The sequence below is a fragment of the Chitinimonas sp. BJB300 genome (genome assembly GCF_002735695.1).
Lineage (GTDB): Bacteria > Pseudomonadota > Gammaproteobacteria > Burkholderiales > Chitinimonadaceae > Chitinimonas.
Window position 1 is genome coordinate 1 of the sequence record NZ_PDZH01000026.1, and the last position, 44,288, is coordinate 44,288.

The window sequence follows — 44,288 nt, forward strand, 5'->3', positions numbered from 1 at the left end:
ATCGGGGTGTTTGTGAGCCTTGCCGAGCATCCAGATATCCACTTGAAACGTTCGTGGACAACATGACAGCAGGACTCACGACTGGCAAGAGAAATGCCGTTCACTGGCTAAAGTGAACGGCATTACCCGTTAGGGCGGCTTTTTGTTGCCCTATTCTCGTAAGCTTATGTTTTAACAGGTGGTGACTGTAATAAGTCGAATGGGTCGGCAAGTATATTCTGACTATGCAGAGGCTAATTGTTTAATTTTTCTAAACACTTAAGTTAAGAAAACGATAATATAAGGAACTTAATTTGTGTCAGAATGACAAACATCGAAATTGAGAATTTTTACGGCTTTGCGGTTTGTAGTTCTTGCAATAAAGGACTTGAAAATTGCCAGGAAGTAAATACTCGATATCTTGCACTACACGCAGGTAGCACACTTTTAATGATTATTCGTGTAGTGATTTTAAAACCCATTGTATATGGAATATGTAATGAAAAAGCAACTCTCCTTACTCGTTGTCGCTGGTGTACTTACTGCTCCTGTATTTGCCGAAGATTTTTACGCGGGTGCCGAAGTCGGTCGTACTAACGTAAAGGGCAGTGGCAATACCAAAGATTTAAAAGGTCATGCAACGAATGTTGGCGTATTTGCTGGATATCAGTTTCACCCGAACGCTGCTGTTGAAGTGGGTTACCGTGATCTGGGAACAGTCAAAGACAGTGATGTTGCAGGCGCCAAGGCTTCTGTGAAAGGCCGTGCTTTACATACTTCATTGGTAGGCATCGTGCCGGTGAGTGATGAATTTAGCCTGTATGGCCGTGTTGGTGTGGCTCGGTTGAGTGCCAAAATGACACCTAAACCTGCAGATTGGAAAGAAACCAAAACCAAGCCTATGTTTGGTATTGGAGCTCGTTATGCAGTGAGCAAGGAGTTTGGTCTGCGTACCGAATATACCCAGTTTGGCAAAGTCGAAGGTGTTAAAGTATCGACCCTAACATTCGGTGGCGACTACCGATTCTAATATTTACTGTGGTGTCTGTTTTTGTTCTCAATCTTGGAGAATGCTAAGTAAGTTTACACTTTCTCTATGATTTTGGGAATGGTTAAAAAACCGTCTGTGCTGAAGCACAGACGGTTTTTTTGTATTTAAAATAGATAGTGGTGAATTGGGTAAAAATATATGAGTAATACTTTCATTTTTATTTAAAAGCTTGGAATGATGTAACTCAGAGCGTGTATTAAAAGCCTCAAACCGTCCCCATGTATTGGATTTTGACATGGCTATAAAAGTAGCGGCGCGAGAAAGCGGCAGTACGGGACCGATTTAAGCGACAAGAAGTGGAAACTGATTGAGACCTTGCTGCCAGAAGCGAAAAAAGGCGGCCAGCCGCGGCATGTGAATCTGCGGCAGGTGATGAATGCGCACTTGTATCTCACACGAGCCGGTTGTGCCTGGCGGCTTTCCCGCCTGGCAAACCGCGTATGGCTACTTTCGAGTGGCTGATGCAAACATTGACGGGGAGTAGCAAAAAGCTACGCCGTGTCTGGGTCGATGGTGGCTATCGAGGAGAATTGCTGGAATGGGTCGCTCAGCGCTTTCGCTTCATTTTCGATGTCGTCCTGCGTCCAGACCATGCAAATGGCTTCGTGCTTTTGCCTCGCAGGTGGGTGGTCGAGCGCACCTTCGCTTGGCTATATCGGTATCGCCGACTTTCCAAGAACTAATGAATGTCTCACCCTATCCAGCGAAACATTCATTCATATCGCCATGATCAATTTGATGCTCAACAGACTGGAATAGCATCAATTAAAACACGCTCTGAATAAGTCGAATGGGTCGGCAAGTATGTTCTGACTATGCAGAGGCTAATTGTTTAATTTATCTAAACACTTAATTTAAGAAATCGATAATATAAGTAGCTTAATTTGTGGCAGAATGAAAATTATCGAAATTGAGAGTGTTTACTAAGCTTTGTGATTTGTCGCTTATTCAATTTTTGAAAGGATTAGCTAGGCAGTCAATACTTGATATTCTACGCTACGCGCAGGTAGGCACACTTTTAATGATTATTCGTGTAGTGATTTTAAAACCCATGTATAAGGAATAGATAATGAAAAAGCAACTCTCCTTACTCGTAATCGCTGGTGTACTTGCTGCTCCTGTTCTTGCCGAAGGCTTTTATGCTGGTGCTGAAGTTGGTCGTACCAATATGAAGGGTGAGGGTGATACAAAAGCAATTAAGGGCAACGCAACGGATGTTGGTGTCTTCGCCGGTTATCAATTTCACCCAAATGTTGCTGTTGAAGCTGGTTACCGTGATTTGGGTAAGGTAAAAAGCAGTCCCTCTGATGGCGTAAACGTTTCAGCAAAGAGCCGTGCCCTGCATGCTTCAGTGTTAGGTATTGTGCCTGTTACCGATGAGCTTAGCCTTTATGGTCGAGTTGGCGTAGCAAAACTAAATACGAAGTTGGCTGCCAATGTTGCCATGCCAGGAAACAGTTTTGTTCCACGAAGCGATGTTAAGGGTATGTTTGGCCTAGGTGCCCGTTATGCTGTAAGTAAAGAGTTTGGCCTGCGTACCGAATATACTCAGTTTAGTAAGATTGGAGGAAATCTAAAGATTTCTACTTTCACTGTTGGTGGTGACTATAGCTTCTAATTTTTATTGTCTAGTTTTGTTCACAGTCGTGGAGAGTGTTAATTAAGCTAACACTGTCAATGTGAATGTAAGAGTGATTAAAAGGCCGCCCATACTTTTTCAGTATGGGCGGCCTTTTTCTTGTAATTTATGGGTAGTGATGAGTTGAGTAAATATATATGGGTATTATTCACTTCTTATTAAAAAGTCTTGGAAAGATCTAACTCAGTAGTTTAATTGTTGGATTAAAGTCATAAATTAAGTTTTAGATCTTTATTTAAATGGTTGGCTGGGTTGAAATTAGTTTCATCTGCTATATCCTTGATGCGCGGATTTGTAAGTCTAGGTAAGGTGAAGAGCTTAAACTGCCTTCTAGGCGTACTTTGCAATTGGGGGACAGTAACATGTACTCCCGTTACTTTGATACTGGGATCTTAAACTGACAAAAAAGGTAGAGAATTAAATTATGAAGAAGCTATTGCCTTTGATAGTGGTCGTTGGTGGGTTTGTAGCCCCTGCTTTTGCTGAAGATTTTTATATGGGTGCCGATCTAGGCCGTACCAATTTGAAAGATACCGAGGATGGCTCTGGTTTTAAAGGCCATGCAACAAATGTTGGTGTCTTCGGCGGCTACCAATTTCATCCAAATGTTGCGGTAGAGGTAGGCTACCGTGACTTGGGTAAAGTAAAAGATGACCTTACGGAAGTGATAAATAATGTTCCAGTCAGTGTTAACGCTTCTGTAAAGTCACATGCTGTATATGCATCATTACTTGGTATTGTGCCAGTAAGCAATGAGACTAGCCTTTATGGCCGTCTAGGAGCGGCTAGATTGAAAGTAAAGTCTGCAGCTACCGCTATTGGTCTACAAATTCCCGACGAAACACTGAATAAAACCAAGGCAATGTTTGGTTTGGGTGCTCGGAGTGCGGTGAGCAAAGAGTTTGGTTTGCGTGTTGAGTATAATCAGTTTGGCAAAATTGATGGCCTCAAGATATCTACCTTTTTTGTAGCGGGTGACTACCATTTCTAATTGCTAGCTATCCACCATATTCTCATTGATGGGTATGAATGTTAGATGTATTGATCAGACGCAAAAAACCTCCTGGACACATGGCCGAGGAGGTTTTTTTAGATATAGGTTGTAAGGAATTTTTCTTCACATCAATGAATTTAGTGATATCTCATTGATGTGCATGCGAAAGAAGCTATGGCAGGCAACCTTTAGCCGTGAGTATTGCGACTCCCTATTGCTGGTATTCAGCCTCAATCGTTTGCTGATTCTCCTTAATTTGATTTTTCAGCATTACAACCTGTGCACGTTCTTTGAAGCAGATATTGATATTCTTAGCGACCCACCAGACGAGTCCAGCTACCGCTAGGCCGCCAATAATGGCAGGGAATACGCCGCCAGTAACTATTCCACTCACGATCAGGCCCACCGGTACACCGACTGCAGCAACCGCGGTTATCGACCCACCAATGGCCAAGCCGATGCCCAACGATGTAGCAATACGCGTTGGAGTGAGCTTGAAGAACGCCCGTTCCAATCCTGAGAGTATTGTTTTGCCAACGCCGGTTGTTTCCGGAAGCTGCTTTTCTATTTCCTTGAACTGAGGCGTAGCAGCACTCTTAATTATCCGGCCGAGGTCGCTACCATGTAGCCCAAGCCATTCAGGGCGTTGCTGGCGATTGATCGCAGTGACATCGGCTACAAGCTGACGAGAAATGCCAGCAAGCTTTTCCGTCGTTTTCAGCGTTTGGCTGGTATCGCCGGCTATGACTGGGGAAACCTTGTCGATAGGCTTTGCATGTGCATTCAGCATGGTTTGGTAGTTGTCGACGAACTTCTCCCTTATCTGGGTGGCCAAGGTGTCTTTCAATTTGCCAAACTGTTCATCTAGCCGTGCCGTGAGAGCAGTTTTTTCTTCCTCAAGCAGATTTTGTTTTAGCACTACCTCAAGATTGGCTTGATGCTGCTGCTCGGCTGTATCGTAAAGCTTTATCAGGCTTTCGTGGATTTTGCCTACATTGCCCGGGATATTTTCTGCGCTTTTGCCTCTGAAGAATTTCTCGAAACTGAATGACTCAACTGCCCTGCTTAGGGTTTGGACAAAGCCACGCTCGTAGGTGTCCGTAATGTTCTGCAAGGCCCCCAAGTAATTCTTACGTGCCGTGCCGTCGACTTGTTTCGCTACGGCTGATTCATTTTCCAAGCGTTCAGGGAAGATATTGGTGCCGGGAGTTTTTGCGGCATAGGCTTTGTGAGCCTTATTTAACGCAATACTGATCTTATCCTTTGTGCGTGTTGCTACATCGTCGGGATGATGACGCTGGCCAACCTGCTCCAGATCATGCTCCATCTCCTGATGGAACTCAGCTGAAGCCTCTGCGACATCCTTACCAAATTTTTCGACACGATCACTGGTCTTGACCCTGTGGGCAATGCGCTGGAAGAAATGGGTGAGGCTACGGTCGTTCAAGCTCACTGCGTGGTCTTGTTCCAGTTGCTCGACGGCTTCCCGTGCGTTGTCCTGATCTTTTTCTACCCGGCCGTAGTGGGCGATCACCGATTCGACTGCGCCAAAGTCTTTCATCTGCACTTCATGTCTTGAAGGAGAGCTGAAGTGAGTAATGACCGACTTCATCGATAGCGTTTTCATCGCGACATCGTCGGCTTTACCTGGGCGATGCAAGGCAGGCTTTGATGCATCGTGGATTATCTTTTCCAGCGCTTCCGGGGTAATCAGCTTGATATCCAGATTACTGAACGAAAAGTTGGACATCGTGGTGTAGAGGCTACCGTTACCTTTGTGCTGCGTCTTGAACTCGTCAAACAGCCGTTGCAGCTCGCCGTTTGTTTTTGGAACGCTTCTCCATTTTGCAGCACCCTCTGGGCTCAATTCAACGTACTGCCGAATCGTTGCACTTTCACGGATGTCGCGCCGCAGCTTGTCCACATGCCCGTCTTTTTCATTGATGTACTTGTTCAGTAGTCCGATAAGGACATCATCAATACCATGCTCCAGCGGTGTTTCCGGCGTGGCGGTATCGATATTGGCTACCCCAGCACCGGTATGACGATCAGCAGTGGCTATCTGCTCGTGCTTGTTATGTGGGGAGGGCAGCGTGCCTTTGATAGCACTTAATACGGAAGCCGCTTTGGATTTTTTTGGCGCTCCTGCATTTTCTGTATCCTGTGAGGATTCAGTTTCTTTACTTTGTATTGCTAGGGACTGACGTACTTTCGCTGATGATGCCGGTATTTGCTCGTCATCTGCGAATGGATCGAGCGCCGTGGGGTAGCCTCGGTTGGCTTGCAAAGGCGAATTGAGTTCAGGCTGATTCGAGTTTTCATCACCAAAGGGGTTGGCGGTCGTTGGTGTTGTGGTCCGTGACACATCTGGCGTGCTGGGCGGCGTGTAACCCTCAACCTGAGCCAACGGTGCCGATTGCTTCCACGCTGCTTTCAATTGATCAAGCAGGCTATCCTTATCTTTGGAAAACAGGTCGCGATGGTGTCCATTTTGCTTTAATGCATCGACCAACTCAGTAAACTCGGCTTTATTCAGCGCAGGTTGATGGAAGGCTACATTCTTACCGTCTATTACCAAGTATTTGGCAATAACCGGGGATTTACTAATATCGCTGGCCAAACGTTCAGCTTTGTGATCGGCATACCTTTGAAATACCTCAGCCAACGGCGCAGAACTACGCACAGCATTATCGGACTGGGACAAATTCAGAAAATTATCGGTACTTGCGGTTTTACTTGCCTCTGTTTTCCCATTTCTTCCCAGAAAATTGCTTAGGTTGCTGGTGAATGCTGACCCACTGTGTTGAGGCTTGGAGGTTTTCACCGCGGTGATTCTTGAGTCATTACGTTCTGGTGTCTCAACAGACGAAGTTGCGTCGTTATGATTCTGGACAGGGGAGAGTTGGGTGATATTGACCTGAGGCATGATGCTTTTCTTTCAAAATCCAGTCATAGCGTCCACAGCAGTGGCGTATCGGTGGAGTAATGGTAAGAGAGTGGGGACAGCGCAGCTGCCTCGCGGCAAGGCTGAGTAAACGCAGGCAAAACCAACTAGACACCGCTGAATAAAGCTAAGGCTCTAGGAGCGAGAAGACTAGGACGAATGCATAAATGCTTCTTTCATAAATCCGCATCTTCTTTCGTAAATAAGCATTTTCTTACGTAGAGTGGTAAGCCAAAAAACCGTAGACTGCCGACGTGTGATAGTGCGAAAGGGGGCAGAGAAAACCGTGATGAAGGTTTTCACGCGGTAGGGTGACTTAAGGATGGGAAGAGATTTGGCGAGCAGAACAGCGCTATCGTAGGGGTAGGAAACGCAAGCTGCTGTGCAGGTTGATACACAATTTTTTCTGAACTTGCTCACGACTGGTTACGAGCAGTCTCAGCCTCATGAAAATCTCAGGCAATGTTGATAAATGAGTAATAAATTTTATGACCCACTGTCGTTCTCCCAGACCTCTGCAAAAGGTCTGGCGGATGTTGTGAGAGAGGCATTGGTTAGCCTCGGTTGTCCCGCGAGCAAGTTAAACGACTTTGAGCAGCATGCCAGTGTCACTATCGAAGTGGATGGCTTGCCGAATATTCAGATATCTATCGAGAACGACAGGCTATGGATATGGAGTGCTTTGACTGATTTGAGCGAAGAGCGCGTGATGCAGCGCGCGGCGACCGTGCTCTCGCTCCTGGTAGTTGCCATGGAGAGTGTGGAGACCGGCCAGCTGGTACTCGGTAAGGGTCAGGAAGGATATGAGCTCAAGGCATTGGTCTGCCCATCCTGTCTTAAGCAAGAAGATGGGCTGGCAGATGTCATAGAGCAATTTCAGAGCCGTCTTGAAGCGTTTTGCCAGGTTTTAGCTGGCGTCTGTGTGCAGCGCGCTGTAACAGACAATCCGGCAAACAAATGTATCGAATGGCTGTGAGCAGATTATCAAGCAGTATTGTTCAGGGTGGATGTGCTGTTAGAACCTGTCTAAAGCCTCGCGAGCTAAGGCAAGATAAGGCGGAACCGCCGAGGAAGCGGCGTTTACACAGGGTAAATGCGCATTCCGAGAATGCTTTTAGCGCCTATTGCCAATGCACAGCAGATTTTAGGCAGGCGCTTAGAAAGCCAGCAATGGCAATGTTTGCAGCACCAAGTCTCCCATATACAGAAAGCCCGCATCACTCAGGTGGGTGTCATTCGGCAGGTAAAGGTCGCGCTGCTTGCGCTGCTGCTGTTTGAAGAGTGTGCCTAAGTCGAGTATCCGTATGATGGTTTGCTGCGCCAGTGTTTGCCAGATATTGACAAATGGGTGCTCGTTGCCTGTTCCATAGCCTAGGTAGACTGTTGATTTATCGGGTACGATCAGCCATAGCGGCTGTATATTCAGCTGGCGAAGGCGGGTGTCTATCGCGGCAACTTGCTGTGTGCTATCGAAGCTGGGTTTGTGGAAATCGTTCTTATAGAACAAGCCATAGTCGCAACGCTGGTGGGAAAACAGCCCGCACCCATCAAGTGCAATGACCTTTGTATCCCCAAATGTTTTTTCCTGCCCCTGTGCGTAGCTTAAAACCAGCTTGTGCCACAGCGCCTTGTATACCCAGCCCCAGCCCAGTGTTTCAGTTGGATGAGAGTTAAGCGTGGGCTTTGCAATACGTAAGGCTGCTGGGCTGGCAATGGCTTGGTCGCAGCGAATCTGCATGCGTTGTTCAAATTCCCGCTCTACGCTTTCCAGTACGATATAGCGCCCCTTGAAACCGGATTCACGGATCATTCGAACGAGAAAGTCACCGTAACTGGCATCACGGCGGCTGCAGTGGCGTTGGGTATCCCAATGCACGGTTGTTGTCTTTATCCCCTGTGCCTGTAGCCGGCTTTGCCAGACGTGATTCATGGAAAACGAATCACCGATGACCAACATGTCGGCCTGTGCAATAGGCGTGTTGATTTGCCATTTGGCTGGTACTGCTGCTTGTGCTTGCTGAGGCCCAAAGTCAGATTCCGGCAATTGGCCCAGCCGCGTCAAATCGCCTTTCAGCGGTTTGAATGCGCTACCGGCCAGGGTACCGACCAAGGCAAGCACCAACATAGGCAGGACCAAAGCCAGGCTGAATTTTTTTGGGGTGATCGGTGCTAGCAGCGGATTCATGATTCGTGAGTCGGATAAAGACAAGGGATAGGGTCTGCTATGCGCTGGTGCTAAAACTGGAAGTACAGAAACTCGGACTGACGATGGAGATTGGTTAGTACAAAATAGGCGAGTGTCAGCAATAGCAGGGCATGTGCCCAACTGGGCCGCCAAGCCATGTATCGCAGCAAGCCTTTGCGTTCTGTGGTCGGGGTTTGAACGATTTCCTGTACGTTGGGTAGGCAAAAGGCAATCAACATCGCTATCAGGATGGCATTGAAGGCTTTGCCGGACTTAAGCTCGGTAAGGGGCATGACACCTTGAAACTGCGCGCCGAGTGCTGCAAGGCTGTTACCCACAGCGCTGGCCGCCAATTTGGGCTCCAACGATATACCATGTATACCAACCATTGCCTGCAGCAGGTTCATTGCACTGCTCGCGCTGTCTGCGCGGAAAAACACCCAACCTACCACCACGGCCAGAAATGTGAGCATGCCGCCGGCTGCTGTCGTCATACGGCCAGGTGTGGACCAGCCGAGTTTTGTCCGTAGAGATCGCCAAGCATGGTTGATCAATAGGTAGCAGCCGTGCAGTCCACCCCAAATGACAAAGGTCCAACCTGCCCCATGCCATAGGCCGCCAAGCAGCATGGTGATCATCAGGTTCAGGTAGCGGCTGGTTGCGCCGTGCTGGTTACCCCCCAGCGGGATGTAAAGATAGTCACGCAGGAATCGCGACAGCGTCATATGCCAGCGCCGCCAGAATTCGATGATGCTGGTGGATTTATAAGGGGAGTTGAAGTTGATAGGCAGCTGCACATTGAAGAGCAGTGAGATGCCGATGGCCATGTCGGAATAGGCCGAAAAATCGAAATAAAGCTGCATGGTGTAGGCCAGTACGCCAATCCAGGCTTCCAGGAGCATGGGCTGGCCGCCCTGCGCCACGACCTGGAACACGGGCGTGGCATATTCGGCCAGCGTGTCGGCAATTAGTACTTTTTTACCCAGGCCCAGCAGAAAAATCGTGAGACCAGTGGCGATATTGTCCCAGTCAAGCCGGCAGGTGGCTGGCCTTGCGAACTGAGGCATCATTTCTTTGTGATGCAACACTGGTCCGGCGATCAGGTGCGGGAAGTAAGTGATAAACAGCGTGTAATGGATGAATCGGTATTCCTTTACCTTGCCCTGGTAGGTATCGACGAGAAAGGCAATTTGGGTAAAGGTATAGAAGGAAATGCCTAATGGCAGCACGATTTCACCAATCGAGAGCGTTGTACCCGTTAGGGTCTGTAGGCTATCAGCAAAAAAATTGGCATATTTGAAGTAGCCTAGCAGCGCAAGGTTGGCTGTAATCGCCCCACCCAGAAGCCATTTTTGCTGGCGTCTGTTGTGTTCGGCCCACCGGGCAACAACATAGCCCGCGCAGTAGTTGAATGCGATGGATGCCAGCAGCAAACCCACAAAGCGTGTATCCCACCAGCCGTAAAAGAACAGAGACGCGGCGGCCAGCCACAGCGATGCGAATTGATGACTACGTTGCCCGATAAGATAGAAACCACTCAACACGATGGGTAGGAAAACAAAAATAAAGACGTAGGAATTGAACAGCATGCGTGTTTGATGAGGGCTGTATGTTGGCCTGGCCAACCGGTGGCTGAGTGAGGAGACAGGAGAGTTGCAACAGAATCCGAAGTGCTTGGTGCGCCGGGCATAGTACCAAAATGCTGCCGATTACTGCGGCCCGATAAGCTGTATGTGATGCGGCTCAATTGAAAACGGCGTTCAAATGAACGCCGTTTCTGAGTGGGGTTGAATCAGGCGAGGGGAGCCAGAAAGCGCCGCTCCCACGGGCTGACTTCGTTGAGGTAGCTATCTAGCTCTACTTCCTTGACCGCTACGAAGGCATCGATGAACTCATCCCCCAACAGGTCGCGCACCCGTTGGCTGCTTTGCATAGCGAGCAGTGCGCTTTCCAGGGTGCGTGGTAGCTCTGGCCCGGTGTCTTCTTGCTTGAATACGGTACCGATCGCTTCGGCGCACGGCTGCAATTTGTCAGTCATGCCATATAGCCCTGCCGCCAAGCTTGCCGCCAGGGCGAGATAAGGGTTGGCATCGCAGCCCGCAATCCGGTTTTCCACCCGCCGCCCTGCTGCATTTGAGCGTGGAATACGAATACCCACCGAGCGGTTATCGTGGCCCCAGCTCAGGTTGACGGGTGCAGCCATATGTTTGGCAAAGCGGCGGTAGCTGTTCACATGCGGGCAGAGCAATGGCATGAGTTCCGGAATCAATGCCTGCTGACCGGCGATGAAACACGAGAATAGCTCGGTGGGTTCACCATTGGCGTTGCTGAAGATATTGTGCCCTTTGTCATCCACCACGCTTTGGTGGATGTGCATGGAACTGCCAGGCTGCCCAGCCAGCGGTTTGGCCATGAAGACCACTTGCAGGCCATGCTTATAACCCACTTCGCGCAAAGCATATTTGAACAGAAAGGTCTGGTCGGCCAATTTCAAGGCATCGCCATGAACGAGGTTGATCTCATACTGGCTTGGGCCAAGTTCGTGCACGAAGGTATCTCCCACGATACCCAGCGTCTCCAGTGCGCTGTAGACATCATCCCAGAATGGACCGAGGTCGTTCAGTCCACCCAGGCTGAAGCCTTGCTGACCATCTTCCCGGCGGCCATTGCCTTTGTCCGGCGCTTCGAAGGGGTCGTTAGGGTCGACATTGGGCGCAAAGACATAGAACTCCAACTCCGGTGCTACGACGGGTTGCCAGCCATGCTCGGCATAACGAGCGAGTACCTGTTTCAACACATTGCGGCTGGCGATCGGGGTAGGTTTGCCATCCAGGTCTTCGCAGTCATGCAACGCTAAGGCACGTGGCTTACCGGCCCATGGTACAGGCTTAAGCGTGTCGTAGAGCGGCAGTAGCTTCATATCCGGGTCGCCCTCGCCGGAGAAGCGGTAATCTGCCCAGTCGCCAGTGACGGTGTGGATTGCTACTGCTCTGCATAGACGCAGTTCCTGTCCGTTGGCAAACGCCTTGGCTGGCATGGTCTTGCCACGGGGGACACCATTGATATCTGCAACCAGGCATTCCACTTCGCGAATGCCATGCTGGTTGATAAAGGTGGTAATGGGGTCGTGCTGTTTCATGGCTGTCTCTCTGTCTGCGCCACGCTGTGGTTGGCCGGGATAAAGTACGCCATTGGCGGATTCATTTTGTCAGTACCTCATTAGTATGCTGGCCCAGGGTAGGCGGCGCTGCATGGTACAGAATGGGCGTGCGTGAAAACCGGATAGGGTTGGCAACCATGCGTACGCTACCGGCAGGGTGGGGAATATCCGTCACCATCTGTCTGACCTGAGCCTGGGATTCGGCGAGGGCTTCGGGGATGGTGTTGATCGGCCCGCCTGGGATGCCAGCTGCTTCCATATGGGTAATCCATTCGCTGCGTGGTCGGGTCTTCAAGACAGCGGCAATCAATGGTATCAAGGCTACCCGGTTTACCACGCGGGACTTGTTGGTGGTGAAGCGCTCGTCAAGCGCCCATTCGGCGTGGCCGCACAGTTCGGCGAAGCGGGCAAACTGGGTGTCATTGCCGACGGCGACGATCACATGGCCGTCGCGGGTCTCGAATGCTTGGTAGGGCACGATATTGGCGTGGGCGTTGCCATAACGGGGTGGTTGCACATCGCCGACCAGATAGTTGCTTGCCACATTGGCCAGCATGGCCAGCTGGCAGTCAAACAAAGCAAGATCGATGTGTTGGCCAATGCCGGTACGGTCGCGATGCGACAGCGCTGCCAGGATGGCGACGGTGGCATACATGCCGGTGAACAGATCTGTTACCGCGACGCCTACTTTTTGCGGTTCACCATCAGGTGCGCCGGTAATGCTCATCAAGCCGCCCAGGCCCTGGATCATGAAGTCGTAACCCGCTTGGTCCGCACGCGGGCCGGCTTGGCCAAAACCGGTAATTGAGCAATAGATAAGATCGGGCTTGATGGCGGCCAGCGTATCGTAATCAAGGCCGTATTTTTTCAGCCCGCCGACCTTGAAGTTTTCCACCACCACATCGCAGGTTTTGGCGAGGGCTCTAATCTGCGCTTGGCCAGCAGGCATAGCCATATCAATGGCGACGGATTTTTTACCGCGATTGGCGCAAATGAAATAAGCCGATTCGCGCGTGGCCTGGCCGTCACGGTCTTTCAGGAAAGGCGGGCCCCAGCCACGGGTATCGTCACCGCCCTCGGGCTTTTCAATCTTGATGACTTCTGCACCCAGGTCGGCCAGCTGCTGCGTGGCCCAAGGGCCTGCCAGCACGCGGGAAAGGTCGAGGACGCGGAGGTGGGAAAGTGCGGACATTTAAGCGCCTTTCAGCACATAACCGGTAAAGACACACAGCACCAAAGGGATACGGCTATTCCCAGTAGTTTCTGTGTACCTGGACAGTACAAGACGTTATGCGCCAAATGCCGCAATGCCAGTTTGCGCACGGCCCAGAATCAGCGCATGCACATCGTGGGTACCTTCGTAGGTGTTCACGGCTTCCAGGTTCATGACATGGCGGATGACATGGTATTCATCGCTAATGCCATTACCGCCATGCATATCTCGGCTCATCCGGGCAACATCGAGCGCTTTGCCGCAGTTGTTGCGCTTGATCAGGCTGATCATCTCGGGTGCGGCGCGGCTTTCATCCATCAGTCTGCCCACGCGAAGAGCGGCTTGCAGGCCTAGGGTGATTTCGGTCTGTATATTGGCCAGCTTCAACTGAATGATCTGATTGGCTGCCAACGGGCGGCCAAACTGGTGGCGGTCCAGCGTGTATTGGCGTGCGGCGTGCCAGCAGAACTCCGCCGCGCCCATCGCGCCCCAGGCAATGCCATAGCGTGCTTTGTTCAGGCAGCCGAATGGTCCTTTCAAACCCTTCACTTCAGGGAACATGTTCTCGGCGGGCACGAATACCTCGTCCATGACGATTTCGCCGGTAATCGAGGCGCGTAATGAAAACTTGCCCTCGATCTTGGGGGCGCTCAGGCCCTTCATGCCTTTTTCCAGTACGAAGCCGCGGATTTCGCCGTCGTCGGTCTTGGCCCAGACCACGAATACATCGGCGATGGGTGAGTTGGTGATCCACATCTTTGCGCCGCTCAGGCTGTAGCCACCATTCACACTGCGGGCACGGGTAATCATGCTGCCGGGGTCGGACCCATGGTTCGGTTCGGTCAGGCCAAAGCAGCCCACCCATTCACCGGTAGCGAGCTTGGGCAGGTATTTCTGTTTTTGTGCTTCGCTGCCATAGGCGTAGATCGGATACATGACCAAGCTGGATTGCACGCTCATGGCTGACCGATAACCGCTGTCAACCCGTTCCACTTCGCGTGCTACCAAACCGTAAGACACATAGCTCGCACCGGCACAGCCATAGCCTTCGATGGTGGAACCTAAAAGGCCCAGCTCACCCAGCTCGCTCATGATTTCACGGTCGAAACGCTCGTGACGGTTGGCTTCGAGCACCCGTGGCATGAGACGGCCCTGACAATAATCGCGCGCTGCATCGCGAATCATGCGCTCATCGTCGTTGAGTTGTTCATCTAAGAGCAGCGCGTCGTCCCATTGGAAGTGCGGCTTGGCCATAGCGTTTCTCCATTATTGTGCTGGGGCGCTTGATGTTGGTCGAAGCGTCCAATTTGTTTTGTTCCGCTTTGCGGAACATAATTCTGCAATGCGAAACAGATTACCGAGTCGGCTTGCTGGTGTAAAGTCGCCCTCCGATGTAATGCCAGAGTTTCCCTTATGTTTGCCTCCCTACCTGCTCGTTGGGCTGCTTTATCCGGTAATACCCGTGGCGTGGGTTTTGTGATTCTGGCGATGGCCAGTTGGGCGTTGATGAATGCCATTACCAAGCAATTCGGCCAGTACAACTACACAGCTGAGCAACTGGTTTTCCTGCGTGCCAATATTGTTTTGCTGATGCTGCTACCCGTGGCGCTTTGGACGCGTGGGCGCTGTCTGGTCAGCCGTTATCCGCGTTTCCATATTGTGCGCAGCGTGTTTCTTGCGACCTCGTCCTACTGTGCGGCCTATGCTGTGACACGGCTGCCCTTGGCTGAAACCAATGCCTACCTGATGACGGCCGCGTTGTTCATGCTGCCATTGGGGGTATTTTGCCTCGGTGAAAAAGCACATTGGTTGCGCTGGGCGGGTGTGGGCATCGGCTTCTGCGGGGTATTGGCGATACTTCAGCCTGGGGCGGCCGCATTCCAGCCGGCTGCACTGGTGGCTTTGCTATGTGCATTGTCCGAAGCTGGGCTGGGGGTGGTTTTGAAGAAAATGGGCAGTGCGGAAGCGCCTGTTACGATTGTTTGGTGGAGTTACGTTACCAATTGGTTCGTGTTTGGGTTGCTATGCGGTTTTAATCTGCCGATGCCCCCACAGGCGGTCTGGCATCTGTTGCCATTGCTGGGCTTGGCAACCATGGGTGTTTATTTCGCCTATATCCAGGCCTACCGGGTAGGTGACGCCAGTGCGGTGGAAGCCGGCAGTTTTTCATTGCTGCTGTTCAGCCCCTTGATAGGGTGGCTTTGGTTTAGCGAAGTGCCGGGCCAAGCCTTTTGGATGGGGGCCGGGCTGCTGGTTGCGGGGATTGCCATTGTGATCATTGAACCCAAAGGTCGCGCCGAATGAGCGAAATGTCAGATACCGACCGTTTGTTTGTCACGGCGTTGGCGCGTGGCTTGGACGTGTTGGCCGCCTTCAAGGCTGGCGATAGGACGCTAGGCAATACCGAGCTTGCCCAACGTTGCCACTTGCCCAAGTCGACTGTATCGCGGTTGACTTATACCCTATGCCAGCTGGGCTACCTTAGCCAGGATGAGGCCGGTAAATATCATCCGGCCCCGGCCGTGCTTACCTTGGGTTTTGCCGCGCTGGCAGGGTTGGACTTGCGTGAGCGGGCGAGGGAACCGATGCGCAGGCTGTCGCAGGAAACTGGCTTGTCGGTAACGCTGGGAGTGCGGCAAGGCACGCGGGTGGTCTATGTGGAAACCTGCCGTGCACCGACGCGGGTTGGTATCCGTTTGGAGGTGGGTTCCAGCGTGCCTTTGGCTACAACGGCGATAGGGCGGGCACTCTATAGCGTTTTGCCTGTCAGTGAGCAAAGCGGGTTGGAAAGCCCACTGGCCGAAGAGTACGGACCGCGTTGGCCGATATTGGCAGCACGCTTGTATGCCGAGCGTGCGGCTTTTCAGGCAAAGGGCTTTTGTGCATCCTATGGTGAATTCGAGCCCGATATTCATGCAGTGGCAGTACCTATAATGGGCAGTTCGCCATTGATGGCAATTAATTGTAGTGGCCCGGCCTATCGACTGACGCCGATACGCTGGGCTGAAGAGATTGCCCCAAAGGTGGTCGCACTGGCAGCGCACCTTTCTGTCGAATGATGGTCTCTTGCTGGGAGGGCATAGCTTTACGCAATTGGGGCGTGTCCAAGTTTCGATATAGTTGACCGGGGGTATTGCATGGTACGTTCCAGTTTCTGCGCGGTGCTGCTGATGACAGCTGGGGTTGCTTCCGCTGCCGATTGTACGGCGCTGCTCAAACATGAATTCAAGACCCTGCAAGGCCAGCCGCTTAACCTGTGTGGCATGGCCGGCAAGCCGATTCTGGTAGTAAATACGGCAAGTAAGTGTGGTTACACCCGTCAGTTCGAAACCCTGGAAGCCATGTATAAGCAATACAAGGCGCAGGGCTTGATGGTGGTCGGGTTTCCAAGTAATGACTTCAAGCAGGAACTTGCCAGTAACAAGGAGATTGGCGACTTCTGTAAGCTGACCTACTTTATTGAATTCCCTATGGCCGAAGCCAGCAGTGTAAAAGGCGAGAGCGCCAACCCTTTTTTCAAGGCGCTGGCATTGGCAACCGGCGAAGCGCCCAAGTGGAACTTTCAGAAGTATTTGATTGCCCCAGATGGCAAGACCGTTTATGCCTTTTCCACGCCCACCGAGCCGGATGCCCCGGAATTGATGAGCAAGCTTAAACCCATGCTCAAACCCACTAAGTGAGCGAATGATGACGCCCTTGCATGTGCTGGACGTAGCGGTAATTGGCGCTGGTGTTGCCGGCCTTAGCTGCGCAAATACCCTGGCTCAAGCCGGGTTGAAAGTGGCCATTTTTGACAAGGCCCGTGGTGCTGGCGGCCGCATGGCAACCCGCCGTGGCGAGCACGCCAGTTTCGACCATGGAGCGCAATACTTTACAGCCCATGTACCTGCATTTCACGCCGCGGTGGCTCAGTGGCAGGCAGCGGGCGTCGTCACGGAATGGAAGGGCCGTATTGTCGCTTGGGATGGGACCAGCTTTGCTGATTCAGATGGGAAGACCCGTTATGTGGCCGAGCCCGGTATGAGTGGCCTGTGTCGATACCTGATGGGCGACCTGAGTTTCTTTTCCCAACATAAGCTGATTGGCTTCGAGCGTGATGGCGAGGGCTGGCGGCTGGATTTCGAGAGCGGAGAAACCGCGGCCTGTCGTAAGTTGGTGCTTGCTTTGCCAGCCCCCCAGGCTGCACAGTTGTTGGAAGCCGAACCTGCTTTACATGCCATCGTGGCCGGGGTGACGATGTCTCCCGTCTGGGCTGTCATGGTGCGTTTTGCCGAACCGTTAAATCTGGACTTCGCGGGTTGTTTTGTAAACCAGGGGCCATTGAGCTGGGTAGCCCGCAATTCCAGTAAACCGGGGCGGCCTGCCGGTGAAGCCTGGGTATTGCATGGCAGTCCGGGATGGTCGCAAGTGCATGTCAGCGAAAAGGAAGACAGCGTCAGCAATGCGCTGTTGGCCGCTTTTCGTAACCTCGTCGGTGTGCAGGCCGGTGTGGAGGAGTTGAGCGCCCACCGTTGGCTGTACGCCCAGGCCGATAACCCTTTGAATGTGGGTTGTTTGGTCGATGCCAGCGCCACGTTGGGTTTGGCGGGTGACTGGATAAATGGATCACGCGTCGAAGGCGCTTGGGATTCCGGACTGCAAGTGGCCGAGAAACTCTTGGCGCAATAGCCCAATCCGGCGGAAGCTGACGATGTCGACACCAAGCGAAACCAGAACCCCCATCCCCACCAGTGCGCGCTGGCTGGGAGTGGCAGGGCTTGTCCCGTTCTATGCCTGTTTGGCGATTGCCGCCTTGGATTTGGCGCACCACCGGATGGTGCCGCTGAATGCCCTGGTTATCTACGGTGCGATCATTCTTACGTTTACCGGCGCTATCTGGTGGGGGTTGGCGGTGCATGCGCCATCGGGCACGCCAGTCCACCGGGTATATACGGTTTCTACGTTGGCAGCGTTGGTAGGCTGGGTGGCGTTGCTTTTGCCCACCAACCGTGGCCTGGCGTTGTTGATGGCCGGCTTCATGGCGCAAAGCCTTGCCGACTATGCGCTTTATTTCAGCCACCCTCGCGTATTTCCAGGATGGCTTATGCATCTGCGCCGGTTGCTGACGGTGGGGGTAGTGATTGCACTGGTGATAGGGTCAGCTTTGCTGCCTCGTTAACCCAGCGCCTTGCTGGTGCGTAGCGTACTGATGGTCGTTTCATCCAAGCCCGCTTCACGCAAGATGGTTTCGCTATCTTGCCCCACCTCTCCCCCTGCATGGCCGTAGTTTGCTTCTGCCCGTGAAAATCGGATCGGCATGGCGGGTTGGCGTAAGCAGCCTTTGCCATGGGGCACGTCGACTGTCCAACCGCGTTGCCTTGCCAGTTCACTATCGAGTGCCTCTGGCAAGGTCAGTACCGGTTCGACGCACGCATCGACTTCGGCAAACTGCGCACGCCAAAAGGCTTGGGTTTCTTCGGCCAGCCTTGCCGCCAACGCCACTTTGGCTTTCTGTGGGGCTCGGCCTAATTCGGCGGCTAAACCGGGCAGACCTACCGTATTGCATAAGGTAGTCAAAAAGGTGGGCTCCAGGCTGCCGACTGCCAGCCATTTGCCATCGCGGCAGCGATAGTAATCGTAATGGCTGCCACCATTGAGCAAGCCTTGTTCCGGCAGGGTATTCTGTCCAGCCAGTGCCGCGCTAGCGGTGAGGGCATTGAGGTGTAAGGCGCAGTCGGCCATGGCGATGTCGATGTGCTGGCCCAGGCCGTCTGCATCGCGTTGCCTTAATGCAGCGAGGATGCCAATCACCGCGTGGAGCGAGCCACCCGCCACATCGGCAATTTGTGCCCCTAGCGGTGGCGGGCCGCCATCATCGCGGCCTGACCCTGCCGACAATCCCGTCAAAGCCAGGTAGTTGATGTCATGGCCTGCCCGGTCGCGTAGCGGGCCGGTTTGGCCGTAGCCAGTAATCGAGCAATAGATCAAACGTGGATTGTGTTCGGCCAGTGCTGAATAGCCCAGGCCCAATCGTTCCATGACGCCGGGGCGGAATTGTTCCACCAGCACGTCAGCTGTTTTCACCAGAGCCAGCACGGCTTCACGTGCGCCTTCGGCTTTCAAGTCCAGCGCCAAGCTACGCTTATTGCGATTTAGATAGGCATGCGCGGCCGATGTACCCTCTACAAATGGGGGTAAATGCCTTACCAAGTCTGGCCGGCTGGGGGATTCGATACGAATCACCGTTGCACCCAGGTCCGCCAGTAGCCGGGTTGCAAACGGACCGGGTAGTAGAGGGGAGAAGTCCAGGATGGTCAGCTTGTGCAACGGTGCGGTCATGGTTGGTCCTATCTACAAGGCCGTCACACGATAGAACATTCCAGCTGATCAGAAACAGGTTGTTTGTTTGGGTGGTGTTGCCAAGCAACAGTATTGGCTGCTGCTTCTCTCTTGTATCTGCTGATGAACAGGTTTTTAGGTTGTGGACTCCTTAATTATCAATGCTGCGGGCTGTCGATAAATGAAGCTTATATAAATCCCAGATAGCAACCCTAATGCCATCGCTTCCAATGAAAATTGCCCCATGCTTAGCACCGCCATAATTGGCGATAAATCTGAATAGAAAATATAGAAGATAGGTGCGAGTAATAGTCTCTTGAGTAACATGATAAAAATGGTAAACAGCACAATGCGTTTTATTGGTCCTTGGCCAATATTCCACCAGCTGAGCCAGCCTAAGATAAAACAGGCAATCACGGCTTCTGCATAGGTTAAATAGGCCGGAACCAGTACATTTAGTTGGTAGGGGGGTAGAATCGCATCTTGCTGTCTTGGTTGGGGGACAAAGGGAAGCAAAAATTCTGTTAGCGCATTTGCCCCAGGTATAGCAATCCATTGAATTGCTATAGCCCCTAGTATTGCGGCGATCATTTTGTGCCATAGAGTGCCGAGCCGGTGTGGGCCAAATACAACCACAAAGCAGGCAATACAAAGACAAGTAAGGATGGCAGGCAGGTTACCAATAAAGGCATACATCCAGGCAGAAGATACGATCGCATTCATTAATGGGGCACGAATCAATACTTCCTTTAATGCCGATAGCAACAATGTCATGATCAATATCTGCGCTATTGGCGAATGGCGTCGAAGTTTTTCATGGCTGAATTGATAAATAAAAATAGCAGCCAATAAGATGCCGACATTATCTATAAAGGGGACCCAGCCGTTTTTGGGATACCCCGATGGATAAGGGATATTCAATACTTGCAGCATTACGGTATGAACGCTCAAAGATAAAATGCCAATAACGACAAGCGCGATTGCCGTTATTGGCGTGTAAAGCCGTATTCCTGTATTGCTCACAACGTTTTGTCCTCTAGGTGCAATGGTTTGCGTTTAAACATTATCCCGGTCCACATTTTACGCTGGCTCTCGGCCCGTAATATTTACAGCTGAACCCATGCATGCCATTGCATGGATGTTTATTTCAAGGATTAGTTGCACTAGGACACTCAAAAGGGTGATCAAGCTTAAATTGCCGATGGCTGACGTGTGGCGTTTTGTTTCGTTACTGGGCTTTACTCATCTTATCCATGGTGCCGCTCCTTTTGGTGTGGGAGGCGCGCCAAATGCCTATGCAACGCGGCCCATTGGGTAGCACTTCGAGTATAGACCGCCAGGAAAGTGTTTCCGTTCGGTGCTCAGGCCGAACGGTAGTTGGGTTCCTCACTGTGAAAGAACGCAGGGTTGGAAGGCATCAACTGCTGGGCGTGGTGGGCGATATGGTCGGCAATAAAGCTGCTGATGAAGTAGTACCCATGGTCGTAGCCTTCGTGACGGCGCAGGGTGAGTGGCTGGTTGGCATCGCGGCAGGCAGCTTCAAAACGGTCGGGCAGCAGCTGGTTATCGAGGAAGGTATCGCTCAGACCCTGATCAATCAGGATGCCGGCAGGGTAAGGCGCTTGGGTTTTGCGCATGAGGGCGCTGGCATCATGGGCGAGCCAATCGGTAAGGTCACTGCCGAGGTAACCGGCGAACGCTTTTTCGCCCCACGGACATTCGCTGGCTGCGGCAATCGGGGCGAAAGCGGATAAGGACTTGAACCGCCCAGGGTGACGCAAAGCCAGCGTCAAGGCACCATGGCCGCCCATGGAATGGCCGAAGATGCCAAGTTGGTCTGCCTTGACAGGCTGCGTGGCGCAGACCAGATCGAGCAGCTCGTGCATCAGATAGCTCTCCATCCGATAGTGCGTACTCCACGGTGCTTGCGTCGCATCGAGGTAAAAGCCTGCCCCTACGCCGAAGTCCCAGCTTTCCATCTCGCCCTCCACCCTGGCGCTGCGTGGGCTGGTATCTGGGGCGATAAGCGCCAGGCCATGTTCGGCGGCATACCGCTGTGCGCCGGCCTTAATCATGAAGGTTTCTTCGGTACAGGTTAGGCCTGCGAGGTAAACCAGACCCGGTACCCGTCCTTGCTGCGCTTGTGGCGGTAGGTAGACTGAAAAGCGCATGGACAGGCCGATTTCACGCGAGTCGTGCCGGTAAAAGCGCTGCAGACCACCGAAGCAGCGGTGTTCGCTCATCAATTCCAGAGTGCTACTCATCGCGTATTGACCTCTTTGTTATCGCCATCTTGTTTATTTCATCTTCGATCAGTAAACCACTACCGACCGAATCGACTCCCCTGCCTTCATCAGGTCAAACCCCTCATTGATGCGTTCCAGCGGCAGGCGATGGGTGATCAGGTCGTCGATATTCAGTTTGCCTTCCATATACCATTCGACAATCTTTGGTACATCGGTGCGGCCGCGTGCACCGCCAAAAGCGGAGCCTTTCCATTCACGGCCGGTGACGAGCTGGAAGGGGCGGGTGCTGATCTCGGCGCCGGCTTCGGCCACGCCGATAATGATGGATTTGCCCCAACCCTTGTGGCAACACTCCAGCGCCTGGCGCATCACCTTGGTATTGCCGATGCACTCGAAGCTGTAGTCGGCACCCCCATCAGTAAGCTGGACGATATGGTCGACCACGTTCTCGACTTGGCTTGGGTTGATGAAGTGGGTCATGCCGAACTGGCGTGCCAGTGCTTCACGTCTGGGGTTGAGATCCACGCCGATGATCTTGTCTGCGCCCACCATTTTCGCGCCCTGAATGACATTCAGGCCAATGCCGCCGAGGCCAAACACCACCACATTCGCACCGGCTTCCACCTTGGCGGTGAAGATGACAGCGCCCACCCCCGTCGTTACGCCGCAGCCGATATAGCAGACCTTATCGAACGGGGCATCCGGGCGAATCTTGGCCAGGGCAATCTCGGGTACCACGATATGGTTGGCGAACGTGGAGGTGCCCATGTAGTGGTAGATGGGTTTGCCATCGAGCGAAAAGCGCGAGCTGCCATCGGGCATCAGCCCCTTGCCTTGCGTCGCGCGAATGGCTTGGCATAGGTTGGTTTTGCGCGAGAGGCAGAATTTGCACTGACGGCATTCGGGGGTGTAGAGCGGAATCACATGGTCGCCCGGCTTTAGTGAAGTGACGCCCGCACCAACCTCCATCACCACGCCGGCACCCTCATGGCCGAGGATGGCGGGGAATAGTCCCTCTGGGTCTGCGCCCGACAAGGTGTAATAGTCGGTGTGGCAGATGCCGGTGGCCTTGATCTCAACCAGCACTTCACCCGCACGTGGCCCTGCCAAGTCGACTTCTTCAATGCTGAGTGGTTGGCTGGCTTGCCAGGCGATGGCGGCTTTGGTCCTCATTAGGTCTCCAAACTGAGTAGGGTGGGAAGAACTATTTTACTGTGCCAGCTCTCTTACCGGGCTGATGTATGGCGTGTAAACAATCGTTACCTACCACAAACCGCGGTTTTTTCACCGCTTGACTAATTTCGACCTTGTTGTTGTCCAGTCAGGAAATGGAAAAGGCCTTGTGACATTGTTTGTAAACAAGTGACCAACTTGCCAATGTCGCAAACCCGGAAAGTCATCCTCTCGCAACGTTATCTCCAACTTGGCTTTGTTCTGGCCATGTGCCTGCTGTTGTTCACTGCGCTGGCGCCTATCATCTCGGCCGGTTGGGTGGAAGAGTCGGATGTCCGCTATCTGCAGACCGCCGAGCAGATGGAGCAGTTGCAACTCATGCTATCTAGCTTGAAGTATGCAGAATCAGGGACTCAGGGTTATCTGATTACCGGTCGACAGGAGTATCTACAGCCTTATTATCAGGGGAATGAACAAGCTCAGGGACTATTGACCCGCTTGCGTCGGACATTGCGTAATGATACTGATACCTTACGCAGTCTGGAGTTGATCAGCCGGCAGATCGATATATTGCATCAATACCAGGGCAGGGTTATCGAACAACGGCGTCTGAATGGTGGGACCCCGGCTTACACTGATGATATTTTGTCGGGCAAATTGGGCATGGACCGGTTGCGCTTTAGCGTTACCGATCTCCGTAGCCAGCTGAATGCCCGCAAGGCGGTGCAATACAACGAATACCAAAGCCGCCGCCAGTTGGTGAATCTGGTTGTGGTGCTGGTGACTGTGCTCGACGCAGTGTTGTTCAGCTTACTGTTATGGCAGATTTTTCTGGGCATACGCGAGCGGGCAAGGACGGTCGAAGAGTTGCAGGAGGTCAGTGAACGCATGCAGCTTGGTGCGGCGAACCTTGAAGAACGTAATCGGCATATGGCGCTATTGTCCAAGATGTCCAGTGCGCTACAGGTCTGCCAGGATGCCGAAGAGTTCTTCGAAGTGGCCGGCAAGTATGCTTACCAGCTGTTTGGGCAGCATGCAGGTGCACTCTATGCCTATTACTCTTCGCGTGATTTGTTGGAGCGTATGACTTCGTGGGGGCAGCTTAGTAGCGACACGATCTTGTTCGAACCGAATCAATGCTGGGCCATCCGGCGTGGGCAACCCCATGCGGTAAGGGATTTGCGTTTGGAACCTGTTTGCCAGCATCTGGGGGTGCGCCGGCCGGATGCTTATCTGTGCCTGCCGCTGATGGCAGGTGGAGAGCCGGTAGGTATTCTCTACCTGGAAGCCGGCACAGCAGAGGTTGCGGACGCATTCCCACCTGAACTGTTGCAGGTTGCCAATACCCTGACTGAACAGGTAGCGCTGGCTGTAACCAATATGAATCTACGCGAGAACCTGCGCAGGCAGTCTATCGTCGATGCCCTGACCGGGCTGTATAACCGCCGTTTTCTCAATGAGACCCTGGAACGCGAATTGGTACGAGCCAATCGTCAGAATACGCCTCTGAGCCTGGTGATGTTGGATGTCGACCACTTCAAGCGATTCAACGACAACCATGGCCACGAGGCGGGTGACCAGGTATTGCGGCATATTGCCCAACTACTGTTGAAGTCATTGCGCGGTAGCGATCTGGCTTGCCGCTTTGGCGGTGAGGAGCTGACACTGATTATGCCGGAAACCGATCAGGTAGCGGCGTTGGCAAAGTGCGAGCTGTTACGCGAGCAAATTGCGCAACTGACGGTGCGCGTGGGTGGTGTGGTATTGCCAGCGGTCACCATTTCCATGGGGCTGGCGGTCTACCCTCGGGATGGCGAGCAAGCGGATACACTGATCCAGCATGCGGATGCGGCTCTTTATCGCGCCAAGAACGATGGGCGCAACCGGGTGGAGGTGGCGCGGGTCGAAGAGTAGCCCGGGGTACGCACAGCTCGCCTCTCTGCTCACATGATACTTGCAGAGGAAGTCGGTAGTTCAGGTTGGGGCGGCCTGCCTGCTTCATGACCATCCGAGTAGCGCATCGCCACAGCATGAAAGTCGTCTGCAATCTGTAAGAAGGCGTCCACTATGTCTGGATCAAAATGCCGTCCACGCCCCTCACGGATAATCTCTACTGCCTTTTTATGGGGAAAAGGGGCTTTGTAGACACGACGTGAGATGAGTGCGTCGTAGACGTCCCCTACTGCCATAAGACGTGCAGAAACGGGGATGTCATTGCCGGCCAACCCTTCTGGGTACCCACTGCCATCCCATTTTTCCTGATGGCTATAGGCAATCTCCCGCGCCAGGCGAAGAAAGCTGCTGGGCGCATCAAGTAATTTCTCGGCGGTAACAATTGTGTCGCGACCCAGCGTGGTGTGGGTCTTCATCACCTCAAACTCTTCTGCCGTCAGCACGCCGGGCTTCAAAAGTATGTTGTCCGGTATGCCAACCTTGCCAATGTCGTGTAGCGGGGCGGATTTGTAGAGCATCTGAATGGTGTCGTTATCAAGTGCTGTACGAAACTTCGGATGACTCCTCAATTGCATCGCAAGCAAACGTACGTAGTGTTGTGTCCGGAGGATATGGTTGCCGGTTTCGTTATCTCTAGTTTCGGCCAAGGAGGCGAGCGCCATGATGGTGACGTCCTGGATAACCAGCACATCACGTGTGCGCTTCTCGACTTCATCTTGAAGGAAGGCTGCCTTGTCTTCCAGAAAATCCGCCGCCGCCTTGAGTTTCAAGTGTGTTTTGACACGTGCCAGGACAATAGGTGGAGAAATGGGTTTGATGATGTAGTCAACCGCCCCTACGTCAAAGCCCTCCTGCTCGTTTTCATTTTCTTCCATCGCAGTGAGAAAAATCACGGGTATCTTTTCAGTTAGAGGGTTTTCCTTCAACCGCTTGCAGACTTCAAAGCCACCTATACCGGGCATCATTACATCCAGCAGGATCATATCTGGGAGAGAGTCGCCGGCGGTAAGCTGGAGCGCCCGTTCACCGTTGGTTGCAATCAAGACCCGATAGCGGTCTTTCAGCAGACCGTAGAGCAGAGTCAGGTTTTCGGGTGTGTCGTCAACAATCAAAATTGTTTGCAGATCCGTAGCATCAGGCGACCTATTCATGGTGTACCTTCCTCCAGCACAGTGTCGGCTGCCTTGACTACTTGTTGCAGACGATCCAGCGCCTCGACAAAGTTGAAATTGGTCAGTGCTCTTTCAAAGATGGCAAAGTCCCCATCAGGAAATACCGCGCGAATAGCAGGTGCGTGTTCGAGGTAATAACTCAATGCTTCACCATCACTCACAGAAAGCAGCGATACGAGGCGCATTACAAGCAGCGGTGCATCATCCGATGCAGTAACCACTGGCTGTGCAGCTTGGCCGAGGGCATGCTGCAAGGCGGTAACGATGCGTATCAGCTCCTGCGCGACCCGTTGTAACGGCACTTGATTGGCTTCATGTGACTTGATTGCGCGTTCAAGTACCACCGCTGCTGCTTGTAAATCGATGAACCCAATGCTGCCGGCTACGCCTCTGAGCGCATGTATGGTGTGCACAGCCAAATCGTTGTCCCCCTCCGCCAGCGCCACCTCAATGCGAGCCGGCGCATCAGCCTCTTCTGCGGCAAATTGTCGCAATAAGCGTAGATATAGGTCGCGATTGCCAGCAACACGTCGAAGTCCTGCTGCTTGGTCGAGCCCTTCAATCGTCGGAATCACCCGTGCGTCAGTCAACGAACCTGCAACGGCTAAAGGCTGGGTAGTGGGTGCAGATGTGGGTTGGACCCAGCGTCGCAATGTAATAAACATGGCATGTGGATCAATCGGCTTGGAAATGTGGTCCACCATGCCGGCAGCCAAACAGCGCTCTCGCTCTTCATTCAACGCATCAGCTGTGATGGCGATGATGGGTAAGTCCACAAAACGTGCATCGGCGTGTATCAAACGTGCTGCTTCTATGCCATCCATAATCGGCATTTGCACGTCCATCAACACGGCATCGAATACTTCCCTTCCGCTTGCCATAAGCTTGTCCACGGCTTCCCGACCATTACTCGTTACCGAGACGGCGGCGCCGGCACTCTCCAACAACTCAACGGCGATCTGCTGGTTGACCTTGTTGTCTTCAGCAAGCAGCAGGCATATCCCATTCAAACTGGGCAACGTATCTGTAATCGTTTCAAATCTCGCCGAATTACCCAGTTGTGCACCGACTATGCCAAGGATCATATCGAGCAGCGAAGACTGGCTAACCGGCTTGGTGAGAAACCCATTAATGCCGATAACTTCACCGCGAGCACGTACATAATCACGACCAAAGGCGGTAACCATGACGATACGAGCACAACGGTTTAATATTCGAATCTGTCTGATCGTCTCCAGGCCATCCATTTCTGGCATCATCCAATCGACGAACACGATGTCATAAGGATGGTCAAGATCGGCTTGTTGGATGGCTTCGATCGCTTCGGGGCCTGAAGCGCAGGTATTGACCGCGAAGTCCAGTGCACTCAGATGCTCCGCCAATATTTCGCGTGCCGAGCTATTGTCGTCCACCACCAAGACCCGCAGACCCTTCAGTGATTCGGGTAATAATCTGCGGTCCATATCGGCTGACATTGAAACACCCAGCCAAATGTTAAATACAAACGAACTACCCCAACCGGGGGCTGATTCCACCTGAATCGTGCCACCCATCGCTTCAATCAGACGCTTGGCAATGGTAAGCCCCAGCCCAGTGCCGCCATACTTGCGCGTGGTCGAACTATCGGCCTGCGTAAAGGCTTGGAAGAGCTGTGCCGCTTGCGTTTCAGTCATGCCGATACCCGTATCGTGTACACCGAATCGCAGCTGTACTTTGTCGCCAACTCGCTCAAGCAGCGTGATGGTGATGGCTACCTGGCCCTTGTCGGTAAACTTGATAGCGTTGTTGACGAAATTGATGAGTATCTGGCCCAAGCGCAATGGATCACCGATCAAACCTTGCGGTACACCCCTGCCATTGCTGGCTAACAGCTCCAATCCCTTTTCGCCCGCATTTTGAGCCACCATGGCTGAAACGTTGTCGAGCACATCGTCCAGCCAGAATTGCACTGACTCGATGTCAAGCTTGCCAGCCTCGACCTTGGAGAAGTCCAGAATGTCGTTGATGATGCCAAGCAGTGACGTGCCCGCATTATGTATATTGCCAACGTAGTCACGTTGTCGCGCTGTGAGTTTGGTTTTCAATGCTAGGTATGACATACCAATGATGGCGTTCATCGGCGTGCGTATTTCATGGCTCATATTCGCCAGAAACATTGATTTCGCCTGAGTAGCCTCCTCGGCGGCCTGTTTTGCTTCGCGTAAAGCCACAGCGGTAGTAGCAAGGTGGGCGTATAGCTTGCTGTTTTCCAGTAGTAGTACGATCAGCACGAAACTCGCAGCCAGCAGCCCGTATACCCGCCCTGCGTAAAAACCAAGGTCGAAGCGGGCAGCATTGAGGACCGTGGACAGTGCAATGTCACAGACCCAGGCGAACATCGTTACCGCCAGCCACAGGTCAAGCAGGGTACGCATCCATCGCCTGCCAACGATGAACAATCCTATGATGCTCAAGCTCCATACAGTGATAACCACAGCAATCATAAGGGGGGTATAGCGGTTACCTTGCATGATAGGTAGTAGGTAATCCTTACCTAAAGTAGCAACAGAAGTAAGCCCGCAGGCAGCTATCAACGTTGCGGCGATACAGGTGACGATGGCGCGACCAGGGACCAAGCGTAGCGGAGCCGAGTCAGTACGATTGGCCAACAACGCGTATATCGTCACCATGATCGGAAAACCGCCATGCCAGAACATATAAAGCCAAGCGGTAGTTTGCGGCCCCGCGCCAAGCAAGCCTGTTTCAGCAAATAATCCTGGAAAGGTAAGCGCGTGAGCGATTGCCATGAAGGCAGTGAACAGATACCCCGATGCCAGCGCCAAGAGTGCTCGAGAGCGCAAGATATGGAACTGCCCAAATAACAAGGCTGCAGTAATCAGATCATTGATAACGAGGGCTGACTGGTAGGCTGGAATGAAGGCCCATACCTTGCCCAAAGGCAGCTTGGCAAATGGTATGGCAATCGCAAAAAGAATGGCCGATGCAACGATGACACCAAGCGCGAGGCGGACATGATCAGCCGTTGCCGGCAGGGTGGACAAAAATTTGAACTGCTCGCGAGTGGCCAAGTTAGATCGCTGCATAAGCGCCGCACTCTGATCAAACGATAGCGCGGTATCTCCTAACTGAGAGAACGGCTCCGGCCGATGTAGCCGTTACCTCCTAGATAGACAGATAATTTTATTTTCCGCATCCCCCATTTGGGGGAGGGTTGCTAGCATGCCAATAGGGGGTGGTCTGATCCGTTGTGTTGGTGCGTTTCCCATGCTTTTTCACGCACTGTGCCGGCATTAATACCAAGCCAAACGTGCATGAAATTAGAACCTGTCTAAAGTCTCGCGAGCTAGGGCAAGACAAGGCGAAAACAGCCGAGGAAGCGGAGTTTACGCGTGGTAAATGAGCATTTCGAGGGTGTTTTCAACGCCGTATTGCTGATGCAAGGCAGACTTTAGACAGGTTCTTAGACCGCGGACAGCTTAACGTCCAGTCGATGGCGTAGTTAAGATCGTGATCAGGTTTTAACAAAACCAAACAAGCTCGAACGAAGGCAATGCAGCCCGCTTGAATGGTTGATGACACGCCTAGTTGATGGTTTGCTTGAGTGCAGCGCGTTGGGCGGCGTAATCGAGCCGATGCTGCTTGCGTAATTCAGCTTCTTTCCAGCGTCGGCGAGCATCTTCATCGTGCGGTTGCAGCGGTGGCACGCTGACGGGCTTGCCATCGTCGCCTACGGCCACCATAGTGAAAAAACAGCTGTTGGTGTGTCGGACACTGCGTTGGCTTACATGTTCGGCGATGACCCTGATGCCGACTTCCATGGAACTGCGGCCGGTGTAATTGATACAGGCCAGGAAGGTAACCAGTTCACCCACGTGGATCGGCCGGGCAAAGGTGACCTGATCTACCGATAGCGTCACGACATAGCTGCCGGCATAACGGCTGGCGCAGGCATATGCCACCTGGTCGAGCAGCTTGAGAATCGATCCCCCATGGACATTGCCCGAAAAGTTGGCCATGTCAGGCGTCATCAGCACGGTCATGCTGAGTTCTTGCGGAAGTGGGTCGTGTTGGTCCCGGTCGCTCATGGCGTGGAAGTGGTGCCTTCGCGTCGAATGAATCGGTCAGCACCGTGACGCAGGGTATCGAGCGAGGATAAGGTAATCAGAAAGGCCAGAAAGCCTTCAATATGCCGCTTCCCCAGCGTGAACTGGATATTGAGGAACAGCACTGGATTACGTGGGCTATGGGATTCCTGGGCCAGCACTTCGCTGCCACTGCAACTGCGTAGGCGTGGGATATCAAAAATAAATTCTTCATCGAAGATATCGGCCAGGCTCGACAGGCAGGCATTGAACAACAGGTTGCCGATCTCGATCAGTGCGTCGCCTCTCAGCTCGTTGATATCCACGGCTTGTTTTACGTGGGATAACATCAACCGCACGATTTCCATACCATCGTCGTTGGGGAACATCAGTAAGGCGTCACCTTCGAAGCTGCCCTTGAAGGACTGGGACACCGCGCTCACTTGCTGCCATTCAACCATGTTCATGCGGTCTTTCAGTGCATCGATCGAACAAAACCGCATCGCTGGCACCGACAGACTGACATTCTCCCCTACAAGGCCGCCCATGGCGGCGGCAGCCCGGCCCACGCTGATATTGAAAATTTCACACAGCGCATCATGCTGGAGGGGAGTGAGATAGACGTTCATTCTTGCTCCATCATCTCCAGCAGGCGGACGATGGTGGCTGCAGTAACCGGCTTGGGCAGGAACTGCATGCCCAGGGCCTCGGCTTTATCACGGACGTTTGCCTGAACGTTGGCGCTAAGCACGACCACGCGTGCTTTGGGGCGAAGCTGCAAAATACGTTCGCCTGCCGCCAGGCCCGATATGCCCGGCATATTGATATCCATTGTGACGAGGTCGATGGCTTCCTTCTGCACCAAGGCAATGGCGTCTTCACCACTCGATGCCTCGAAGTATCGCCAGTTGGGCCTGCTTTCTTCCAGATACCCACGGACAAGCATCCGGGATACACGGCTGTCATCTACGATCAAGACCTGATTACTCACAAGCCGTCCTTTTCTATTTCAAGGCGCTGAACGGTATTTTCCACTCCTTTGGGCATCATAGTTCAAGCTGCGACGTGTGGTGTCCGCAAGCTATGAATTTGAGGCACGTTTTGGCATCTTTTTTTTGTTAAACACACTAAAACCGTATTAGGTGCATCCATATCGATTTCATCGTGCGTAATCTGCTCCTAATATTGCTGGCATTCCTGGCCTTGAGTTCGCGCGCTCAGCAGACGCTGAGGGTTTGCTATGACAATTGGCCTCCTTATGCCGCCTATGACAACAAGAGCGGCCATAGTGGCATAACAATCGACTTGATTCGTGAGATCTACGGCGCAATGGGTTTGGCGCTGAACTTTCAGTCCGGCACCCAAACCCGGTGCCTGCAGGCTGCACACGAAGGCAAGATTGATGCGATGCTCTTTGCCGACAAGGAAACCCTTCCTACCTGGAAATTTACGACGACGCCGACGGAGTATTGGCTGGTGGCTGCGTGGGTACAGGAGGGCTCAATGCTGAAACGCTTTGATGGACTGGACCAGTTCGCACAGGCGCGTGTCGGTATTGTCAAAAACTATGTCTATCCCCAACAGGTCGGCCAATACCAGAATTGGGAAACGGTTGAAATGACCGACCCAATGGACGGTTTGCGTCAACTTTCCGCCAAACGTATTGATGTGATGTTTGACGATTTGATCTGGGTGGAGCGCGTCCGTAAGGAGCAGCAGTTGATAATCCGCTTACTCGAACCCATCGTTGAGGTCATGCCACAGTTTCATGCTGTCCGACCCGAACTGGCAGCCAAAGTTGCCGAATTCGACCGGGAAGTCCAACGTCGGATAAAAAGTGGCGAGATGGAAAAACGTTATCGCTCGGCCATCGGTCTCAGTTTCGATGCGATCCGCCGTAATGACTTGAAGAATGTACGGTAGTTTCTGCAGGCATCCGGTTTTTCGATCAGTTACTCTTCCGTCTATCTATCCCAGCCAGTGAGATACCCTCCACCATGATCAAGCATCGTCAGGAAACGGACTCGATGGGCAGTATCGCCGTTGAATCCAACCGTTATTGGGGCGCACAGACTCAGCGTTCTATTCATAATTTTCCCATTGGTGTCACTCGCTTTCGGTGGCAGCGCCCCATTATCTATGCACTGGGGGTACTAAAGCGTGCCGCCGCCGAGGCCAATGCCGACCTGGGCGAACTTCCGGTGGATACGGCCAAGTTGATTGTGGCTGCAGCCGACGAGGTAATCAGTGGTGCATTGGATGAGCACTTTCCCTTGGTGGTGTTCCAAACCGGGTCGGGTACTCAGTCCAATATGAATGCCAATGAAGTGATATCGAACCGTGCGATTGAATTGGCCGGTGGGGTATTGGGCAGTAAGACGCCGGTTCATCCCAACGACCATGTCAATCGCGGCCAGTCGTCCAACGATACCTTTCCTACCGCCATGCATATTGCAGTCGTGGCGGAATTACAGCGGCGGTTGTTCCCCGCAGTAAGCCGTTTGCGCGAAACCTTGGCCGCTAAGGCATTCGAACATGCGAATCTGGTCAAGACCGGCCGCACGCATCTGCAGGACGCCACACCCATTACGCTGGGGCAGGAAATAGGCGCCTGGGTAGCGCAGATCGATTTTGGCCTGCAGACTGTCAGAGCCGCGCTGTCCGGCTTGTACGACCTTGCCATTGGCGGCACGGCTGTGGGAACCGGCCTGAATGCCCACCCTAAGTTTGGAGATACGGCAGCTTTTCGCATTGCTGAATTCACCGGCCAGCCGTTTAGAGCTGCACCTGATAAATTCTTTGCATTGTCGGCCCATGATGCGCTGGTCAATACCTCGGCAGCATTACGCACCCTGTCGGGCGGGCTGATGAAAATGGCCAATGATGTGCGATGGCTGGCCAGTGGGCCACGCTGTGGCATTGGCGAGTTGACGATTCCTGAGAACGAACCGGGCTCATCCATCATGCCCGGCAAGGTCAACCCAACCCAGTGCGAGGCCATGACCATGGTTTGCGTGCAGGTGTTTGGCAATGATGCGGCTGTGGCCTTTGCAGGCAGCCAGGGTAATTTCCAACTCAACGTCTACAAGCCGGTGATGGTACACAATGTACTGGAAAGCATCGAGTTGATTGCCGATGCCTGTGATGCCTTCACCGAACACTGTGCTGCCGGAATCGAGCCTGCTCGCGGCAGAATTACCGACAACCTGGACAAGAACCTGATGCTGGTGACGGCACTGAACCGGAATATCGGTTATGACAAGGCGGCTGAGATTGCCAAGAAAGCCCATAAGGAGGGTACGACCCTGCGAGAGGCAGCCTTGCAGTTGGGGTATTTGACCGAAGCGCAATTCAGCGAATGGATGGTGCCGTTGGACATGACACATCCTAGTGCTGGCTGAGCGGTCGGCTAAGAACCTGACTAAATTCTGCTACGCGTCGGCAATATGGTGTTGAAAACACCCTCGGAATGCTCATTTACCCTGTGTAAACTCCGCTTCCTCGGCTGTTTTCGCCTTATCTTGCCTTAGCTCGCGAGACTTTAGACAGGTTCTAGCAGAAAAAAGCCGATGGCAGCATGCTGCCATCGGCTTTTTTACGGGCGCTAGGATGGGATAGTCTAAGCCCCCGTTGATTACCTTACTCCTGATACGTCTCGAAATTCTCGATGTAATCGTCGAAGTTCTCTTCCAACATGGCTTGGAATTGCTTGGTGAAGAAGGCCATCGTCTTGGCTTTGGCGGCTTGCATGTCCTTGCCGGACGAAAATTCCTGCGAGCTTAGCCATGCGGTATAGCGGGCAAAGGCATACATGAAGGAAGCGCTGACCTCGGCAAGCTCCGCATCTTCAAACTGTGTGTTGGCCAGCTGGATATAGGCATCTGCCCTGTCGTAGAACTTGTCGTCAGAATCCTGAGCCATGGTGCGCTTTCTTGTGGTGCTGGGCGTTGAAAATAATAGCTGTGCGAGGTCAAACGCCAGCGCCGTGCGCTTGCTGGTCTGCATGGTAGCTAGACCGAACGAGCGCACCAACCGCAGCATGCTTGAAACCCATCTTGTAGGCTTCCGCCTCAAAGAACTTGAACTGGTCGGGCGTGACATAACGCAACACTGGCAAGTGCGAGTTCGATGGTGCCAGGTACTGCCCAATGGTGATCATGTCGATATCGTGCGCGCGCATATCGCGCATTACTTCGAGGATTTCCTCATCGGTTTCACCCAGGCCCACCATGATGCCGGATTTGGTGGCGACATTCGGGTTACGCGCCTTGTAGTCTTTCAGCAGCTTCAGCGAATGCAGGTAATCCGAACCGGGCCTAGCCTGCTTGTACAGGCGTGGCGCGGTTTCCAGATTGTGGTTCATTACATCGGGCGGTGTTTCGCTGAGGATATCGATGGCGACATCCAGGCGGCCGCGGAAGTCGGGCACCAACACTTCGATCTGGGTGGCGGGTGACAATTCGCGGCTAAGCCGTATGCAATCGGCAAAATGGCCTGCACCGCCGTCGCGCAGGTCATCCCGGTCCACCGAGGTGATCACCACATACTTCAGGCGCAGGGCGGCAATGGTTTCTGCCAAGTGCTTGGGTTCGTTCTCATCCAGCGGATTCGGACGACCATGGCCCACATCGCAGAAGGGGCAACGACGGGTACAGATGTCTCCCATGATCATGAAGGTGGCCGTGCCTTTACCAAAGCACTCACCGATATTCGGGCAGCTGGCTTCTTCGCACACCGTGTGCAGCTTCTGCTCGCGCAGAATGTTCTTGATCTCGTAAAAGCGGCTGCCGCTTGGGGCCTTGACGCGAATCCAGTCCGGCTTCTCCAGCGGTTTGTCGAACGGCACGATCTTGATCGGGATACGGGCGGTCTTGGCCTCCCCCTTTAGCTTGACCCCAGCGATGATGGGGGCAAGCGTAGTCTTGGTAACAGACTCCTTGACGCCTTGTTCGGCTTTCGCGGGCGGGGTGGTGACGACGGGCGAGGACATGCGTGGGTTCTTTCGTTTTCTGCAGCCAGTTCAAACAGTAGCTGGCTTGGCGCTCAGGGCATAGTCGGCGATTGAGGCGGTGCCTTCCAATGCGAGCAAGGCATTGATTTTAGCGGCCAAACGCGGCGCAAGCGAGGCCGGCGTTTCATTCACGCCCAAATCCTTCAGTTGCGTTACGGCCAAACCGGCATAGCCACATGGGTTGATGTAGCTGAACGGCGTGAGGTCCATATCCACATTCAGCGCCAGGCCATGATAGCTTTTCCCATTGCGGATGCGTAACCCAAGCGAAGCAATCTTGGCTTCGCCTTTAGCCATCTGTACATACACGCCCGGTGCATCGACTTTACCGTAGGCGGTGATATTCAGGTCTGCCAACAGTTCGACCAGGCTTTGTTCCAGCCGGCGAACCAGTTCTCGTACTCCGAGTTTTCGACGGCTAAGGTCGACCATCACATACCCTATCAGTTGGCCCGGCCCATGGTAGGTCACCTGTCCCCCACGGTCGATAGGCACGATAGGAATGGCGGTAGTTTGCAGCACGTGTTCCGGCTTACCGGCCTGCCCCTGTGTGAAGATAGGGGGGTGTTCCAGCAACCACAGTTCGTCGGGCGTATCTGGCTGCCGATGCGTGGTGAACTCCTGCATGGCCATCCAGGTGGGGATGTAATCCTGCATGCCCAGCCAGTGGCTCTGCACGACTTCGCTCGCCATCGGCGTGGCATGCTGCCACAGCATCATGGGCACCTTTCTGCCCTCTGGCAGCGACGGCCACAGTCCGAGGGTTCGGGCACCCTGCCGCTGGTAAAACCCCTCAGCTTTAGGTTCGGCGACGATGAACAAGGGCTGGTTGTTGCCCACATGTGCCCGCGCCATGTTGAACATGGTCGTGCCTAACTTCATGCCCATGGCCTCGGGCAGGACCCAGCAATGGTTCAGTTCGAACATGCCGTCTTCCAGCGCTACCATGGCGAACGCCACCGGCTTGTCTGCCAGCTCTGCCACCACACACCAATTGGCTGCCAGATCGGCTTCGGTCACCGTCAGGCCTTCTCGCCACATAACCAGCCATTCGGCCGGGTAGCCCCAGTGCGCCTTGGCCACATGGGATATTCGGGTAAGCGCCTCGGCATCCACCGGGCGGCCCGGCCGCAGGATGAAGGGTGAGCTCACAGGACGTATTTCACCATCGGGTGGGCGGTCACTGCACGGTAGATGGCATCGAGTTGTGCTTGCGAAATGGCGGTCACGGTGACGGTCAGTGAGATGTAGTTACCGCCAGAACTGACTCTCAGCTCAATGTCTTCAGCAGTCAGGTCGGCCGCATGCACCCGTACCAACTCGAAAATGGTTTGCGAAAAGTCGTCGTGGCGTGGCCCCATGATTTTGATGGGGAAACGCGATGGGAATTCGATAATGGTTTCTTTGTCGCTCATGCCAGAGCCTCCGTGGCGGCTCGTAAATCAAGCACCATGTGGTATTCGTCAAATGATTGGCCGTCTATGCGCAGGGCATCGGGCTGAAAGCCCATGTTCACAAACCCCAACTGTATATAAAGCTGGCAGGCAGCCAGGTTGTCGCACGTGACTGAGAGTTGCAGCCAGTCAGTTTCCAAGTCGTCGCGCGCGCTGTTGATCACCGCCTGCGCCAGCTGGCGCCCCAAGCCCTGTTGGCGTACATGGGGGGCGACATACATGGCAAACAGGTTGGTGCGGTGCGCTGATTTTGCCATTCCTTCGCGCCGGGCGGTTGCCGTGCCCAGTAACTCACCATTTTCTTCCGCCACCCAAACCCGGTTGAGTGGGTCGGTAAGGCGTGCGGCGATGTTGCCAAGGGGCATATCACGTTCTTCGTCATAACTACTGCCGAAGGATTCGGGGTTAGCCTGCAGTGCTTCTAGCCGGAGTGCGTGCCAGGCGGTTGCATCTTCTTGGATGGCGAGTCGGATCAGCATGTTATGGGCTTGCGCATAATGGTTTGTTTGAATGCCTGGTAGTAGCTGTCCAGCCTTTGCGCCAGGGGGCCAACCCGGCCATTGCCAACAGGTTTGCCATCCAGTTCGATAATCCCCAGCACTTCCTTGGTAGAACTGGTCATCCATAGCTCGTCAGCATTGCGCACCTCAGTTTCGCTGATGTGACGTACTTCCAAAGGCAAACCGTGCTGCTGCGCCAGCTCAATCACTACATCGTAGGTAATGCCGGGCAATATCAAATGGTCCTTTGGCGGTACGGCGATCACGCCGTTCTTCACCACAAAGATATTACTGGCGGCGCCCTCGCTGAGCATGCCGTCACGAAACATCACGCATTCGGCACAACCTGCTTGCTTGGCCGCTTGGCGCAGCAATACAGCGGGTAGGAGGTTCAGCGATTTAATATCGCAGCGCAGCCAGCGGAAATCAGCATGGCTGATAGCGCGCACCCCCGTGGCTTTGGCTTCCTGGCTGGGTACGACCAGTGGAGCAGGATTGATCAACACGGTTGGCGGTGTGTTCTCCGGAAACGGAAAGTCACGCTCGCCCGCATTGCCGCGGGTGACATGCAGGTAGATGGATAGGTCTTCGTAGTCTTGCTGGCTGATCACCTGCTTAACCAGCGCTATCCATTGCTCTGCCGTATGGGGGTTTGGCAGACCGATAGCAGCCAAGCTTGCCTCCAGGCGACGGATATGTTCGGCGGGCCGGAAAGGTTGGCGGGAATACACCGGAATGACTTCATAAACGCCATCGCCAAACAGGCAGCCTCTATCAAGGGCCGAGATCTTGGCATCTTCAGGGCGGACAAAATGGCCGTTTAAGTAAAGCATCGCTGCCTCATGGTTTGGGGGCGGGGGCATATTGCCCCCATGCCCAGGGTATGGTTAGGCCTGAATCAGTTGAACCAAAGCTTGGTGCTGTCCACCATCCGCCCGAAAAAACCCGCTTCTGGCACTGCAGCAAGTGCTTTCAACGGCAGCTCGCCCAGCGATTGGCCATCCAGGCTGAGTTTGATACTGCCGATGACTTGGCCTGCCTTGATCGGCGCAATCAGCTTAGGCTGCAGCGTGATTTCTTGCTGTACCTTGGTGGCGCCACCCTTCCCAATGGTGAGGTATTGATCGCGGTCGAAGCCTACAGCCACATTGTCGGCCTGGCCTTTGAACACGCGTGCCTGGGTGACCGGGGTACGGGCAGCATAGAGGCGCGGGCTGTCGAAGAACTGAATACCGTAACCCAGTAAGCGGGCGCTCTCGTCGGTCCGGACCCGGTCTGAATTGGTGCCCAGCAATACGCTCAGTACTCGGCGGCCGTCGGCTTTCTTGCTGGCAACCAGGCAATAGCCGGCACTGTCGGTATGGCCGGTTTTCATGCCATCGACTTGTGGATCGCGATACAGCAGTTGGTTGCGGTTTGGCTGGGTGATGTTGTTGTACCTGTATTCCTTCATCGAGTAGATGGGGTAGTACTGGGGGTAGTCACGAATGATGGCAGTGGCCAAGGCGGCCAAGTCCCTTGCCGTGGTGTAGTGCTGGGCGTGTGGCAGGCCGGTGGCATTCATGAAGTGAGTGTTCTTCATCCCCAGCTTGGTCGCCTGCTGGTTCATGAGGGTGGCGAAGGTGTCTTCGCTGCCCGCAATGGCTTCGGCCAATGTGACGCAAGCGTCATTACCGCTTTGCACAATCATGCCTTTGATCATGTCGTTTACCGACACTGGTTTTTTAGGGTCGAGAAACATGCGTGACCCTTCGGTTTTCCAGCCTTTTTCCGATACGGTGAATTGCTGCTCTGGTTTTAGCCGGCCTTCTTGAATTGCTTTGAAGGTCAGGTAGGCAGTCATCAATTTGGTCAGCGAGGCGGGCTCGATGCGTGCATCGGGATTCTTCACCGCCAGTGGGGCACCACTGTTGACGTCGAGCAGAAAATAGGCGTTGGCCGATAGGTCGGGCGCGGGGGGGATGGACAGAGCTGCTGCTGCATTGAGCGAAAAGGCGGCGGCGAGTGCAATCAGAGAGATTTTCATTGGACGGCGTGACCATGGTGTTGCGGAAGCGCCGGATTATAAAGCAAACCGGCAGTCCTCCCAGGGGACCGCCTTGCTTTGATTCAGTTCATTTCCCGCGCTTGTCGCATTGACCGAGCCAACGCGGCACATAAACCCTGCTCCGACAGCACCTAGATATGGAAGCGGTTTACGGCTGTGCGTAATTGTTCGGTCAGCTGTTGCATATGGCTGGTCACTTCGGCAGCAGTATGGGCAGAGCTTGCATTGCTGCTGGCAGTACCTGAAATTCGGCTTACCTGTTGTGAGACGAGATTGTTGGCAAGCGTTTGCTCTTTCAAGGCTGCTGATATGTTTTCGACGACCCCGACCACTCGGCCTGCACTTTCCTCTATGCGCCGTACCGCTTCACCACCTTGACCGGCAAGTTCAACACCAGTGGCTACCAGTTGCACGGCCATCACCATCGTAGACTTGGATTCCTGTGAGCTTTGCTGGATATCGGTAATCATGGCGGTGATTTCGCGAGTGGCATTGCTGGTACGTTCGGCAAGCTTTCGCACCTCATCGGCTACCACGGCGAAACCACGTCCCTGTTCGCCAGCGCGAGCAGCTTCAATCGCGGCATTGAGGGCCAGCAGGTTGGTTTGGTCGGCCACATCATGAATGACATTCACAATACTGGTGATGGTCTGGGTTTTGGCGGCCAGGGTATCGATTACGTCCGAGGTCTGGTGCACGGCTTCGCTGATCAGGTTCATTTCACTCATTGCACGGTCAATCACCTTACTGCCGTCGCGTGAGAGTTGACCTGATTCCAGCGACAGTTTGTTGGCCCGTTCGGCATTACTGGCGATCTGGTTGATGCTTTCCGTCATTTCATTGACGGCAACCGCCATGGATGATGCGGCGTCGTTTTGGCCAACCGAGCCGGTAGACACCTCGGTGGAGCGGGCAGACACGGTTTGGGCCATGTCTCCTATCGAATCGGCACTGGTGCGAATTTGGCGGATCAGCTCGCTGAGCTGGGTTTGCATGCCGCCAATCTGTGCCAGCAGGCTGTCCTTGTCATTCGGGTTGAGTTTGACCGATGTGTCTAGGTGGCCGGCAGCAATACGCTGCACGACCCCGACGGTATAAGCGGGTTCGGCACCAAGCTGTTGAATCAACTTCCCCGCCAGCTTGATACCTACCAGCAACATCACCACGACGGTGGCAATGACGACCACCAGCAAGTTAAAACTATTGCGCCAGAATGCCGCATCGATGTCATCAATATAGATACCGCTACCAATAACCCATCCCCATGGTGCGAAGCCCTTCACATAGGAGATCTTGGGTACTGGTTTATCGGCGCCAGGTTTTGGCCATAGATAGTCTACAAAGCCTTCACCTTTGCTCTGCACTGCCTTCACAAATTCAACGAACAGGAATTTGCCCGCCGGGTCCTTTGTTTCGCTGAGGTTCTTGCCCTCCAGTTCGGGTTTGATCGGGTGCATGACCATCACCGGGGTCATATCGTTGATCCAGAAATACTCCGTCTTATCGTAGCGCAGCGATCGGAGCTCGGTCTTGGCCCTTGCCTGGGCTTCTTCGCGGCTCAGCTTGCCACTTTTTTCCAACTCATAGTGACTGACAACGATGCCATGGGCGACTTCAATCAGATTGCGGGTCTTCTGTTGACGGTCTTCCATCAGCGTAGTGCGTTGACTACCCAGCGCTGTGAGCGCGACGACCAGTAGCCCTACCAGGGCGATCAGTACCAAGGAAAGGAGTTTGGTACGCATGCTGAGTTTATTCACGTTTTTATCTCCAGCGGGTTACCCGTCCGTATATACCTCTACATGGCGTGTTTATAGATAGGTTATCTGGCCGTACACAAGGTGGTGCCGTATTTAAATCGGGTGCTGTGGAGATTGAATATCGAGTGAAAATACGTCAAGAACACCTAAAGGGTCACAAAGGCTACTTCTATACTTTCTTCTGGCAACTCAAGCCTTAACCACCAGTCGCGCCTACCTTGGACGCAGTAGGGCAGGACAATATTGGTCGCCAGGCTGCCATCGGCCTGGGCGGAGAGTGGAAAGGCAATGGCACCCATTTCCATGCCCTGCATGCCGAAACGCACCCGTGCAGCCGGGCGGGTTGGGCCACGCAATACCAGATGGAACGGTTTGAGCATTGAAGGCGCGCTTTGTGCACGAAGCAGGAAGGGTTGGCCACCAATCTGGATAGCGCAGGGTTTTGTCAGATCAGTACACTGGTAGCGAGTTGTTGGACTGGTTTCGGTGGGGCGCAGCGTGTAGCTCAAGGCCAACAAGCCGGCCAGCCCGGCTACCGTCAGGCCGGCTTTCCAGGCTGGCTTCATTGCCATGCCGCACGTAATGCAGCCACACCTTGACCACCGGCCGCCTGCGCTTCTACCAAGTCGAATTCGGTGAGGCCACCGATACCATAAATGGGAAAGGGCCAGCCCTGGCTGACCAGTTCGCTGAAACCTTCCCAGCCCAGCGTGGCACTGCCAGGATGGCTGAGGCTGGGCTTGATGGTGCCCAGGACGACATAATCCAGGCCCAACTCGGCTGCCTTGGCCAGTTCGGTGACATTGTGGACCGAAGCACCGCACCAGCCATCTGGCCGCTGTGTTGTCTGCAATAGTTGGCGTGCCGGTAGGTGTACGCCGGCTGCTCCCAGTTCACGGGCCTGGTCTGTTGCGCCATGCAGTAGCACATTGCAGCTATAGGAGGCTGTAAGGGCCAAAGTTTGCTGGGCAAGCTCGGCATAGCTGATGGCATCGAGCTGCGGTTCGCGCAGCACCAGCCAGCGCAGGCCGGCTTGCAGTTTGGTTTGCAGCTGGGTCAGCCAGGCGTCTGCCCCTAGTTCGGCCACGTTTGAAAAAGCCAGCAGGGGAGGGAGCTGTAGCCCGCGCAGAATCGGTGTATTGGCGGGCAAGACAGGGTCTACCGTAAGTGCACCGGGTACCTGCCAAGCAAAGGCTTGACCTTCATGCGGCTGTGGTTCGCCCTGCCAGTTGGTTACCTTGAAGAAATTGAGCCGGACGGTGGCATGCGGATAGGTAAAGACCTGTACCAGCCAAGGCTGGGCTGTTTCTACCGTAATCCCCATCTCCTCGTGCAGTTCACGCTTGAGAGCATCAAGCGGAGTTTCACCGTTTTCTAGCTTGCCGCCGGGGAATTCCCACCAGCCTGCGTAGGGTTTGCCTTCAGGGCGCGAGCCGAGCAAAAACTGGCCAGAAGGCTGGATCAAGATACCAGCGGCAACGTGAGTAATCTTGGTTATGTTCATGCGTACCACACAATCCAGTTCAGCCTGATTCGGCAGGGGAGTGACATAAAGTTCATCGATTTTTGTACTAATCTGTTTAATTGATTTCTAGGTGTGTTGGCACGTCTTGAAAATGGTCAACCACGTTGCTGTTGCTCATATCGGAGGTTCAGGAATGAAAACATTGCGCAACTGCACTTTGGCGCTTTGTGTCTTTATTGTTCAATTGACTTCGGTCGCTGCAAAGCCTTTGGTAACGTTGACGACGACAGAGTATCCACCCTATATGGGGCAAGAACTGCCGGGCTATGGGGTGTTAAATCAGATTATCTCTGCAGCCTTTGCTCAACAGGGTGTCAAAGTGGAATTTATCTTTCTTCCTTGGGCAAGGGCTTTAGAAGAGGCAAAGTCTGGCCAGACTGATGGTATTACAGGTATGTGGTACACCGCTGAACGCGCTCAATGGTTTAAGTTTGCTAACCAATTGCCGGCAAACCAAGTTGGATTTTTTCGACGAAATGATCGCCCGGAATTGACGGGTTCAATGGCAACCTTGGCCGAGAAACGTCCGTTGGTTGGTATTGTTCATGGTTATGCATATCCAGAACCTTTCAAGGCAGCGAAGTTTCGCACCGAAGCGGCCTGGGATGATGAAGCAAATCTTCAGTTGTTGGTACGTGGAAAAGTTGATCTGGTGTTGATTGATAAGGGTTTGGCTCTGTATTTGATTGCAAAAAAAATGCCTGAACAGACGGGGAGGCTGGTTTGGGTTGAGCCAGCCATTGAAATCATGCCACTGTATGTTGCTTTTTCTCACAAAGTGAAAGACGTTGATCAGACTGTGGAAGTGTTCAATACGGGCCTGGCAGCAATAACAGCCGACGGTACATTAAAAAAAATCATGGGGAAGTATTTTCAGCAAGCCGCGGCACATGAACCAGCTAGTGCTTCTACCTCTCCAGCGCCATCAAACCAATAGGCTGCCATTTAGTCGGATCAGTGGCCTTGTATTCTCTTACAGATGATCGAGATTTAACACATGCCGGTAAATGGGCGTTGTCCAAAAAACATGGGACATCGTACGCTTTCCAAGTTCACTTCACTCTGCATAAGTTTGCTTAAAAAAGGCACAGTCGGATTACGGTTTCCGAGTGCAAAGACCCTGATGAAGATGCATGCAACCGTGGCTCATAACAGACATCACATACACCAACTGTATAGGGGGTCGTCTCTCATGTTTAAGCGCCTTCTTTGCCACTTAGTCTTTATGATTTTCCTGCTTGTTAACGTCGCATTTTCTCAAAAAGTACAGGCGGAGGAGTTGCTACAGTTTGTTACTACCGAATACCCACCTTATACGACTACCAATATGCCGAATGGCGGGGTCATTACGGCTATTGCAACTGAAGCCTTCAAGCGGAGCGGCTACAACATTAATGTAACGATTTTGCCCTGGGCTCGTGCGCTTCGCGAAGGAACCGAGGGGCGTGTCGATGGCATCGTCGCAATCTGGCATTCAAAGGAACGCGAGCAATGGTTTATCTATTCAAATCCCATTGCACCGAATCAGATTGGTTTTTATAAGCGTGTCGATAGTTCGATTAGCTATAAGAAATTGTCTGATTTAAAGCCGTACACTATTGGTACGGTACGTGGTTACGCCAATCCACCAGCATTCGATGAAGCGAAGTTGAACGTAGTAGATGCCGTCGATGACGAAACCAACCTCAGGAAACTTGGCGCTAAGCGCCTTGATCTGGTGTTGATAGACAAGGGCGTAGCGCAGTATTTGATAGATCTTAACTGATGTTACGCAGTAGCTGCGAGAAGCAGCTGTAACTGATCATAAGCCGCGCGGGAGGCGTTGATCAGTAACTTGCGGCAAAGTGCGAATGGGTTCTTCTGCGTCTTGATGCTCAGGCAT

Annotated in this window: 39 protein-coding genes and 2 pseudogenes; 15 read left to right on the top strand and 26 right to left on the bottom strand. The window is 53.3% G+C overall.

Annotation, left to right across the window (positions count from 1 at the left end; all coding sequences use genetic code 11):
* Positions 1 to 478: 478 nt before the first annotated feature.
* The 4 genes and pseudogenes from CSQ89_RS06350 (at position 479) to CSQ89_RS06365 (ending at position 3,660) form a co-directional block, all read left to right on the top strand.
* Positions 479 to 1,009: a porin family protein gene (locus CSQ89_RS06350; RefSeq protein WP_158228917.1), complete on the top strand. Its 531-nt coding sequence runs from the start codon at positions 479 to 481 to the stop codon at positions 1,007 to 1,009.
* A gap of 285 nt (positions 1,010 to 1,294) precedes the next feature.
* Positions 1,295 to 1,789 (top strand): annotated as a pseudogene (locus CSQ89_RS23780) (transposase); the annotation flags it as partial.
* A 310-nt stretch (positions 1,790 to 2,099) separates the two neighbouring features.
* On the top strand, positions 2,100 to 2,648 hold the full coding sequence (locus tag CSQ89_RS06360; RefSeq protein WP_099405342.1) for an outer membrane beta-barrel protein: 549 nt from the start codon (positions 2,100 to 2,102) through the stop codon (positions 2,646 to 2,648).
* 445 nt (positions 2,649 to 3,093) lie between these two features.
* Complete coding sequence (locus tag CSQ89_RS06365; protein WP_099405343.1) at positions 3,094 to 3,660, top strand: outer membrane beta-barrel protein; 567 nt, start codon at positions 3,094 to 3,096, stop codon at positions 3,658 to 3,660.
* 214 nt (positions 3,661 to 3,874) lie between these two features.
* On the opposite strand, the gene CSQ89_RS06370 is transcribed toward CSQ89_RS06365, so the two are convergent.
* A complete protein-coding gene (locus CSQ89_RS06370) occupies positions 3,875 to 6,589 on the bottom strand; it encodes a hypothetical protein (RefSeq protein ID WP_139022951.1) in 2,715 nt (904 codons plus the stop codon).
* A gap of 490 nt (positions 6,590 to 7,079) precedes the next feature.
* Here CSQ89_RS06370 and CSQ89_RS06375 point away from each other — a divergent pair, with 490 nt between their 5' ends.
* Complete coding sequence (locus CSQ89_RS06375) at positions 7,080 to 7,583, top strand: hypothetical protein (protein WP_099405345.1); 504 nt, start codon at positions 7,080 to 7,082, stop codon at positions 7,581 to 7,583.
* 180 nt (positions 7,584 to 7,763) lie between these two features.
* Here the strand turns inward: CSQ89_RS06375 and CSQ89_RS06380 are convergent, their stop codons facing one another.
* From CSQ89_RS06380 to CSQ89_RS06400, 5 genes are all read right to left on the bottom strand, one after another.
* Positions 7,764 to 8,792, bottom strand: coding sequence for an alginate O-acetyltransferase AlgX-related protein (locus CSQ89_RS06380; RefSeq protein WP_099405346.1), 1,029 nt, complete (start codon positions 8,790 to 8,792; stop codon positions 7,764 to 7,766).
* 50 nt (positions 8,793 to 8,842) lie between these two features.
* The gene (locus CSQ89_RS06385) at positions 8,843 to 10,381 is read right to left on the bottom strand and encodes an MBOAT family O-acyltransferase (protein ID WP_099405347.1); all 1,539 of its coding nucleotides are present in this window, start codon (positions 10,379 to 10,381) and stop codon (positions 8,843 to 8,845) included.
* Positions 10,382 to 10,584: 203 nt separating this feature from the next.
* Positions 10,585 to 11,931 carry a glutamine synthetase family protein gene (locus CSQ89_RS06390; protein WP_199065275.1) on the bottom strand — a complete coding sequence of 449 codons (1,347 nt, stop codon included), beginning with the start codon at positions 11,929 to 11,931 and terminating at the stop codon, positions 10,585 to 10,587.
* 61 nt (positions 11,932 to 11,992) lie between these two features.
* Positions 11,993 to 13,144, bottom strand: a complete 1,152-nt coding sequence (locus CSQ89_RS06395; RefSeq protein ID WP_099405348.1) for a CaiB/BaiF CoA transferase family protein — start codon at positions 13,142 to 13,144, stop codon at positions 11,993 to 11,995.
* Between the two features lie 96 nt (positions 13,145 to 13,240).
* Entirely contained in the window at positions 13,241 to 14,419 is a 1,179-nt protein-coding gene (locus CSQ89_RS06400) for an acyl-CoA dehydrogenase (RefSeq protein WP_099405349.1), read from the bottom strand.
* Between the two features lie 159 nt (positions 14,420 to 14,578).
* Here CSQ89_RS06400 and CSQ89_RS06405 point away from each other — a divergent pair, with 159 nt between their 5' ends.
* The 5 genes from CSQ89_RS06405 (at position 14,579) to CSQ89_RS06425 (ending at position 18,323) form a co-directional block, all read left to right on the top strand.
* Entirely contained in the window at positions 14,579 to 15,469 is an 891-nt protein-coding gene (locus CSQ89_RS06405) for a DMT family transporter (protein ID WP_099405350.1), read from the top strand.
* Complete coding sequence (locus CSQ89_RS06410; RefSeq protein ID WP_099405351.1) at positions 15,466 to 16,224, top strand: IclR family transcriptional regulator; 759 nt, start codon at positions 15,466 to 15,468, stop codon at positions 16,222 to 16,224. The genes CSQ89_RS06405 and CSQ89_RS06410 overlap by 4 nt, the downstream gene beginning before the upstream one ends.
* A gap of 78 nt (positions 16,225 to 16,302) precedes the next feature.
* On the top strand, positions 16,303 to 16,845 hold the full coding sequence (locus tag CSQ89_RS06415) for a glutathione peroxidase (RefSeq protein WP_099405352.1): 543 nt from the start codon (positions 16,303 to 16,305) through the stop codon (positions 16,843 to 16,845).
* Positions 16,846 to 16,849: 4 nt separating this feature from the next.
* Complete coding sequence (locus CSQ89_RS06420; protein ID WP_099405353.1) at positions 16,850 to 17,833, top strand: NAD(P)/FAD-dependent oxidoreductase; 984 nt, start codon at positions 16,850 to 16,852, stop codon at positions 17,831 to 17,833.
* Positions 17,834 to 17,855: 22 nt separating this feature from the next.
* Positions 17,856 to 18,323: a DUF3429 domain-containing protein gene (locus CSQ89_RS06425; protein ID WP_158228918.1), complete on the top strand. Its 468-nt coding sequence runs from the start codon at positions 17,856 to 17,858 to the stop codon at positions 18,321 to 18,323.
* Here the strand turns inward: CSQ89_RS06425 and CSQ89_RS06430 are convergent.
* The 4 genes from CSQ89_RS06430 to CSQ89_RS06445 form a co-directional block, all read right to left on the bottom strand.
* Positions 18,320 to 19,483, bottom strand: coding sequence for a CaiB/BaiF CoA transferase family protein (locus CSQ89_RS06430; protein ID WP_099405355.1), 1,164 nt, complete (start codon positions 19,481 to 19,483; stop codon positions 18,320 to 18,322). The two genes, CSQ89_RS06425 and CSQ89_RS06430, sit on opposite strands and share 4 nt — an antisense overlap.
* 135 nt (positions 19,484 to 19,618) lie before the next feature.
* Positions 19,619 to 20,506 (bottom strand): hypothetical protein, encoded by an 888-nt coding sequence (locus CSQ89_RS06435; protein ID WP_139022950.1) that lies wholly within the window; start codon positions 20,504 to 20,506, stop codon positions 19,619 to 19,621.
* A 338-nt stretch (positions 20,507 to 20,844) separates the two neighbouring features.
* On the bottom strand, positions 20,845 to 21,735 hold the full coding sequence (gene fghA / locus CSQ89_RS06440) for an S-formylglutathione hydrolase (protein WP_308418122.1): 891 nt from the start codon (positions 21,733 to 21,735) through the stop codon (positions 20,845 to 20,847).
* Between the two features lie 60 nt (positions 21,736 to 21,795).
* Positions 21,796 to 22,902, bottom strand: coding sequence for an S-(hydroxymethyl)glutathione dehydrogenase/class III alcohol dehydrogenase (locus tag CSQ89_RS06445; RefSeq protein WP_099405358.1), 1,107 nt, complete (start codon positions 22,900 to 22,902; stop codon positions 21,796 to 21,798).
* A gap of 204 nt (positions 22,903 to 23,106) precedes the next feature.
* Between CSQ89_RS06445 and CSQ89_RS06450 the strand changes: the two genes are divergently transcribed.
* Complete coding sequence (locus CSQ89_RS06450; RefSeq protein WP_139022949.1) at positions 23,107 to 24,816, top strand: GGDEF domain-containing protein; 1,710 nt, start codon at positions 23,107 to 23,109, stop codon at positions 24,814 to 24,816.
* 29 nt (positions 24,817 to 24,845) lie between these two features.
* Here CSQ89_RS06450 and CSQ89_RS06455 read toward each other — a convergent pair whose 3' ends face one another.
* The 5 genes from CSQ89_RS06455 to CSQ89_RS06480 form a co-directional block, all read right to left on the bottom strand.
* Positions 24,846 to 26,006 carry a response regulator gene (locus CSQ89_RS06455; protein WP_099405360.1) on the bottom strand — a complete coding sequence of 387 codons (1,161 nt, stop codon included), beginning with the start codon at positions 26,004 to 26,006 and terminating at the stop codon, positions 24,846 to 24,848.
* On the bottom strand, positions 26,003 to 29,110 hold the full coding sequence (locus CSQ89_RS06460) for a hybrid sensor histidine kinase/response regulator (protein WP_099405361.1): 3,108 nt from the start codon (positions 29,108 to 29,110) through the stop codon (positions 26,003 to 26,005). Before CSQ89_RS06460 ends, CSQ89_RS06455 begins: the two co-directional genes overlap by 4 nt.
* Before the next feature lie 498 nt (positions 29,111 to 29,608).
* Positions 29,609 to 30,112 carry an acyl-CoA thioesterase gene (locus CSQ89_RS06470; protein ID WP_233202976.1) on the bottom strand — a complete coding sequence of 168 codons (504 nt, stop codon included), beginning with the start codon at positions 30,110 to 30,112 and terminating at the stop codon, positions 29,609 to 29,611.
* Positions 30,109 to 30,738: a hypothetical protein gene (locus CSQ89_RS06475; protein ID WP_099405362.1), complete on the bottom strand. Its 630-nt coding sequence runs from the start codon at positions 30,736 to 30,738 to the stop codon at positions 30,109 to 30,111. The genes CSQ89_RS06470 and CSQ89_RS06475 overlap by 4 nt, the downstream gene beginning before the upstream one ends.
* Positions 30,735 to 31,100 carry a response regulator gene (locus CSQ89_RS06480; RefSeq protein ID WP_199065278.1) on the bottom strand — a complete coding sequence of 122 codons (366 nt, stop codon included), beginning with the start codon at positions 31,098 to 31,100 and terminating at the stop codon, positions 30,735 to 30,737. Before CSQ89_RS06480 ends, CSQ89_RS06475 begins: the two co-directional genes overlap by 4 nt.
* A 173-nt stretch (positions 31,101 to 31,273) precedes the next feature.
* On the opposite strand from CSQ89_RS06480, the gene CSQ89_RS06485 reads away from it, so the two are divergent.
* Positions 31,274 to 32,032, top strand: coding sequence for a substrate-binding periplasmic protein (locus tag CSQ89_RS06485; protein WP_158228919.1), 759 nt, complete (start codon positions 31,274 to 31,276; stop codon positions 32,030 to 32,032).
* Between the two features lie 77 nt (positions 32,033 to 32,109).
* Complete coding sequence (gene fumC, locus CSQ89_RS06490) at positions 32,110 to 33,510, top strand: class II fumarate hydratase (RefSeq protein WP_308418123.1); 1,401 nt, start codon at positions 32,110 to 32,112, stop codon at positions 33,508 to 33,510.
* 238 nt (positions 33,511 to 33,748) lie between these two features.
* Here fumC and CSQ89_RS06495 read toward each other — a convergent pair whose 3' ends face one another.
* From CSQ89_RS06495 to CSQ89_RS06540, 11 genes and pseudogenes are all read right to left on the bottom strand, one after another.
* A complete protein-coding gene (locus CSQ89_RS06495; protein WP_099405378.1) occupies positions 33,749 to 34,030 on the bottom strand; it encodes a DUF3144 domain-containing protein in 282 nt (93 codons plus the stop codon).
* Between the two features lie 49 nt (positions 34,031 to 34,079).
* Entirely contained in the window at positions 34,080 to 35,099 is a 1,020-nt protein-coding gene (lipA, locus tag CSQ89_RS06500; RefSeq protein ID WP_099405366.1) for a lipoyl synthase, read from the bottom strand.
* A gap of 30 nt (positions 35,100 to 35,129) precedes the next feature.
* Positions 35,130 to 35,813, bottom strand: coding sequence for a lipoyl(octanoyl) transferase LipB (lipB, locus tag CSQ89_RS23675; RefSeq protein WP_099405379.1), 684 nt, complete (start codon positions 35,811 to 35,813; stop codon positions 35,130 to 35,132).
* A gap of 90 nt (positions 35,814 to 35,903) precedes the next feature.
* Positions 35,904 to 36,161: pseudogene (locus CSQ89_RS23785) on the bottom strand (GNAT family N-acetyltransferase); the annotation flags it as partial.
* 107 nt (positions 36,162 to 36,268) lie between these two features.
* Positions 36,269 to 36,535: a YbeD family protein gene (locus tag CSQ89_RS06510; protein ID WP_099405367.1), complete on the bottom strand. Its 267-nt coding sequence runs from the start codon at positions 36,533 to 36,535 to the stop codon at positions 36,269 to 36,271.
* Complete coding sequence (locus CSQ89_RS06515; protein ID WP_099405368.1) at positions 36,532 to 37,053, bottom strand: GNAT family N-acetyltransferase; 522 nt, start codon at positions 37,051 to 37,053, stop codon at positions 36,532 to 36,534. Before CSQ89_RS06515 ends, CSQ89_RS06510 begins: the two co-directional genes overlap by 4 nt.
* Complete coding sequence (locus CSQ89_RS06520) at positions 37,047 to 37,907, bottom strand: D-amino acid aminotransferase (protein ID WP_099405369.1); 861 nt, start codon at positions 37,905 to 37,907, stop codon at positions 37,047 to 37,049. Before CSQ89_RS06520 ends, CSQ89_RS06515 begins: the two co-directional genes overlap by 7 nt.
* Before the next feature lie 65 nt (positions 37,908 to 37,972).
* Complete coding sequence (locus CSQ89_RS06525; RefSeq protein WP_099405370.1) at positions 37,973 to 39,100, bottom strand: D-alanyl-D-alanine carboxypeptidase family protein; 1,128 nt, start codon at positions 39,098 to 39,100, stop codon at positions 37,973 to 37,975.
* Between the two features lie 152 nt (positions 39,101 to 39,252).
* Positions 39,253 to 40,881, bottom strand: a complete 1,629-nt coding sequence (locus tag CSQ89_RS06530) for a methyl-accepting chemotaxis protein (RefSeq protein ID WP_139022948.1) — start codon at positions 40,879 to 40,881, stop codon at positions 39,253 to 39,255.
* 146 nt (positions 40,882 to 41,027) lie between these two features.
* On the bottom strand, positions 41,028 to 41,447 hold the full coding sequence (locus tag CSQ89_RS06535; protein WP_099405372.1) for a hypothetical protein: 420 nt from the start codon (positions 41,445 to 41,447) through the stop codon (positions 41,028 to 41,030).
* A complete protein-coding gene (locus CSQ89_RS06540; protein WP_099405373.1) occupies positions 41,444 to 42,385 on the bottom strand; it encodes a Nudix family hydrolase in 942 nt (313 codons plus the stop codon). The genes CSQ89_RS06535 and CSQ89_RS06540 overlap by 4 nt, the downstream gene beginning before the upstream one ends.
* A 112-nt stretch (positions 42,386 to 42,497) precedes the next feature.
* On the opposite strand from CSQ89_RS06540, the gene CSQ89_RS06545 reads away from it, so the two are divergent.
* Both CSQ89_RS06545 and CSQ89_RS06550 read left to right on the top strand, forming a co-directional pair.
* Complete coding sequence (locus CSQ89_RS06545; protein WP_099405374.1) at positions 42,498 to 43,343, top strand: substrate-binding periplasmic protein; 846 nt, start codon at positions 42,498 to 42,500, stop codon at positions 43,341 to 43,343.
* A 255-nt stretch (positions 43,344 to 43,598) separates the two neighbouring features.
* Entirely contained in the window at positions 43,599 to 44,171 is a 573-nt protein-coding gene (locus CSQ89_RS06550) for a substrate-binding periplasmic protein (protein ID WP_158228920.1), read from the top strand.
* The last annotated feature ends 117 nt before the right edge of the window (positions 44,172 to 44,288 follow it).

Bases quoted from the DNA above. Each gene is read 5' to 3' on its own strand.
- CSQ89_RS06545 (WP_099405374.1), top strand. From the start codon at position 42,498: ATGGTCAACCACGTTGCTGTTGCTCATATCGGAGGTTCAGGAATGAAA.
- CSQ89_RS06375 (WP_099405345.1), top strand. From the start codon at position 7,080: ATGAGTAATAAATTTTATGACCCACTGTCGTTCTCCCAGACCTCTGCA.
- CSQ89_RS06390 (WP_199065275.1), bottom strand. From the start codon at position 11,931: ATGAAACAGCACGACCCCATTACCACCTTTATCAACCAGCATGGCATT.
- CSQ89_RS06450 (WP_139022949.1), top strand. From the start codon at position 23,107: ATGTCGCAAACCCGGAAAGTCATCCTCTCGCAACGTTATCTCCAACTT.
- CSQ89_RS06515 (WP_099405368.1), bottom strand. From the start codon at position 37,053: ATGCTGATCCGACTCGCCATCCAAGAAGATGCAACCGCCTGGCACGCA.
- CSQ89_RS06460 (WP_099405361.1), bottom strand. From the start codon at position 29,110: ATGCAGCGATCTAACTTGGCCACTCGCGAGCAGTTCAAATTTTTGTCC.
- CSQ89_RS06360 (WP_099405342.1), top strand. From the start codon at position 2,100: ATGAAAAAGCAACTCTCCTTACTCGTAATCGCTGGTGTACTTGCTGCT.
- CSQ89_RS06380 (WP_099405346.1), bottom strand. From the start codon at position 8,792: ATGAATCCGCTGCTAGCACCGATCACCCCAAAAAAATTCAGCCTGGCT.
- CSQ89_RS06550 (WP_158228920.1), top strand. From the start codon at position 43,599: ATGTTTAAGCGCCTTCTTTGCCACTTAGTCTTTATGATTTTCCTGCTT.
- CSQ89_RS06535 (WP_099405372.1), bottom strand. From the start codon at position 41,447: ATGAAGCCAGCCTGGAAAGCCGGCCTGACGGTAGCCGGGCTGGCCGGC.
- CSQ89_RS06445 (WP_099405358.1), bottom strand. From the start codon at position 22,902: ATGAGGACCAAAGCCGCCATCGCCTGGCAAGCCAGCCAACCACTCAGC.
- CSQ89_RS06415 (WP_099405352.1), top strand. From the start codon at position 16,303: ATGGTACGTTCCAGTTTCTGCGCGGTGCTGCTGATGACAGCTGGGGTT.
- CSQ89_RS06350 (WP_158228917.1), top strand. From the start codon at position 479: ATGAAAAAGCAACTCTCCTTACTCGTTGTCGCTGGTGTACTTACTGCT.
- CSQ89_RS06510 (WP_099405367.1), bottom strand. From the start codon at position 36,535: ATGAGCGACAAAGAAACCATTATCGAATTCCCATCGCGTTTCCCCATC.
- CSQ89_RS06385 (WP_099405347.1), bottom strand. From the start codon at position 10,381: ATGCTGTTCAATTCCTACGTCTTTATTTTTGTTTTCCTACCCATCGTG.
- CSQ89_RS06430 (WP_099405355.1), bottom strand. From the start codon at position 19,483: ATGACCGCACCGTTGCACAAGCTGACCATCCTGGACTTCTCCCCTCTA.
- CSQ89_RS06540 (WP_099405373.1), bottom strand. From the start codon at position 42,385: ATGAACATAACCAAGATTACTCACGTTGCCGCTGGTATCTTGATCCAG.
- CSQ89_RS06400 (WP_099405349.1), bottom strand. From the start codon at position 14,419: ATGGCCAAGCCGCACTTCCAATGGGACGACGCGCTGCTCTTAGATGAA.
- CSQ89_RS06420 (WP_099405353.1), top strand. From the start codon at position 16,850: ATGATGACGCCCTTGCATGTGCTGGACGTAGCGGTAATTGGCGCTGGT.
- CSQ89_RS06455 (WP_099405360.1), bottom strand. From the start codon at position 26,006: ATGAATAGGTCGCCTGATGCTACGGATCTGCAAACAATTTTGATTGTT.
- CSQ89_RS06520 (WP_099405369.1), bottom strand. From the start codon at position 37,907: ATGCTTTACTTAAACGGCCATTTTGTCCGCCCTGAAGATGCCAAGATC.
- CSQ89_RS06470 (WP_233202976.1), bottom strand. From the start codon at position 30,112: ATGAGCGACCGGGACCAACACGACCCACTTCCGCAAGAACTCAGCATG.
- CSQ89_RS06425 (WP_158228918.1), top strand. From the start codon at position 17,856: ATGTCGACACCAAGCGAAACCAGAACCCCCATCCCCACCAGTGCGCGC.
- CSQ89_RS06365 (WP_099405343.1), top strand. From the start codon at position 3,094: ATGAAGAAGCTATTGCCTTTGATAGTGGTCGTTGGTGGGTTTGTAGCC.
- CSQ89_RS06405 (WP_099405350.1), top strand. From the start codon at position 14,579: ATGTTTGCCTCCCTACCTGCTCGTTGGGCTGCTTTATCCGGTAATACC.
- CSQ89_RS06410 (WP_099405351.1), top strand. From the start codon at position 15,466: ATGAGCGAAATGTCAGATACCGACCGTTTGTTTGTCACGGCGTTGGCG.
- CSQ89_RS06475 (WP_099405362.1), bottom strand. From the start codon at position 30,738: ATGAACGTCTATCTCACTCCCCTCCAGCATGATGCGCTGTGTGAAATT.
- lipB (WP_099405379.1), bottom strand. From the start codon at position 35,813: ATGGCGAGCGAAGTCGTGCAGAGCCACTGGCTGGGCATGCAGGATTAC.
- CSQ89_RS06395 (WP_099405348.1), bottom strand. From the start codon at position 13,144: ATGTCCGCACTTTCCCACCTCCGCGTCCTCGACCTTTCCCGCGTGCTG.
- CSQ89_RS06495 (WP_099405378.1), bottom strand. From the start codon at position 34,030: ATGGCTCAGGATTCTGACGACAAGTTCTACGACAGGGCAGATGCCTAT.
- CSQ89_RS06370 (WP_139022951.1), bottom strand. From the start codon at position 6,589: ATGCCTCAGGTCAATATCACCCAACTCTCCCCTGTCCAGAATCATAAC.
- CSQ89_RS06525 (WP_099405370.1), bottom strand. From the start codon at position 39,100: ATGAAAATCTCTCTGATTGCACTCGCCGCCGCCTTTTCGCTCAATGCA.
- lipA (WP_099405366.1), bottom strand. From the start codon at position 35,099: ATGTCCTCGCCCGTCGTCACCACCCCGCCCGCGAAAGCCGAACAAGGC.